This window comes from Streptomyces microflavus (assembly GCF_014650075.1).
Lineage (GTDB): Bacteria > Actinomycetota > Actinomycetes > Streptomycetales > Streptomycetaceae > Streptomyces > Streptomyces microflavus.
Window position 1 is genome coordinate 567,158 of record NZ_BMUG01000005.1, and the last position, 56,324, is coordinate 623,481.

Below are 56,324 nucleotides of genomic sequence, written 5' to 3' on the forward strand. Positions count from 1 at the left end.
GTCGGCTGGACCTGCCGCGCACGCTGCGCGCCAACCTGGCCACCGCCCGCCGGACGGCCGACGGAACCGTCCAGGTGATCCCCGAGAAGCCGGTGTTCCGCAGCCGCGTCCGCCGGTCGGCCGACTGGCGCCTGATCCTGGTCACCGACGTCTCCGGATCCATGGAGGCGTCCACGATCTGGTCCGCGCTGACCGCCTCCGTGCTCGCCGGCGTGCCGACCCTGAGCACCCACTTCCTGGCTTTCTCCACCGAGGTCGTCGACCTCACCGGCCACGTGCACGACCCCCTCTCCCTCCTGCTGGAGGTGAGCGTGGGCGGGGGCACGCACATCGCCGCCGGGCTGCGGCACGCCCGCAGCCTGATCGAGGTGCCCTCCCGCACCCTCGTCGTCGTCATCAGCGACTTCGAGGAGGGCGCGCCGCTCGGCGGGCTCCTCGCCGAGGTGCGGGCTCTGGTGACCACCGGCTGCCACGTCCTCGGGTGCGCGAGCCTCGACGACGCCGGCCGGCCCCGCTACTCGACGGGCGTCGCCGGACAGCTCGTGGCCGCCGGCATGCCCGTGGCGGCCCTCAGCCCACTCGAACTGGCCCGCTGGATAGGGGAGAAGACCGCATGAACGACGACCGGTTGCCCCCCGTCGCGCCGGAGGTCACGGCCACGCTCGTGGAGAACCTCTCGCCCCGGCTGCGCAAGCGGCTGGACGCGGCGGTCACGAAGCTCGGCGCCCGCCCGACGCACCGCGACGGGGACACCGTCACGATCCAGGTCGACGACGAGACCGAGTTGCGCCTGCACGCCCCGGGCGGCGTGGTGGCGACGGCGGACGCCATCACCTGCGGTTGCCTCCTCGCCCCCGCATGCGTCCACCGCGCGGCCGCCGCCTGCGCCGCCCCCACGGCGGACCCGCCGCCGGACCTCGCCGACCGGCCCACCGGGGCAGCCCCCGAGCCCGCCTCCGTAACGGACCCCGCCTCCGTCCCCGACTCCGCCTCCTCGCCCTCCTCGCAGGAGGTGGCGAGCCCGGCGCAGCGTGCCGCGGCCGACGCTCTGTGGTCGGCGGGCGCCGCCGTGCTGGAGGCGGGCATCGACGGGGCGGGAGCCGTCACCCAGTCGGCTCTCCTGCGAGCCGCACACACCGCCCGGATCCGGCACCTGCCGCGCGCCGCGGGCGCCGCGCTGTCCGTCGTCACAGTGCTGCGGGCGGCGCGAGCCGGGGACCCGTCCTACCGCACCGCCGACTTCGTCACGGCCCTGGCCGAACTCCTGGGCACCGCACACCGAGTCGGAACGGCGTCCGGGGCGGAGCTGGACGCTGCCAGAGGCCGCGCGCGCCGCCCGTACAGCCCGGACGGCTCACTGCGCCTGTACGGCCTGTTCACCGAGCCCGTGGTCACCGACTCGGGGCACGGTGGCGTCCGCACCTGGGTCGCCGGAACCGACGGCCGCCTCTTCACGGTCGGCGATGTGGCACCCGGCGGCGTCGGGCGAGCCGTTGGGGTGGCCGACCGGGCCGTGCGCCTGGGGGACACCGCGCTCACCCACCGGGAGCTGGGCCGGGCCGGCCTGGCGGTGTCGGGAGCGACGGTCTCGCCGGACGGCAGACTGGGCGCCGGGAAGGGGGTCAAGGCCGTCACCGCCCGGGGCGCGGCGTGGACGGAGCTGCCGCTCGCCGCCCTGTGGGAGACGCCGCCGTCGGAACAGGCCGCCCGTGCCCTGCGGTCCACCTCCCGTTACGCTGACCCGGACGGCGGAGGCAGCGACCTGCTCTTCCTGGACGTCGAACTCATCGGCGCCGTACGGGAGTCGGCCGGCACCTGCCTGCTCGCGCTGAGCGGGACGGGCATCGCGGTCCGGCTCACCGTCGCCGACGACGACCCCGCGCTGGCCCACCGCGACAATCTGATGCTGCTGGCAGCGGCGCCGGGGACACGACTGAGGATCATCGGCCGCCTGGTGCCCGCCCCCCACCCCCGGCTCACCCTTCTCGCCTGCGCGCACCCCACCGGCGAGGGCACGATCGACCTCGGCCTCGACCGCCTGCGCCGCGCCGACCTCCCGGATCCGGCTGCCCCCGTGCACCCGGCCCCGCCACAGCCAGGCGGGCCGGGCGCGCACTCGCCCCTGTATCTCCTGGAGCGCCGGGTCGAACAGACGGTTTCTGCGGGCCGCGCCGCCCTCGGCATGCTCGGCGACGTCACCGCCGAGACCCGCCGTATCCGCCGCGCGGGCCTCCCCACGGCCGCCGGACTCCTCACCGCCCTGTGTACGTCGGCGTCCCAACGCGAACGTGACCTCTTCGGCCGCCTCCTCCCCGCCGACACCGACAGCTTCGCCACGCACTGGCTCACCGCTGCCCTTTACACGGCCGCAGTGGCCGATTCCCTGTGCGCCGCGGCGTGGGAACCGGTATAGGAGGGTCCGGCCGCAGCGCTATCCGTACCGGACCAGGGGCCAGGACGAGCCGTGGCGCAAACCGCTCAGCATTAGCGGGTGCAGGCCCGGACCTGCAGCGGCATCAGGTCCGCAGACCGCGGTGGGAGGCGGGACCGTCCTGGACCGCGCCGGTGGCGGGGCCTCGCGCAGCAGTCGTGGAGCGTGCGCCGCCGTGCTCGTCGGATCCCATGATGACGTCTCCGTCGAACATGACGATCACGGCGGAGACGACGAGGGCGGCCAGCGGGCCGGCCAGCATGACCAGCAGGAACGACAGCATGCCGGCCGAGGACTGGGTGGCGGCCCCGTGGCTGCCGGAGGGGACGTCGAGCGCCGCCATTCCGGTGTAGTGCATGCCGGTCACGGCCACGCCCATGATCAGGCTTGCCCCGAAGCTCACCCAGAGGCCGTGCACGGAGACCGCCGCCCAGAGGGCGGCGGTCGCGGCCACCACCGCGATGAGGATGGACAGGGCCACCGTCATCGTGGAGTACCCCAGATCACCGGGGGTGTGCATGGCGGCCATACCCAGGTAGTGCATCGCGGCGACCCCCAGCCCGGTGAACACGCCGGCCGTGGTCAGCACCACTGCCCCCGGCCCGCGGAGTCCGACCAGGAACACACCGACGGACACCACGGCTATCGCGACCAGCAGGCTGAGAACGGTGGTGAGGGAGTCGTACTTCATCGACATGCCGTCGATGGTGAATCCGGCCATGGCGATGAAGTGCATGGTCCAGATTCCACAGCCGATGGACACCGCGCCGAGGGCGAGCCAGCCGACCCGGTTGGTGCCGCGCCGGATCGCGCGGGTGGTGCACCGCAGCCCCAGAGCTGCACCCAGGCAGGCCATCAGGAAGGCAGCGACCGGGGTCACTGCCCCGTAGTGGAAGTTGGAGACGGTGGCTTCCATGAGGGGAGTCCTTTGCGAGCGGCCGGTAGTGGCTGTGGACCTGCGAACGGCAGTGCGGGCGATGAGATTCAGACAGGCGGAACGGTTGGCTTCGCGGCCTCCGTGACTTACGGCGATCCGCCGGGCAGCCCCAAGGTTTGACTGTGCACCGTGGAGGTCGCCGTCCCCCGCTTCGGACGCTCGGCGCTTCTCCTGCCGACTCGTGGCCGACCGCACTGATGCACCGATCATTTTCGGCCAACCAATATTGAGGATTCAACCACATCGCCGCAGTGCCGGGTCTGCGCCACCACATCCACCTGCGCGCCGAGTGGCTTCCCGACGAACTGCTGCGCGCGGTGGAGCGGGCGGACGGCCGGGACCTGCTCCACGAGGAGCGCTGGAGCCGGTCTCCTTGGAGACTTCCAAGCAGCTGTTGCCGTCCCGACGTTGAGGGGTGCTGGTCGAGCGAGTGGAATCCGCATGCGGTCGCCGCCGCCCCCAGCCTCGATGTGCAGGTGCCGACCTGCCCCGAGTGGACGCTGTTCGATCTGGTGCAACACCTGGGCGAGGGGCGCCGCGCCTGGGCCGCGACCATCGCCGCAGGGCCTGACGCCACGTCCAAGTCCGCCCCGCAGGGCGACCCGTCCGTGCCTCGGGAACGTGACGCCCAGCTCACCGTGGGCGTCCCGCAGCCGCTGCCGGACGAGGTGGCACTCGACGGTGTCGAGGAGTTCCTGACCACCATCTGCACGACGACGGTCGCCTGGCCGCACGAGCCCGCCGGTGTCGACTACCACGCCACCGAGGGCCGCTCCTGGCGCAACTGGCTCTCCGACGACGGCGCGCGGCTCGACCGCCTGCCCGAACCCGGCGCAGGGCCGACCGCCGACGAGGAGCCGGATGCGGCCGACGCCTCCGCCCGAGGCACGGCCAACGAACTGGTCCTCGGCTTCTACGGCCGTATTCCGTTCGGCTCCCTGAAGCTCGACGGCAACGGGCGTATCTTCGACCAGCTGGTTGCCTGGGACCCGGAGCAGTAGTCCGCGCCACTACCGCCCGCCACAGCACCACCGGTCCGCCCCGGCGCGGGAGAACCCGCCGGGCCGCTGCATACGCCGTGAAGGGCGTCACTCTGTTCGGGGCCCGCCGCTCTCACGGCTGACGCCGAGTCAGGATCGCCTCCGACACATCGGGAGGGGAGGCTGTCCGGTTCGGTCACGGCCCACGCACAGCGCTCCAGCTCCATCAGGACGTTCCCTGGGTCCAGCGCCCCGGCGAGGGTCACAGCTGGTGGCGGACCCCGGCCTCCTGCTGGGCCTCGGTGAGCTGTTCGCGCAGGTCGCCCTCGATGGACTCGCGGGCCTTGCCGCGGCGGAAGAGCGGTAGCACGGTGCGCTGTTTGCCGTCCTCGACAAGCAGGGCGAGCCCGCCGTAGAGCGCGAAGACCCCGATGCCGAGACCGGTCCAGCCCGCCGCGATCTGCAGAGCTTTCCCGAGCCCCGCCTCGTAGAGGCCCGTGAGGGCGAAGCGTACGGCCGTAATGCCGAGCAGGACGGCGAACAGGGGCTTGGACTGCGCGGCCGCCCCGGCGAGCGCGAGCACGAACGGGACGAGCGCCAGGAGGAAGACAGCCTGGGCCACCACCGGCGTACCGGGCGGGGAGTCCAGGGACGTCACGCTCGTTCCCGCCCAGGCGGCACCGAGCAGCAGCAGCGCCGTGCCGGCGCCCGCGTCGCGGGCCAGGAAGGCGAAGACCCCGCCGACGAGCTGGAGCGGCACCACGAAGATGAGGACGAGGAGCAGAAGGATGCTGCTCTGCTCGGCCGGTACCCAGCCGAGCTGGAGGGAGGACAGGACTGTGCTGCCCATGCCGAGAGCGAAGAAGCCCAGCGGCAGCGGGCTGGCGATCGGGCGTAGCACGATGCGTGTGACCGCATCGGTGGCCAGCGGTTCTGAGGGGCCGTTCGGGCCGGAATCGTGGGGCACCGTGAAAGCGTACGAGTTCTGGATCGGTTCGCCGCCACGGGCAGCGATCACGGCGGCGGCGCTGCTCGCACGTCACCGGCCATGGGCGGTGGCCCGGACCGTTGTCGGGCTTCTGCTGGAAGTTCCGGCCGGTGGTTGCTCCGTACCCCTTCACCGTCCGCCGGGCCGGATGCCTGCGTGATGGCGTCGGTGGGGCGTGGCGTCCGCGAGCGCGCCACTCCTCGGGCAGGGCGGCCCGCAAGGTCGCCGACCGGTTCGACATCGTCCCCCGGCCCGCGGGCGCCCTGCTGGCGGCCGGCAGTTCCATCATCGCCCCCGTACCGCTCTCCCGCCCCTTGCCCACCGCTGACAGGTCTGTCGTGACGATGGCAGGGAAGACGGCGTAGGGCCGAGGGAGAACAGGCTCCCCAGGAACCGCCGTACGGCGGAGCAGACGTGGGGGGACCAGATGCCGACTGCCGTTCCGGCGAGATCGACCGGGGGGCCGGAAGCACCGGCCCCCCGACGTCCCGGCCGATCTCCCGCCCTGTCCAGCGGCGCAGCCCGGGCGGCGGTGCGCATCGGCGCCTTCGCCCTCTGCCAGGCTGCCGTGATGGCCGGGGCCGGCCTGCTGATCACCGGGCCGGGCCACGGCCGTTGGCCTCTGACCGTCGAGGACGCGGTCAACGAGTCGCTCGAGGGCGCCCGTACAAGCGCCCTCACCACCGCCTCCACCATCGTCTCCGCCTTCGGGGACACCAGCACAGTGGTGGGCATCACCTTCGTGTCCTGCCTGCTCCTGGTCCTGGTGCCCCGGCTGCCCCTGTGGCGCGAGGCGGTCTTCCTGGCGGCCGGGGTCTCGCTCCAGTCGGCGGTCTTCCTCCTGATCACCGCCTCCGTGGACCGGACGCGTCCGGACGTGGAGCGCCTCGACGACTCGCCGCCCACGTCCAGTTACACCTCGGGTCACACCGGTGCGGCCACCGCCCTCTACGCCGGACTCGCCGTACTGGTCCTGTCCCGGGTTCGCGGCCCGTGGCGCAGGCCGCTGGCCGCACTCCTGCTGCTCGTTCCGCTCCTCGTGGGGCTGGCGCGGCTCTACCGGGGCATGCACCACCCCACCGACGTGGCCGGCGGGCTCCTGAACGGCTCGCTGTCCCTGATCGTCGTGGGCCGGGCCGTGCTCGCCGACCACTCCTGGGCGGCCCCGCCGCCGGCCGACGCGATGGACATCGCCATGGCCGCCGCCGAACGGCGGGCCGCGCCCGCGCGGAAGCACGCCACCGTCATCGTCAACCCCACGGTGACCGACCCGGCCACCCGTGACCAACTGGCACTGGTGCTCGCCCAGCACGGCTATCGAGCCCCCTCCTTCGTCGACACCACCGCGCAGGACACCGGCGGCGGCCAGACGGCCGAGGCCCTGCGCGGCGGGGCCGAGCTGATCGTGGTCTGCGGCGGCGACGGCACGGTCCGCGCGGTCGCGGACGCCATGGCCGGATCCGGCGTCCCCTTGGTCCTCGTACCGTGCGGCACCGGCAATCTGCTGGTCCGTAACCTCGGACTGCCGATCCGCCCCGCCGACGCGCTGGCGTCCGGGCTGACCGGCGAGCCCTACGCACTGGATCTCGGCCGGATCGAGGGCGACGGATTCCCCACCGTCCACTTCACGGCCATGGCCGGCGCCGGGCTGGACGCGGCGATGCTGGAGGAGACCCCCGACCGCACCAAGTCGGCCCTGGGCTGGCCCGCGTACGTCCTGGCCGGAGCCAGGGGACTGCGCGCTCCCCGGATGCGGCTGGCCGTACGCCTGGACGGCGGGCCGGAGCTGCACCGCACGGCCCGCATGGTGCTCGTCGCCAACATCGGGACCGTCCAGGCGGGCGCGGCACCGGTGCCCGCCGCCCGGCCGGACGACGGGCTGCTGGACCTCGCGGTCTTCGACCCCCGGGGCGTGGGCGGCTGGCTGCGCGCGGCCGGCGTGCTGCTGAGCGGAAAGAGCCGGGGCGGGGGTGGCCGCCGGGCGGCCGGAACGTCCCGCTCCACGACCGCCGTCGGCGGCCCCGTGGAGTTCCACACCTTCCGCCGCGCCGAACTGTCCTTCACCCGGCCACAGCCGCGCGAGGTCGACGGAGACCCGGTGGGCCCCGGCCGACGTCTCACCGCCGAGGTCCGCCCCGGCGCCCTGACCGTCATGCTGCCCGCACGGGAGCGGTGATGGGAACCGCGACCCGGGTACCGGTGACCCGCGACATGAGCGGCGACGAACTGTCCGGCGACGAGGCGCTCGCGGCCCTGCGCCGGTACGGGCGCTGGCCACTGGTACGGGACGCCTTCGTACGCTTCCGTTACGCCGACGGCTTCAGCCACGCCCGCGCGCTGGCCCTGCAGACGATCCTGGCCATCATCCCCCTGGTGATCGCGTTCGTCGGCCTGTCGACCGAGCTCCACACCGAGAGCGTGGGCAGGCTCGCCGAACTCACGATCCGCGGCGTCAGCGAGGGCCCGAGCGCCCAGGTGGTGGACGACGCCCTGAACCGCAACCAGCGGGGCGACGGGGACGGGCCCGAGGTCGCCCTCTGGCTGGGGCTGGCCTTCTCGCTGGCCAACGTCACCACCGCGATGTGCCAGATAGAGCGGGGGGCCAACCGTATATACGGAGTGGAGCGGGACCGCGTCTTCCACCGCAAGTACCTGCGCGGCCTGATCATGGCGCTGAGCGCCGGCATCCCGCTCGGCATCGGCTCGATCATGATGGTGGCCGGCGGGGACCTCGTGGCGGCCGCCGCCACTGTGTACGGCCTGGGCGACACGGCCCGGAACGCCTGGGACCTGCTGCGATGGCCGGTGGGCTTCCTGCTCGCCCTCATCTCGGCGAGCGCGATCTTCCGCCGGTCCCCGCGCCGCAGGCAGCCCGGCTACACCTGGCTGGTCTTCGGCGCGGCCGTCTACCTCGTCCTGTGGACGGCACTCACCTGGCTCCTGAGCCTCTACCTCGGGATCAGCGGCTCCTTCGACACCGTCTACGGGCCCCTGAGCGCGTTCATGTCGCTGCTCCTGTGGGCCTATCTCACCTCCGTAGCCCTCTTCGTCGGGCTGTCCTTCGCCGCCCAACTGGAAGCAGCCCGGGCCCGCAGGCCCGGTCCCATCGCCGCCGACCCCGGAGCATGAGGCGCCACAACTCTGCTCGGGCCTGGCGCACTTCACGGGTACAGGCCCCGCAGGGATGTGTCGGAAGGCCTCGAACCCGAGGTGACGGACGAGCCCCCCGAGCCGGAGACGTACGGCGCCCGGAGCAGCTCGCCGGATCAGTAGCCCTGGCCGGCCAGGAAGGAGTCGAAGTCGAGGGCCAGGGAACGGGCTTCGGTGATGTGCGCCTCGCTGTCCCTGTCGACCAGCACGAACGTGCAGATGCCCTGCCCGGCCCGGACGACCCACATGGCGCGGCCTCCCTCCCGCAGCAGCGCGAGCTCCAGCTCGCTCCCGGTGACCACGTCGGAGATGAGCTCCCGGCTCTCACGCTGCCAGAGGGTGCCCGCGATCCGCAGGCCCCGGGAGTGGACGGCCTCCTCGCACACCGTGCACAGGGCTTCGATGTCGTCCGCGCGGTCGTCCTCCCCGACCGGGGTGCCGGCCCCTGACCCGGCGGCGCTCGCCCCCGTCCGGAAGTACGGCCACGCGTCCTCGCCGCCCCGGCCCGCGGCGGCGAAGAACCCCGCCTCGGCGGAGAACGCGGCGGCGGCCAGCACCGGCGACCCTTCCTCGCCGAGCGCCAGATGCGTACGGAGAACTTCGCCCCACTGTTCGGTCACCGGAGACATCACTGGGTCCTTTCATCGGCTTCCGCCGTGTCGTCGGTACGGTCCCGGAGCTGGTCACGCGCCGGGCGGCGGCCCGGATCCACCCGGCGGCCCAGCATCTTCTGCCCGCATATCACCATGTCAGACCCGCTTTCGCCCCAGCGCGGTATGCCGGCCTGGCACCCACCCTTGAGGCACTCGGCGGCGGGCGCCGGGTTCGAAAGTCGTCGGCCGGGCACACGAGGCAGACATCACCGTCCAAGCAACAGCACCATGAACGGGAGCTCTCATGATGGTCGTAGGAATAGTCGCCCTCTGTGTCGTTCTCGCCGTACTGGCGTTCTTCGTACCGCGGCTCTCCCGCGGTCCGGAGCGCGGTACGCAGCGCACGCTCGGCCTGGGGTCCCGCGCGGGCGGCAAGGCGCCCGGCATCCTGGGCCGCATCTTCAGCAAGCCTTTCCGCAGCAGTTCCAAGGCCGTCGGCCGCAGTGGCTCGGCCGGGCGCCGCACCCGTGGCCACATGCCGTTCTGACTCCGGTCCTGGCATCAGGAACCGACCTCGGTCCTGCCGGATGACGACCCGGCTCAGGACGCGGCCGACGGAATGCCGTCGTCCCCGGGCGGTCCGGCCCTCCGCTCGGCGTGCGGTGAAGGTGGTGCCCGCACGCCGAGGGCCGCGCCACCAAGGTCGATGAGTCTCCACGCCGCTACCGGTCGATGTCGGTGTGAACCCCGCGCAGCCGAAGCCGGACTTTCAGGAACTCCATCTCCGACAACGTACCCACCAGGCCGTCCTGGCTCAGTTCCCCGGCCAGCTCAAGAGCTCGCGACAACGAGGTGGCTGCTACCTCCCGGAGGACCTTCGCAGCTGGGACGAGACGGGAATCGGGACCGGCCAGCCGCAGCCTGACAGGCCCGTGCGCTGTGAGGAGAGCCTCCCGGACATCATCAGGTGCTGGTCCCGGACCGGCGTGTTCACACGAGTGGATGCCGCAGAACCCGCAGGAGAACTCCGAGTCCCACCACAACTCATCGTCCAGGATGAACTGGTTCACCTGTCGCACCGCCATGCTGCCGCACTCGCAACGCGATGCGATCTCCGCAGTCTGACCAGTCACCCGGGCTCCCTCCCGTTCCCCGCTGCCGGGCTGATCCTGTCGCAGTCGGCAACGCCACCGCGAGCGGCTTCTGGTAGAACCGGGCCGTCACCGTTCCGGAGCCGGTCCCGACGACTCTTCTGTCCGGCAGTCGTCGGCCCGCTGCTACGGCCCACACCCTGGAGCCCGCTTTGTCCGTACGAACAGTCGTCACCCGACCGATATCCCTTCTCCTGACGACCGCCACTGTGGCCGCGACGCTCACCGGCTGCGCGCTGCTGGATCTCGCCCAGGACTGCGAGGGGACCGATCCCCGAGTTCAGGAGTTGGCGGCACTCGACATCCTTGGGTCCCGGCCCGATGAGGCCACCGTCGCCAGGGGTTTCGAAAAGGTCGACGCCGGTTGCTGGGCGGACAGCGGCGAGGTCGCGGTGTACGCCGAGCGGACATACGCCTTCTCCGGCACACGGGCCGAGGTGGCCGAGCATTACCGGACGGCAACGCAGCAGGACGGATGGAGGCGGGACTCCGAAACCGCGCCCGACGACCTGTGCTTCGTCAGAGAGAGAATGAGTCTGCGGATCGTCTTCCTCACCGCCGAACTTCTCAAGGAATACGGTCATGGGACCCGCCCCGACCTCACCACCGGTGCCAGTTACTGGATCCGCATCGACGCGAACGTGAACAGCGGTAGCGAGGCGGGCTGCTAGCAGCCCCCTGGGCGAGCACCTGAGAAAGGACCGCTGTGAAGCTGGACGCTGCCCGCCGGCAGGAGGCTCGTGCCGAAAAGAAGCCCGCCCGCCCCGTGTTCGGGGCGGGCGGGCTCGGTGGCCGTACCGGGGTCTACTTGAGACCGTTGCTGATGGCGTTCACGAGTTCGCCGTTGGCGGTGTCGCCGTTGAACTCCCAGAAGAACGCGCCGCCCAGGCCCTGGCTCTTGGCCCAGGCCATCTTGGTGCCGACGGTCGCCGGGGTGTCATAGCTCCACCAGTCGTTGCCGCAGTGGGCGTACGCCGTGCCCCCGATCGTGCCGGTGGCCGGGCAGGTGGTCTTGAGGACCTTGTAGTACTGGTTGCCCGGCTCGACGCCGGCCGCCGGGCCGGTGGCGGTGCCGCCGGGGGCGGACTGGGTGACGCCGGTCCAGCCGCGGCCGTAGAAGCCGATGCCGAGCAGCAGCTTGGAGGCCGGGACGCCCTTGGCCTTCAGCTTGGCGATCGCGTCCGCCGAGTTGAAGCCCTGAGCGGGGATGCCGGGGTACGAGGTCAGCGGGGAGTGCGGGGCCGTCGGACCCTGCGCCGCCCAGCTGCCGAAGTAGTCGTACGTCATCACGTCGTACCAGTCGATGTACTGCGCGGCGCCGCCGTAGTCGGCCGCGTCGAGCTTCCCACCGGTGGAGCCGTCAGCGGTGATGGCCGCGGTGAGCAGGTTGTTGGCGCCGAACTTGGCACGCATGGCCTGCATCATGTTCTTGATCGAGGCCGGGCCGCTGGTGTCGCAGGTCAGACCACAGGCGTTGGGGTACTCCCAGTCGAGGTCGATGCCGTCGAAGACGTCGGCCCAGCGCGGGTCCTCGACCAGGTCGTAGCAGGACTGCGCGAACGCGGTCGGGTTCTGGACGGCCTGGCCGAAGCCGCCGGACCAGGTCCAGCCGCCGAAGGACCACAGCACCTTGATGTGCGGGTACTGCGCCTTCAGCTTGCGCAGCTGGTTGAAGTGGCCGCGCAGCGGCTGGTCCCAGGTGTCGGCGACACCGTCGACGGAGTTGGCGGCGGTGTAGGACTTCTCGTAGTCCTCGTACGCGTCGCCGATGGTGCACTTGCCGTTCTGCACATTGCCGAAGGCGTAGTTGATGTGGGTGATCTTCGAGGCGGAGCCCGAGGCCACCAGGTTCTTCACCGTGTACGAACCCCAGTTGGTGAAGTAGCCCAGGTTGATCTTGCCGCCGCCGGGGTTCTCACCGCCGCCGCCGGTCGTGCGGACCGCCGTGGCGGCGGAGGCCGGGCCGGTCTGGTCGGCGGTGTCGCGGGCGACCACGGTGTAGCTGTAGTCGGTGCCGGCGGTCAGACCGGTGTTGGTGTAGGTGGTGCCGGTGACGGTGGCAACGGTGGCGCCGTCGCGCTTGACGTCGTAGTTCTTGACGCCCTTGTCGTCCGTGGCAGCAGCCCAGGACAGCTTCACCGAGGTGTTGGTGATGTCGCTCGCGGTGGGCTTGCCCGGGGCGGAGGGGGCGTTGTCACCGGGGTTGGTGGTGCCGCCGTCACAGGGGTTGCCGTTGAGCTTGCAGCCGGAGGGCGAGCCGGAACCGGAGCCGTTGAAGCCGAAGGAGACGGAGGCGCCGGGAGCCAGGGTGCCGTTCCAGCCGAGGTTCTTCGCCGTCCAGCGGTTCGCGGAGTTGGTGACGGTCGCGTCCCAGGCGGAGGTGACCTTGGTGTTCGCGGGGAAGTCCCACTCGACGGTCCAGGAGGCGAGCGTGGTGGTGCCGGTGTTCTTCACCGTCCACTTGCCCTCGAAGCCGGAGCCCCAGTCGGACGCCTTGGCGTAGGTGGCGGTGGCCGAGGTCGCGGCCTCGGCGGGGGTGGCGAGGCCGACCATGGCGGCCAGGGGGAGGAGCAGCGCGGTGGCGCCGGCGAGGACCTTGGACCGCTTGTTCGGGATGATGCTCTGCCGCGATCTGGTTCGGCGCCATCGTGTTTCCGTGCTCAAGGATGCTCCCCTGGTGAGGTTCGGAGGACAGGGGTGGGTCCCTGGCCTGTCAACCCTGCGTCGCCCAGAGTGCCGGGTGTCTCTTCTCGGCACTCCCGCAGTGTGTCCGTGACACTAGGAAGGCCTAGACCAATCGTCAAGAGGTCTGGACCAAGAGGTCGTTGGGAGTTGAGACTGAGGCGGTCAGGCGCAGAGCGGAGCGGCGGTTGGGGCGGTCGCGCGCACCCCGAGCGACGCAGTTGCACATGCACATGGACATGCGCCTGCACTTGTACGACATCGAGACCGCGGCTCCGTACCGCCCGGGCGGCAGGGGTGTACACGAAAGCGGCCGGTCAGATCGGTGCAGGTCGGTGCGCGCAGGATCCATCGGGGTCGTCCGATGGGGGAGACTGGGCCCATGAGAGACATCGTTTTCACGCGCCGGAGCGGCTGGATCCCTAACGTGATCCGCGAGGACGGTGAGCTGAAACTGATGCTCGGTGCCGGGGCCGACGCCAACCATGATCCTCGCACGTTCACGTTCCCGATCGGGGAAGCCCATCTGGCGGTGATCCAGGAGGACCTGGCGAGACACCTGCTGTTGTGGAGTGCGGTCCTTCCGCTGTGCGACGCCGCCGGAACCAAGGGCAGCCTCGACGAGAACGCTGCCGTCGCGCTCCTGGACCCGATCCTCCTCTCCGCGCCCGTGGACGTCGACGCGTTCTTCCGAAGCATCCGGTGGGACCGGGGCCGGCTCATCGCCCATGGGGCTGACATCCATCTGCTCGAGCGCGGCCAGGTCTGCGCGGCGATGCGCGCGGCGACGGAGACGTCCAACGGGAAACGAGCTCAGGAGTACCACGCGAACCGCCGTCGCGCCGAGCGCGGAACGGTACTCGGTCCGCTCGACGCCGCGGTTCTGAAGTACACGGGGCAGTACCTGCACGGGGCGACGGTTCCGAGGCGGATGCCCGATGCTGTCGAGCCGGTGCTGCTGCCCGAGGTCATGCGTGTGATCGCCGCCGCGGAGCAGGCGTGCGCCGGGATGCGGATCAGCCGCGATCCGCGACGGGGAAAGCGCGCCACGGACAAGCGCGACTGGGATCTGATGGCGACGGCGGTCGACGCGGCCGTGCGCCGTGCGCACCCCGGGCTCGTCGATGACGCGGTACGTACCGTGAGCTTCCTGATGTGCTCGGAGGCGGCGGAGCGCTTCAGGAGCACGCCCATGGAGGATGACGAGGCGGCCGCCGCCGACCGCGCCGGCGCCGGCGGGAGTACGAGGAAGACAGCCCTGTCCTTCACCGACGACAAGGGCGTCGAGAAGAAGTGGGTCAAGGGCGGTCCCCGCACTGCCACCGCGGAGTTCTGGGAGTTCGTCGCCGATCGCTCCGCCGGGGACAACGAAGTGTTCACCATCGAGGACGAGGAGATGGGCGAGGGGATCCAGCTCCACTTCTACGCGGACTCCATCGCCCGGGTCACGACGGTGCGTGAGGGTGAAGGCGGGTCGGAGCCGGAGTACCGGGTCGAGTACAGCCTGGTCGACGGGATCGGCGGGTACCGGAAGCTGGTGAGCGCCTTCGTCCTCGGCGGCTGCGCCGCCCTCGGACAGCACGGCCCCTGGATATCGGACGCCGCCGAGTTCGAGCGCGCGCGTCGGGCTCGAGGACGATGACGACGCTGCGGTCGGCGACAGTGGCATCGAAACAAGTGAAGTCGTGGTGGGCCGCGCAGTGAAACGGCCTTCCGGGCAGGTGAGCTCGGCCCGGTGTCCGGCTCAAGAGGCCGCAGTCCCCTCCGTCGGGACGCCGGTGCCGTTGGGGCGGGTCTGGCCCGGCACCGACGGAGTACGGAACTGGCGGGCCTGCAGCTCGTACGCGTCCCGGAACGCACCGGCCCCGGTCGCCGGGTCCATGAGCTCTGCGAAGGTGCCGTGCTCGACGACCCGGCCTTCGTCGAGGACGTAGATGCAGTCGGCGTCCCGGACGCTGTGCAGGCGGTGGGTGATCAGGACGGTGGTCTGCCCGGCTTCGGACAGCCGGTGGATCTGGTCGAAGACCCGCTGTTCGGCGGCCGGGTCAAGGGCGCTGGTCGGCTCGTCGACGATCAGCACCTGACCCTGGCGGTGCCGCGCGCGGGCCAGACCCACTTTCTGCCACTGCCCGCCGGAGATCTCCTGCCCGCCCTTGTATCCGCGCGCGAGCAGCGTGTCCAGGCCCCGGGGCAGGCCCTTGACGACCTCGTCGGCACCGGCGTAGACGGCGGCCGGTCCGATGGCCGCGTCGTCCATCGGCGCGGCGGGTCGTCCGGCCCCGATGTTCACCCGGGCGGTGAAGGGCCACCGGTAGAAGTCCTGGGCGACCATCGCCACGCGGTCGAAGACCTGGGCGCGATCGGCCTCGGCTGTGCCCACCCCGCCCCACAGAATTTGGCCGCTGTCCGGGAGGCGCAGCCCGCACAACAGCTTGACCAGGGTCGACTTGCCCGAACCGTTGCGACCCACCAGGGCCACCGTCCGCCCGCGCGGGATGACCAGATCCACCTCGTGCAGCGAGGGGACTTCGGCGCCCGGATAGGTGAAGGTGACCTTCTCGAAGCGGATCTCCTCCACCGTCTCCGGAAGGTCCCGCCCGCCTGTCGGGATGGCGCGCCGTGCCGCCTCGTCGCACAGGGTCTCCAGGTCGGCGACGAACAAGGCCTCGCCCTGGACGTCGGTGACGCGCACCACGAGATCGGTGATGCTTGCCGAACCCGTACGGATCGCCAGCACCGCCGTACCCGCAACCGCGAGCGCCATCTGTCCCTGCCACAGCAGCAGCCCCAGCACTCCGTACGTCGTGAGCGTCGCCAGCCCGGCGGCGGCGTCGGCGCCGAGGGTGATACGTACCCCGATCCTCGCCAGCCGGGTCTGCTCCCGCTCGCTGGTCTGAGCCATACCCCGGAAGTGCTTCAGCAGGAACGGCCCGACGTCGTGGACACGGACCTCACCGGCGGCCTGCTGGTCGATCAGCAGGCGGCTGATCAGCTGCGAGGCGCGCACATGCTGCACGAACCGGTGCCAGCTCACATACCGGTGCCGCGCCATCGACAGTGCGCTCCATGCCCGGGGCGCCGCCATCGCGGCCAACAGCGGCAGCAACGCCCAGTGCAGCACGGCCAGCACACCACCGGCGGCGACCAGCGAAATCGCGGCGGTGACCACCGCCGCGCAGTACACCAGCATTCGCCGGGCCGAGTCCGCACCGTACTGCGCGGAGTCCATCAGCCGGTGGAAGGCGTCGTCCTCGACCGCCTCCATCTCCACCCGCGCCACCAGAGCGAGGTACCGCTCGGTCGCCACCCTCTGAGTCTTCGGCTCCAGGATCCCGGTGGCCGCGGCCGACACCGAGGCCAGCACCGCTCCGACCACTGCGAGCAGCCCCACCACGACCATCGACGGCAGGGCCGAGCGCAGCCGCTCCTCGATGGCCCCAGGGGCGAGGAGCTCGATGAGCAAGGCGTTCACCGTCACCAGGGAAGCCGCCTGCCCGAGACCGCGCCCGACCTCGCTGGCCGCGACCGTGTACAGCGCCCGCCGGTCGGCCTGGTGCGCGAGCCGGATGGCGACTGCGACCTGCCGGGGCAGGGAAAGGGCCATCGTCTTCAGGCTGAGCTTCAGCCAGGAGTCGTGATGCTGGCTCCACCCCGTGTCGTAGGCCAACTCGCCGCCGAACAGCAGGGTCTCGGAGGCAGAGACGTGGGAATCGTGGGAATCGGACGGTGTGCCATCCACGGGGGAGTCGCTCATGAGAGCTCCACCCCCGGGCCGAGCCGCACGGCGGCCGGACCGGTCTGCATCCGCCCATCGGCCCGTCGGCCGGTGGACAGGACGAGAGTGTCCATGCTCGGCAGAGGTGCCGCCAGGGAGGTGAAGCAGAGCAGGGTGCGACGACCTTTATGGCGCACGTAAGCCTGGCCCCCGCTCGGCCGGCCTCCTTGCCGCGTCGATGTGTCCTTCGTGCTCGGGCAGTTGCCGCGGCGTGAGCCGGTATGCCTCAACGTCGCTCCTTCCGGACGGTGGAGGAATACCGTGTTCAACGAGCCCACCGGCTCCACGGCAGCGCACTTTTCGGCCGAATCTCGAACCCTTGTTCTGTGCGGATGCCGGTTGCTGCGTGATGCAACGACCGTTGCCGCACAACACCGTCCGCCGGGCGGGTACTTGGCCGAAACGCCGTCGGTCGTATCCTGCAGCCGCACGTCGCCCTCCACGCCAGGGGAGCCTGCGGGGCGTTCCGGGCTGCCACGACGCCGTCCCTGGCGAGCAGGGGCTGATCTTCTCGCCGGCGAGGTAGGCAGTATCGAGAATGCCGGGCACTTACGACGCCGACGAGCGCGAGCCGGTGCTACGTACGAGCGCCTGCGGCCCGGCTTCGGCGGCCGAAGAGCCGGCCGGGGCCGCGGTGGTCACATGATCCGCCGGGCAGTGTCCGGTGCGCTCAGGCTGCCGCGGTGAGCTGCGCACGGCCGAACAGCAGGGCGTAACCGGTCGGGAGGCCGTCGATGATGCGGGCGACGAGGGCCGGGTCCATCAGTGCGCCGACCGCGGCCAGCACCGTGCCGGCGTCCCACCGGGCGGTGGCAGCTGTGCCGCCGGTCCGTGCGGCCAGGGCGTCCACGAAGCCGGCAGCGGGGACGGGGGCGCCGCCGGGGGCCGCGCGGGTGAACTCGTGGGCGGCTTCTCGGGGGAGCGCGGCGGCGAACGCGACCCGCTCTTCGCCGGTGATCTGCGCCCCGAGTCCAACCAGAACGGCGCTCAGGGCCTCTTCGGCGCGTTCCCGGGTCGGGTAGGCGCCCTCGTACCTGATCTTCTCCAGGAGCCCGGTGAACGTCATGGCCTTCGGGGCGGCGATGGTCCGAAGCTCAGGAATCATGGAGGCGGCGGCCCTTCTCGTCGTACTGCGGCGATGGTTTCCGCTTGCTTGTGCTCCAAGAACGCAGCCATACACCTCTTCTCCCGGACTATCGCCGGTTCGGGGCGAATGCCGGTGGGATGACCGCGAGGGACAGCTTGACCCCCACGGCGCGGAGGCGATTCCTGGGACCTCCGCCGCAGCCGACCACCCGACGACAGCCGCCTTATCGGAGAATCTGTACGGCGAACTCGTTGCCGTCGGGGTCGAGCATCATCGCCCGGCTGGCGTTGCCGTACCCGGTGTCGGTGCACCTCGCGCCGAGCGAGATGAGGCGGTCCACCTCGGCCTTCCAGTCGGCGCCGGCGGGCAGCGCCAGCTCGAAGCACAGCCTGTTCGTGCCGATCTTGGGTGCCACCGGAGGACCACCCCACGTGATCTTCGTGCCGCCGTCCGGTGACTGGATCGCGGTCTCCTGGTCCTGGTCCCAGACCAGCGGCCACCGGAGCACCTCGCTCCAGAAGTAGCCGACCTCCTGGGTACCGTCGCAGGCCAGTGCTCCGATGAAGCCGGTCCCGGCGAGGAACTTGTTCCCCGCCTCGATGACGCAGAATTCGTTGCCGTCCGGATCGGCGAGCACCACATGCCCCTCTTCCGGAAGCTGTCCCACGTCGATGTGTTTCCCGCCGAGCTCCAGCGCCCTGGCCACGGTCTGCTGCTGATGCTCCGCGGAGGTGCTCGTCAGGTCGAAGTGAGCCCGGTTCTGGCCGATCTTCGGCTCTTGGCTCGGCAGGAAACGTATGCGGAACCCGGCGGTGACAGGGGGCACGATCGCGATGCCGTCGCTGGGATCGTCGGTCAACTCCCAGTCCAGGAGCCCGGACCAGAACCGCGCCAGGACCGATGGCCGGGTCGCACGGAAGCAGATCGCGATTAGTCGACTTGTCATACCCCGTTGCATCTCCGATCCGCTGACGGTCCATACGGCGCCTGATCTTCCGCGCGGGCGCAGCCTAGGGCTGCTGTGCAGCACCCGCATCCGAGTTTTCCGTCACGGGGGAGCCCGGGGCCCATCCAGAACAGCGGTGACAGCGCCCTCCGTCCGAGGCGGAGGGTCTCTGCCCACCAGGGAGTTGCGCCGCGCTATGGAGGGAGCGGGGCGGCCCGTGCACATGTACGACCTGGACGTCCCGTGGGGCGAGGACGAAGGCTACGCCCTGCCAGGCATGCGCGCGCCGGGCTTCCGGCCGACCCGAGTCAGCGGCGGCCGGTGGCAAGGATGACGAGGAACTGGCCGCCGCCCGGCTCGATGTCGACGGTCACCGGCAGCCCCGGCACCAGTCGGGAGAACCGGTCCACCAGCCACTTCGCCGCTTCTTGGGCATCCTGCCTCGTCGGGCAGCGGCCCACCATCTCACGGCCCCCCTTGCGCTCCAGTCGGGCGGCGACAGCGATCAGCGGCGCGGGTTCGACCACGTACGGGCGGTCCGGCCAGGCGATGACCGCCTTGACCGCACCCTTGCGGGTGTTGCACCCGCGGTGCGCGAGCCGCTCGGCGACCTTGGCCTTTCGGTCGGCGGTCCGGCTGTCCACGCTTGGCCCCTGCGGGTCGTTCACCGACTTGTCGGGGTCGACCGGTTCGTCGCACACCCAGCATCGCCAGCCATCGCGCTCGGCCACATCATTGAGAAGGCTCATCCGAGCAAACTAGCCTCTTCGGCCGCCGCCCCGCGCACCAGGTCCAGGGCTGTTCCGCGCGGCGATCGAGTTCTACGGCATCCGCCAATCCGTGGCTCGGCCCGGAAGCAGGCCGAGGCACAGAATTTCCCGTTCAATCTCCCATCCGTGCATCCACGGACGTCTCCCTCTTCTATGCTCTACATGTTTGTAGATTACGCCATGGCGGGGCAGAAGTCCGCCCTGCCCAGGCGGACATTCGCGCGCTCCGCGGGAGCGCGGCATGAGGAGGGGAACGAGCGTGGCTTCGATCGACCTGGACAAGGTGTTGGACAAGGCGTGGGCGGACAAGAGCCTGCCCGAGGTGCTGTCGGCGCCGGTGTCTGCTCTCAAGGGGGTCTCGGACCGGCAGGGCGACCTGCTCAAGGAGGCGTTCGGCATCAAGACCGTCGCCGACCTCGCCGAGCTGAAGTACGTCGGGTGGGCGCAGGCCCTGGCCGCTCTGGACGCGGCTAAGTAACCTTCCCGCCTGGCCCGGTCAGCGGTGCCGCAGCCCAAGCCTCTCCGCGGCACCGCGCACCTACGGATCCCACACCCGTCGACCGCGCCCGTCCCGACGTGCCCACTTCGGCTGATCCTGCGCGAACGGGCCAGTCCGAGGAAAACCGCCAATTGCTCAAGCCCCTTCCACAACGCGTCCCCCTGAGCCCGTGGCTGAAGGGATTGCCCCATGGGCCGCCGGCGTCTCCGCAGGGCTGAACTCTGAAACGATCAGTAAGTGGATCCCTCGTGTGCTCGGCACTGCCCTGGGTATCCGGACGCGTATGCTCAAGCATCGGCGGTTCAGGGTGGCGTGTGTACTGCTGGTGGCCTGGGCTCTACTGGTGGTCGTGGAGTGGTGGCACGGAGGGACGCCGTGGCCGGCGGCTGCGCTGAGTGCCCTGCTATGGGCGTGTGTAGTAGCCGCAACCTGGTGGTTCGTCGAGATGGCGCAGGGCAGGTCAGCCCGGGTGGACAGTGGTCGATCCGAACATCATCTTGCGGGCCGTCTGCCGCCGGACCCCCGTACCGCGCACGCGCCGGGGCCGACTGAGGGTGGGCATGACCCTGTAGAAGCTCAGGGGCACTGAGGGGCTTCGTATTGCTGTGGCACGTCGAGTGTGGAGCTCCATGCGGCGACGCAGCCGGACCCCTTCCAAACATTCGCCGTCGTCCGGACCGGTGACGAGGTTACGGTCGAAGCGCCGCGCCAAGCTCGTTGCTTGAGTGTCCGTGGGATGGCCGGCGACCGGGCCGAGATGGTCCTTCCCCGCTTCGTACGCGGCTCGCCTACACCCCTCACCGGCCGCTCGGGACGGTTGGGGTGTATCTCGACGAGCGGGAAGTCCGTGTACGGGCACGCCCAGGCGGCGGTGCCCGAAACGGTGAGGGCGTAGCAGCCGAAGGGAGCGGGGTGCCTAGAGGGCATGGCCCTTTCCGGTCGTCATGGGGTGATCGTGGTCGCCGTCCGGCTCTGTGACAATCCATTTCGGTACGCCGCTCAGCCAGAGGGGGCGTCAGCGCAGAGCCGCTCACCCTCGCGCTTCGCCGGGATCCCGCCGAGGTACGCGATCCGTCGGCTCGTGCGGCGTGGTCGGGATGCTGTCCGGGGCCCGGTCGAGGACCTCCTCGAAGCGGCGGGCCGCGAAGGGCAGGGGAAGAGGCCCATCGCCACTCTCGTGGAGCATGATGGTTGCCCGGCTCAGCCGGGTGCGCATCGCGAGTTCCCTCACAGAGATGCCCTCGGCTTTCCGGAACTCGATGAGGTCTTTCGCCAGCCGCGCCGATTCCTCGCTCATGGCTGGAGTATTTCGCACCACGAACACGTGGTCAGCGACCTGGCCCACAAGTGCGGCATGGCAGGCCTCAGACCGGTCGGAGCGCGGCGCGTGTACCGCTCCCTGTCGGGGGGGCATCAACCCCGGCGACAGACGTCACATGGCCACGCGGGAACATGAGAAGCGCCGCAGTGGACACCCGCTGGTCATGGCAGACACACAGAAGCCGGGTCGACCCGGCAGCGAACACCATCCCGGGGACGTGGACCGGGAGCGCGGCGTGGGCCCCGACAAGCAGGTCGAGGAGCGAGCACCGGACCGGCCGACCGAGCTGCCCAGGCGGTCCTGGACTGCGGTGCTGCGCGGCACCTTGAAGGAGTTCAAGGACGACGAACTCGCGGACCGGGCCGCCGCGCTGACGTACTACGGGGTACTGGCACTGTTCCCCGCCCTGCTGGTGCTGGTGTCCCTGCTGGGTATCGCCGGAGAGTCGGCCACCCAGCAGGTTCTGGAGAACCTGCGAAAGCTGACCCCCGGCTCCGCCCGGGACGTGATCAGCGACGCGGTGGAGCAGCTCCAGGGCAACTCGGGCGTCGGGTCGTTCATGGCGGTCGTGGGCCTGGCCGTCGCGGTGTGGTCGGCCTCCGGTTACGTCGCAGCGTTCATCCGCATCTCGAACGTCGTCTACGAGATGCCGGAAGGCCGGCCGGTGTGGAAGATCCTGCCGTTGCGCCTGGCCCTGACCGTGACGTTGATGGTCCTCGCGTGTGCCAGCGCGCTCATCGTGGTCTTCTCCGGCGGCCTGGCACGACAGGTGGGCACCGCGCTGGGGATCGGGGGCCCCGCCCTGACCCTGTGGTCGATCGCGAAGTGGCCCGTTCTCGTCCTCCTGGTCACCGTCATGATCGCGGTGCTCTACTGGGCCGCCCCGAACGCCAAGGGCCGTGGGTTCAGGTGGGTGACGCCGGGCAGTTTCCTGGCCCTGGTCATCTGGATGCTCGCCTCGGCCGGCTTCGCCTTCTACGTTGCGAACTTCGCCTCGTACAACAAGACCTACGGTGCCCTCGCCGGCGTGATCGTCTTCCTGGTGTGGCTATGGATCACCAACCTGGCGATGCTCCTGGGCCTGGAGTTCGACGCGGAGATGGTCCGCCGGCGCGCGATCGCGGGCGGACTGCCCGAGGACGAGGAGCCGTACGTGGAGCCACGTGACACCCGCGCGTGGAGCGAGGGGGACCGCCGCCGCGTGGAACGCTGATCGGCCCCTCGCCGGGGACGGCGGCGAGCCTTGTCATCAGCATCCCGTTCGGGCCGATGGCGCCCGACAACGTCACCCTGTTGCGGGCGACCGCCGATGCCCACGACCGGGTGGACGCCGGAGGCCGGGACGCGTCCCGGGTTGCTTGACTCTCCCCCGAAGGGAGAGTCGAAGGTGGAGCACATGCGCATGGACGACGCGTCACGGCCCACGTGGAACATCGGTGCCGTCGCACGGCAGACCGGGCTGCCGGACAAAGTGGTCAGGCACTGGTCGGATGTGGGCGTCGTGGCATCGGTCGGCCGGACCTCCGGCGGCTACCGCCGCTATGACACCGCCGGCGTAGCCCGGCTGCAGCTGGCCCGCACCCTGCGCGACCTGGGCATGGGGCTCGGTGAAAGCCGGGCCGCCCTGGATCGTAAGGAGGGTCTCGCGGAGGTGGCGGCCGCACACGTCGAGGCCCTGGAGGCGCAGGTCCGCCGACTGCGGACCCACCAGGCCGTCCTGCGCACTGTCACACGTCGCACTACCCAGGAAAGCCTTGCTCTGCTGACCCACACCACCCACATGCACCCCGACGAACGTCGCAAGCTGGTCCACGACTTTCTCACCGAATCCATCGGTGACATCGATGTGCCTCACTTCCGCGGGGGGCTTCTCGCAGCGAGAGGAGCGGGGCCACGGTCCTGGCCTCCGTGCCGTCCGTGACCGACCGGCTCGCGTGGCTGGTGCGCCGGGCCCGCAACCCTCCCCGGCTGAGGCTGCTCACCAACACCGGTGCGGCGCTGGACCCGGGGACGATCGCCGCTCTGCGAGCGGCCGTTCCCACGCTGAGTGTTCAGCTCATGTACGGGCTGACCGAGTGCAAGCGGACCACGATCATGCCGCCTGACGGCGACCTCGTACGGCCCGGATCGTCGGGGCGCGCCCTGCCCGGCACCGAGGTCTTCGTCATCGACGCCGAAGGCACCCGGCTCCCTCCCGGCGAGGTCGGCCAGTTCGTGGTGCGCGGCCCTCACGTGATGGCCGGGTACTGGCGCCGGCCGGAGCTGACGGCCGAGCGGTTCCCCCGTGCCGAGGGCCTCTTCCCCGAACTGCGTACGGGGGACTACGGCCGGCTCGACGAGGACGGCTACCTCTACTTCACCGGACGCCGGGACGACCTCTACAAGGAGCGCGGCTTCCGGGTCAGCGCCACCGAGGTGGAGGCCGCCGCCCGCCGGGTCGAAGGGGTGACCGACGCGGCCGTGCTGACGCCCGGTCCCCGGACCGGCGGCCGGGCCGTCCTCACGGCGGTGACCGGACTCGACCCGTCCGACGTCCTGGACGGGATGCGCGGGTTCATCGAGGAGTACAAGATCCCGCGCCGCTGCGTCCCGGTGGCGGCCCTGCCCACCAACAGCAACGGCAAGGTCGACAGGCGCGCACTCGCCGACCTGGCCGACGTGTCCGTATCGACGAACCGGAAGGAATGACCGCACATGAACCGTAGCGATGTCACCACCGCCCTGGAGACCGCGCTCAGCAGCGTCCTCGACCGGCCCGTGACCGAACTGCGCGGCGGCACCAGGCTCTTCGACGACCTGCACCTCGACTCCACCACGATGCTGGAGATGCTGATGGAGCTGGAGGACTCGCTCGGCCTGGAGGTCGACCCCGAGGAGCTCGACGCCGACGACTTCGAGACCGTCGACACCTTCACCGACTTCGCGCTCGCCCAGCTTTCCGCGGAGCACGGCAAGGCCGCCTGACACCACCGCGCCGAACACACCCGAGGGAAGGAACACCGGAAATGATCGTCCGCTCCTTCAAGGACATCGAGAACACCGACCGGCACGTCCGGGCGTCCACCGGCACCTGGGAGAGCAAGCGCATCGTGCTCGCCCGGGAGGGCGTCGGCTTCTCGCTGCACGAGACCACGGTCTACGCGGGCACCGAGACGTCGATGTGGTACGCCAACCACATCGAGGCCGTGCTCTGCGTCGAGGGCGAGACCGAACTGACCAACGACGAGACCGGCGAGAAGCACCTGATCACCCCGGGCACCATGTACCTCCTGGACGGCCACGAGAAGCACACCCTGCGCCCCCGGGTCGACTCGCGCTTCGTCTGCGTGTTCAACCCGCCCGTCACCGGGCGCGAGGACCACGACGCCGACGGTGTCTACCCGCTGCTCACCGAGGAGGCCGTGTGACCGCGCCTGCCCCCGAAACCGCCGTCCGGGCCCGCCCCCGGTACCGTACGCCGCGCGTCGAGGACGCCCCCGCGCTCTGGGAGATGGTCGACCAGGCGGACGCCCTGGACAACAACAGCCCGTACTACTACGCCCTTTGGTGCCGGGACTTCGCCGCGACCTCCCTCGTGGCCACTCTGGACGACGAGGTCATCGGGTTCCTCACCGGCTACTTCAGGCCCGACGAGCCCGACACCTATCTGGTGTGGCAGGAGGCCGTCAGGCCCCGGCACGGCATTCCGATGCTCGGTGTCCAGCTCTTCGAGCGGGCCGCCGACCGGGCGGTGGAGCGGGGGGCCGCTTTCATCGAGGCCACCGTGTCCGCCGACAACAAGGCCATCATCATGGTCCTGAAGAAGGTCGCGAAGCGGTACGCGGCCGAGGTCGACACCCGGGTGCTGTTCCCCGGAGACCTCTTCCCCGGGGAACACCACGACGAGGTGCTGTACCGCATCGGGCCGCTCGCGCCACGGGCGGACTGACGCCGGCCCGTCCCACCCACCGCACCACCTTCCGCGTCACTCCGACCCGCGGAAGGTGGTGCGGTACGCGCGCGGCGACACCCCCAGGGCCTCCCGGAAGTGCTGGCGCATGGCCGTCCCGGTGCCGAAGCCGGCTTCGGCGGCGATGCGGTCCACCGGCTCGTCGGTCCGCTCCAGGAGCCGGCGTGCGTGGTGCAGCCGCTGGGCCGCCAGCCAGCGCATCGGCGTCAGCCCGGTCTCCTGGAGGAAACGGCGGCTCAGGGTCCGTACGCTCACCGACGCCTCCCGGGCCAGGTCCTCCAGCGTCAGCAGCTCGCCCAGGTGGCGCAGGGCGAAGGTCCGGGCGGCGGCCGTCGGGCTGGCTCCCCCTTCGGGGACCGGCTGCTCGATGTACTGGGCCTGTCCACCGTCCCGGTGCGGCGGAACGACGGTGCGCCGGGCGACGGTGTTGGCCACCTCGCTGCCGTGGTCGCTGCGGATCATGTGCAGACAGAGGTCGATTCCCGCGGCGACCCCCGCCGAGGTGAGCACGTTCCGGTCGTCGGTGTAGAGCACGTCCGGGTCCACATCGACTTCCGGGTACAGCCGGCGCAGCTCGTCGCACGACTTCCAGTGGGTGGTCGCCCGCCGCCCCTTCAGCAGCCCGATGGCCGCCAGGACGAACGTGCCCGTGCAGATCGAGGCCACCCGGGCGTCCGCCGGGACGCGGGCGAGCGCCCGGCGCACCGGTTCCGGCACCTGGTCGCGCCGCTGCGGCCCGTAGTCCTCCACCGCCGCCGGTACGAGTACGGTGTCGGCGCTCTCCAGGGCCTCCGGGCCGTGGGCGATGTTCACCGTGAAGTCGGCGTCCGTGGTCAGCTCACCGGGCTCCGCCGCACAGGTCACCACCGAGTACAGCGGCCCGCCGTCGTCGTCGAGCGCCGTGCCGAACAGCCGGTGGACGATGCCCAGCTCCATCGGCAGCAGCCCTGGCCGCACCAGAGTGACCACCCGGTGTACCGGCGCTCTCCTGCTCACAGTCGTCATGGCCAGATTGTTTCACTACATGTCCAGCTGGCCAGTGGTGGAAGATCACCTGCCTGCCGAGGATGGGAAGCATGGAAGAAGAAACGACGACCGGAAACCCCGAACCCTCCGGGCCCCAGGCCGCTCGTCCCCTTCCGTCGTCCGCGACCGAAGGGGCACCCGTACGGCGGACCGTCCACCGCGCCTGGTGGGTCGCGGGAGCCGCAGCGCTCGCCATCGTGGTCGCGGGGGCCTTCTCCACGATGCCCGGCATCCTCCAGGGCCCCCTCCAGCAGGAATTCCACTGGTCACGGGGGACGATCGGCGTCGCCTCTGCGGTCAACATGGTCCTGTACGGGCTGACCGCGCCGTTCGCGGCCGCCCTGATGGACCGCTTCGGCATCCGCAGGGTCGTCGTCGTGGCCCTGAGCACGGTCGCCGCCGGTTCCCTGCTGACCACGGTGATGACCGCTCCCTGGCAGTTCACCCTCTTCTGGGGCTTCCTCGTCGGCCTCGGCACCGGCTCGATGGCCATGGCCTTCGGAGCCACCGTGACCAACCGCTGGTTCACCACCCGGCGCGGTCTGGTCACCGGCATCCTCTCCTCGGGGAGCGTCTTCGGGCAGATGGTGTTCCTGCCCGCACTGTCCTGGACCATCGACCACTACGACTGGCGTCCGGCCCTCGTCACCCTCGCGCTCGCGGCGCTGGCCGTCGCACCCGTCATCTGGCTGGTCCTGCGCGACCACCCCGCCGACGTGGGACAGAGCCCCTACGGGAGCACGGAGTTCGTCCCCAAGCCCGCGCCCGTCGGGGGAGTCGCCCGCCGTACCCTCACCGTGCTCCGCGACGCCTCCCGTACCGCTCCCTTCTGGCTCCTCGCCGGAGCCTTCGCCATCTGCGGGGCCACGACCAACGGCATCATGTGGACGCACTTCACCCCGGCCGCCCACGACCACGGCATGACCGTCACCACCGCGTCGACCCTGCTGGCTCTCATCGGCGTCTTCAACGTCGCCGGCACGATCGCCTCCGGATGGCTCACCGACCGCAAGGACGCCCGCCGGCTCCTCGCCGTCTTCTTCGCCCTGCGCGGGGTGCTGCTCGTACTGCTCCCGCTGATGATGGCCGCTACGGTCAATCCGGCGATGATGATCTTCGTGGTCGCCTTCGGCCTTCTCGACCTGGCCACCGTCCCGCCGGTGATCGCGCTGTGCCGTACGTTCTACGGCGACGACAGCGCCATCGTCTTCGGCTGGGTCAACGCGGCCCATCAGGTGGGCGCGGCCCTGGCCGCCTTTCTCGGCGGTATCGCCCGCGACGCCTTCGGTACCTACGACCCGGTCTGGCTGGTACTCGGCGCGGCCTGTGCGGTCGCGGCGCTGGTGTCGCTGACCATCCGGGGAAACGCCGTGCGCCGGGGCACGCCCGACCGCACGGCCGCGGAGCCGGTCGAGTCGGCCGGCCCCCGAGGCTGAAGCGGCCCGCTCAGGGGAACGGGGCGATGGCCGCGGAGCCGCTCGTGAGCTGGTCGGCCACGCGGAAGGCCCGGGCCCTATCGTGTCCGCATGATGCACGGCGAGGGACACGACGATCAGACGGTACGACAGGCCGCACCGCACGGCGGCCGGACAACCTTCAGGGGTGGGGACCGTTCGGACCGGGAGATCGAGACTCTGGACGAGTTCGATCACGTGATGGAGGGCGGGACCCTGAGCGGCTTCCGGATTCAGTCGGTCGATCTGACGGAACGTACAGCCGTCCTGCTGTCCACCGAAACTTCCAGGGCCGTGTTCCTCGGCTGCCCGATGGCACCGGAAGCCCGGGCGAAGATACAGGCGGACGGTGCCCTGGTCTTCCCTCCCGTCCCCCACCTCCCCTTCGACCCCTATCGAGGCCTGCTGTACTCGCCCGACCACCTCTTCGCGGGGCTGGACGCCGGCGGATACGAGACGACGCCGGATGCGCGGGCCTACGAGTGGTTCCAGCGGACCAAGGCCGACGGGGACATACTCGCCTCGATGCTGCGGTCGATCCACGACGACGCGATCTCGGACGCCCTGGACGAACTCCTCGTCGGCGCACGGGTCGTCGGCGTCATGGGTGGCCATGCCATGGCACGGGACACCGACGCGTACGCCGGGGCCGCGCGCCTGGGCCGTGAACTGGCTCGCACGGGGCTGACCGTCGCGACCGGGGGAGGCCCCGGCGCCATGGAGGCCGCCAACCTCGGCGCCTACGCCGCGCCACATCGCGACGAGATGCTGGACGAGGCCCTCGAACTCCTCGCGAAGACTCCGTCGTTCAGCCCGTCGGTATCCGACTGGGTGCGTGCCGCGCTGGAGGTACGGGACCGCTGGCCCGGGGGCGACGCCTCGGTGGGCATCCCCACCTGGTTCTACGGCCACGAACCGCCGAACGCCTTCGCCGGCCACATCGCGAAGTACTTCGCCAACGCGACACGGGAGGACGGCCTGCTGGCTCGCTGCAACGCCGGCGTCATCTTCCTGCCGGGCGCCGCGGGCACCGTCCAGGAGGTCTTCGACAACGCCACTCCGAACTACTACGAGTCCCGGGGCGAACCGACGCCCATGGTCCTGGTCGACCGGACGCACTGGACGGAGCGACTGCCGGCATGGCCGCTGCTCAAGGCACTGGCGCAGGAGCGCCCGATGGAGACCCGCATCGCGTTGGTCGACTCGGTGACAGAGGTCCCCGAGGCCTTGGCGCGTCTCTCGGCCTGACCGCCGCAGGCACACCATGCCGGTGAAGCCCCGTAACCCCGCCCGCAGAGCGGTACAACCGCCGTGTCCGGGGAAGAGGATCGACGTCCCGTGATGTCCGAGGCGAGAGGGAGACTTCCCATGGGTGACGGCACCGAGGCGCAAGGCGGCGGCCCCTGGTGGAAATCCGCGGTCGTCTATCAGGTCTATCCCCGCAGCTTCGCCGATGCGAACGGTGACGGCGTCGGCGACCTGGAGGGCCTCACCGGTCGGCTGGACCACATCGCGGAGCTGGGCGTCGACGTGCTGTGGCTGTCTCCCGTCTACCCGTCGCCGCAGGACGACAACGGCTACGACATCAGCGACTACCAGGACGTCGATCCCGTCTTCGGTGATCTGGCGGCCTTCGACCGGCTGCTGGCCGCCGTGCACGAGCGCGGGATGAAACTGGTCATGGACCTGGTCGTCAATCACACCTCCGACGAGCACCCCTGGTTCCAGGAGTCACGCGATCCGGACAGCCCGAAACGTGACTGGTACTGGTGGCGTCCGCCGCGCGACGGCGGCGCACCCAACAACTGGGGCTCGTTCTTCTCCGGCTCGGCCTGGGCGCACGACGCCACGACCGACGCGTACTACCTGCACCTCTTCTCGCCGAAGCAACCGGACCTCAACTGGGAGAACCCCGACCTGAGGCAAGCCGTGTACGCCATGATGCGCTGGTGGCTGGAGCGCGGCGTCGACGGCTTCCGGATGGACGTCATCAACCTCATCTCCAAGAATCCGGAGCTGCCCGACGGTGTGCCGCACGGCGACGGCCCGTACGGTGACGGCTCGCCCCACTACGTCTGCGGCCCGCGCATCCACGACTACCTCCAGGAGCTCCACCGGGAGGTGATCGCCCGGTATCCCGGCCGGCTGCTCACCGTCGGAGAGATGCCCGGGGTGACCGTCGAACAGGCCAGGCTCTTCACCGACCCGCTACGCGCCGAAGTCGACATGGTGTTCCAGTTCGAGCACGTCGGACTCGACCACGGCCACGGCAAGTTCGATCCACGACCGCTGCGCTTGACCGACCTCAAGGCATCCTTGGGCCGCTGGCAGACCGGCCTCGCCGACGTCGGGTGGAACAGCCTGTACTGGAACAACCACGACCAGCCTCGCGTGGTCTCCCGGTTCGGCGACGACGGACCCCGCCACCGGACCCGGTCCGCAACCATGCTCGCCACCGTCCTCCACCTGCACCGCGGCACGCCGTACATCTACCAGGGCGAAGAACTGGGCATGGCCAACGCACCCCTGCGGACCATCGAGGATTTCCGCGACATCGAGTCCCTGAACCACTACGCGCAGGAGCTGCGCGCCGGAACGAGGCCCGAGGACATCCTGCCCGGCCTTCGGGCCATGGGCCGGGACAACGCCCGTACCCCCATGCAGTGGGACGCCTCGCCGCAGGCCGGCTTCACCACGGGCACGCCCTGGCTGCCGGTCAACCCCGACCACACCGAGGTCAACGCCACCACCGCCCGCGCGGATCCCGACTCCGTCTACCACCACTACCGGCGGCTGATCGCGCTGCGGCACAACGAACCAGCCGTCGTGCACGGGGACTTCACCATGCTCCTGCCGGACGACGAGCGGATCTATGCCTTCACCCGCCGTCACGGGCCGACGGAACTGCTCGCCGCCGGAAACTTCACCGGCGAGACGGTCGCCGTGGACATGCCCGACGGCTGGGAGGGCGCCGAACTCGTGCTGGGCAACGGCCCGTCCGCCTCCGCGGCCCCCGGCCGGCTGGTGCTCGCACCCTGGGAGGCGAGGGTGCACCGGCGGACGGTGTGACCCCCGGTCGATGAACCCGGCGGCGTCGGGTACCCGCACCCCATGACCGTCTACGGATTCCACGCCTCGCACGAACAGGTGCCTCCCGCCGACCTGCTGGCCGCGGCCGTCCGCGCGGAGAGCGCCGGCTTCACCGCAGCGATGTGCTCCGACCACTTCTCACCCTGGAGTGTCCGGCAGGGTGAGTCGGGCTTCGCGTGGTCCTGGCTCGGCGCCGCGCTCCAGGCCACCGGCCATGTCCCGTTCGGAGTCGTCAACGCGCCGGGCCAGCGTTACCACCCGGCGATCATCGCTCAGGCCATCGGCAGCCTCGCCGCCATGTACCCGGGCCGCTTCTGGGCGGCACTGGGCAGCGGGGAGGCGTCCAACGAGCACATCACCGGCGCGCGCTGGCCGCGCAAGGACGTCCGCAACGCCCGGCTGCGCGAGTGTGTCGACATCATCCGGGCGCTGCTGAACGGCGAGGAGGTGAGCCACGACGGGCTGGTGGTCGTGGACCGGGCCCGGCTGTGGACCCGCCCCGAGACCGTTCCGCCGCTGGTGGGCGCCGCGTGCAGCGAGGCCACCGCCCGCTGGTGCGCGGAGTGGGCCGACGGCCTGATCACCGTCAACGCGCCGCAGGAGAAGCTGCGCCGGATCGTGGACGCGTACCGCACCGCCGGTGGCGCCGGCCCCCTGCACCTCCAGGTACACCTCAGCTGGGACCCCGACCCGGAGACCGCACGTGCCCTCGCCCACGACCAGTGGCGCACCAACGTCCACGGCCCACCGGTGAGCTGGGACCTGGACTCGGCGGAGCTGTTCGACAGCGTCAGTGAGCACGTCACGCCCGAGCACGTCGCCGAGTCCGTCAACATCTCCGCGGACCTCGGGCGGCATGCGGCCTGGCTCCAGGAGTACGCCGACCTCGGCTTCGACGCGGTCATGCTCCATCACGTCGGCCGGGAACAGAGCGCCTTCATCGACGCGTTCGGCACCGACGTGCTGCCGCGGCTCGACGTGACCCGCCCCCAGACCTACCGCGCGGAGAGTGCCCGATGAGGCTGACCCGGACCTCCGACCTGTGGTGGAAGAACGCCGTCGTGTACTGCCTGGACGTCGAGACGTACCAGGACGGTGACGGCGACGGGACCGGCGATTTCGCCGGCCTGACCCAGCGGATCGACCACTTGGTGCGCCTGGGCGTCACCTGTGTATGGCTGATGCCGTTCTATCCGACCCGGGAGCGCGACGACGGCTACGACATCACCGACTTCTACGCCGTCGATCCGCGGCTGGGCACGCTCGGCGACTTCACCGAGTTCGTGAGGACCGCCCGCGACCGGGGTATCCGGGTCATCGCCGACCTGGTGGTCAACCACACCTCCGACCACCATCCGTGGTTCCAGGACGCCCGTTCCAGCCGCACATCCGCCCACCGCGACTGGTACGTCTGGCGCGACACACCGCCCGACGACGGCCCTGAGGGCGTGGTCTTCCCCGACGCCGAGCGCAGTGTGTGGCAGCTGGACGAGACCACCGGCCAGTACTACCTGCACCGCTTCTTCAAGCAGCAGCCCGACCTCAATGTCGCCAACCCCGCGGTACGCGACGAGATAGCCCGCATCATGGGTTTCTGGACGCAGCTGGGGCTGTCCGGCTTCCGCGTCGACGCGGTTCCCTTCCTGCTGGAGACCGACGGCCAGGAGGACGCGGACCAACTGCCCGACCCGCACGAGTACCTGGCCGACCTGCGGGCCTTCCTCGGGCGCCGCAACGGTGAGGCCGTCCTGCTGGGCGAGGTCAACCTGCCCTACCCCGACACGGCCAGGTTCTTCGGCGAACCGGAGTCCGGCCGGGGCGACGAGCTCACCATGTGCTTCGACTTCATCGGCATGCAGCGGATGTACCTGTCGATGGCGCGAGGTGAGGCAGGGCCGCTGGCCGCCGCCCTGCGCGAGCGCCCCGGCGCACCCCGCGACGCGCACTGGGCGACCTTCGTCCGCAACCACGACGAGCTGACGCTCGACAAACTCGACGACGACGAGCGCGCCGAGGTGTTCGCAGCCTTCGGCCCCGACGAGGACATGCAGCTCTACGGCCGGGGCCTGCGCCGCAGGCTGCCGCCGATGGTGGAGGGCGACCGGCGCCGGGTGGAGCTGGCCTACAGTCTGCTCTTCACCCTGCCCGGCACTCCCGTGCTCTTCTACGGCGAGGAGATCGGGATGGGGGAGAACCTCACCGCCGAAGGCCGACAGGCCGTACGAACCCCGATGCAGTGGACCCCTGACAAGGGAGGCGGCTTCTCCACCGCCGACGCGGACGCTCTGCCCAACCCGGTCGTGCAGGGCGCGTTCGGCCCGAGGCAGGTCAACGTGCACGACCAGGCACACGACCCGGATTCCCTGTTCCGGCGCATGCGGACACTGATCGAGCGGTATCGCGAGACACCCGAACTGGCCTGGGGAGCGTTCGAAGTGCTCGACGCGGACGATCCGGGCGTGCTGGCCCACATCAGCTCGCTTCCGGAAGGGGCGGTGCTGGCGTTGCACAACTTCTCCGGCCGCGAGGTCACCGCGACGACGAGCGTCCCCGGTCTGAAAGGCGGGCGCCTGCTCACCGACATCTTCACCGGCGACACCGTGAAGTCCGCCGCCGGCGGCCTCGTCCGCACCGAGCTGGAGCCGTACGGCTATCGCTGGCTACGCGTCCCCCGCTGAATCCCCGCAGAAGGTCTTGTCATGGGCATGGCTCGACCTTACAGTCGCCAGCAACCACACTGATGGGAGCGCTCCCACTCTACCGGTGATCGGTGACCCCGGTGCCCCCGACAGCGTCACCAAGCCGTACGCGTCGGCCTGTCGAGAGACAGGCCCGACCCCCGAGAAAAAGGAGAGACACCATGACTCCGGGTAAGAAGCGACTGCTGTCCTTACTGGCGGTGCTGGCCACCCTGCTCAGCGGGCTCGGTCTCGCCCTCATCGGCCAGAACAGCGCACAGGCACACGGAGTGACGATGACGCCCGGTTCGCGGACCTACCTCTGCTATCTGGACGCCAGGACCGTTACGGGCGCGCTCGACCCGACGAACGCCGCGTGCAAGGCGGCGCTCGCGGAGAGCGGCTCGAACGCGCTCTACAACTGGTTCGCCGTGCTCGACTCCAACGCGGGTGGCCGCGGGCCGGGCTACGTCCCGGACGACAAGCTGTGCAGCGCCGGCGACCGTTCCCCGTACAACTTCACCGGCTACAACGCGGCCCGCGCCGACTGGCCCCGGACGCACCTCACCTCCGGATCGACGATCAGGATCAAGCACAGCAACTGGGCGGCTCACCCCGGCGACTTCCGGGTGTACATGTCCAAGCCCGGCTACGCGCCCACGGAGCCGCTGGGCTGGGATGACATCGAGCTCATCCAGACCGTCACCAACCCCCCGCAGTCCGGCTCGGTGGGCAGCGAATCCGGCCACTACTACTGGGATCTGGCGTTGCCATCGGGCCGCTCCGGTGACGCCTTGATGTTCATCCAGTGGGTGCGATCGGACAGCCAGGAGAACTTCTTCTCCTGCTCCGACATCGTCTTCGACGGCGGCAACGGCGAGGTGACCGGCATACGTGGCTCCGGCGGTACTCCCACCCCGACCCCCACTCCGACCCCCACCCCGACCCCCACCCCGACTCCCACACCGACCCCCACCGATCCGCACAGTGGGTGCATGGCCCTCTACACGGTGACCAACTCCTGGAACGGCGGCTTCCAGGGCTCCGTCGAGGTGATGAACCACAGCACCACCGCCCGCGACAACTGGGCCGTACGTTGGCAGCCAGGCGCCGGCACCACGATCAGCCAGCTCTGGAACGGGATCCACAGCACCGGCTCCGACGGCACGGTCACGGTCAGGTACGTCGACCACAACCGCACCATCCCGCCGGACGGCAGCGTGACATTCGGCTTCACGGCCACGTCGGCCGGCAACGATCTACCGGTCGGCTCCATCACCTGCGTCAACCCGTAGCACCGTCCGAGGCGGCGCCGACCCCCGTATCCGAGGTGGTCGGCGCCCGCGTCCCATTTGTGTCCGCAACCGGGCGGTGTCGTCGTACGGCGGCAGCAGACGTTCCCTCCGACGCGCCAACAACCCGGTGGACGCCCATGATCCGTTCCGCGGAGCGAAAGCGCCAGGGGCGGTGAAGATCTGGAGGGTACACGGCGATCCCGCGACGGTGCCTGCCATTCTGTGCCCGGACAGATCGCCGATGCCTGAAGGGCATCACCTCTCATGCGCATGACCCGTCTCACCACCACCGTCCTGGCCGCCGTGCTTGGTTGCACCGGTGTGCTCGCCGTCGGTTCGGCTGCCGGCGCTTCCGCCCCGTTCGGATGCCAGTACAAGGTGCTGTGGCCGACCGCCGGTGTGTACGAGAACCCGAACCCGAACAGCGTCGTCGTCAAGACCAAGCACGCCGGTGACATAGTCGGCGCCTCGACCTGCGAGGGCGCCGCCTACAACGAGTACGGGTATGTGCTGGTCGTCACCGACGCGGCAGCCGACGGCCGGGGCTGGATGCGCGTTGAGGCAGTCGTCCAGATCTGACGTACTCGCGCACACCTGGAGCGCGTAGGGGCCGCCGGTCCCCGGTCCCCGGACCGGTCCCTGCCGCTCCCGCACTTCGCCTGCCCGCGTTTGCCGAGTCCTTCCGTGGGACAGGACAGTCCTGCGCAACGTGCGTACGACGTCCCACTGCAGCCGTACCCAGGGCGGATATCGGTCAGCGAGCCGATGCTCCGCTGCCGCTCCGGTGTCTCTCTGGTTCACCAGTTCGTCCCTCGAGAGGATCCCGGTATGAGCAGGCGAGGCAGAACGCGCATATGGCTCGGCGCGACCGTGGCGATGCTGATGACGTCGTTCGCGTTACCACCTGCGGTCGCGCAGGAGGCCGGCTCCGCGAGCCGTTGTTCCGGGGGCTACGTGGCCATCACCTTCGACGACGGTCCGACGGACGTCACGGCCGAGTACCTCAAGGCGCTGCGGGAGGCCGGACGCGTCAGGGCGACGTTCTTCGTGACCGGCACGCTGGCCGAAGGGCACCGCGACGGGACACGGCGGATCGTCGCCGAGGGCCACCAGATCGGGAACCACTCCTACACCCACGCCAATCTCGTGGAGCTCGACGCGGCCACCGCATTCGCTGAACTGCGTGACACCAGCCGCGTCATCCGAACGCAGACGGGGCGTGCTCCCATTCTGTTCCGGCCGCCCTTCGGGAGCACCGACGTACGGACCCGGCGTGATGCGGCCGTGTTGGGGATGACCGAGGTGATCTGGACGGCCGACACCGTCGACTGGAGCGGTATTCCCACCGAGACGATCGTGGCGAACGCGCTCACCGTCAAGCCGGGCGGCATCATCCTGCTCCACGACGGTCTGCAGACGACACTCGCGGCCATCCCGAAGATCATCCGGGGGCTTGCCGCGCGGGGTCTGTGTGCGGGCCGGATCGTGTACTCACCTACACCGGTCCAGGCGTGGCCGGGCCTGACCTTTCATGCCAAGGCAGCCCCCTGGCGTTGAAGTGCCTCATAGGGGCGTTTCGGGCCCGGACGTCGGTGGAGGAGAAAGCCGCGGGGCTGACGACAGCGATGAGGCAGGGGCAGACCGACTTTCAGCGGCAGGCTGTCCAGCCCGACCGCCGGGTACGAGGAGGACGTTCCCTCCCACGCCCCTCGTGGAGGCCCCTGCGTCACCGTTTCGAACCATCCCGTGCGGGCAACCGGCTGGTCATGGAGACCAACGAGGGTACTGAAGAAGCGGTCGCGACCCAGGGGGACGAGCATCATGTCGTCCTCAGCGCCGATACCAATGGCGATGGGAAGCCGGATGTGTGGATGACCGACACGACCGGCGACGGCAAGGCGGATCTCTACCAGTTCGACACCACCGGTGATGGGCAGATCGACGTGACGGTGGTGGAGGGCGCCGAGGAGCCTGGCACCGATCGGCTCGTAGTTGACGGTGACGGCGGTCACCCCCCGCAGGTGTGAACTGCACGATCGACCGACGGGCTTGCGGCCTATCCGGTACGCGGTGATCTGCGGCAGCCGTTCACCGGCTGGGCAGATACTCGACCTGCAAGCGGATCACCGCGCCCTCGATCACCGGTAGGCCGCCCGGCCGGGCCGCCCCTCCCGCCCTCCCGCGGGAGGGCCGGCCGCGGCGCAGGGCTGACAGCACCGCGGCACAGCGAGATATTCACCAGCCTTCTACTGGGTGACTTGTCCGCCGGGGATCAGCGGCCGGGGAAGGGCAAGCGGGCCGGTGCTGGGACCGGGTTCGGGTTCGGGTTCGGGTTCGGCGAGATGGAACGAGACTCTGTCGTGGAGAGCGGGTCGGCCGCGCAGGTGACGTCCCGGGCCGGAAGCCGGCCGGTGGTCAGATACGTCGTGGTGACGCCGTCCGCGCAGGCACTGATGCCGAGCGAGTACACGCCGTGGCCCTGCCCCTCGTCCACGGTGACGAGCCGCGAGCCCCTCAGTGCCCGCCGCAGGCCGAGGGCGGTGGCCAGCGGGGTCTGCGAGTCCCATTCGTTCTGGACGATGAGCGCGGGGACCTTGTTGTCGACCTTGGTGGCCGCTTCGATCGGGCGGTCCCAGTAGGCGCACGGGAAGATGTTCGAGACGGAGTCGCCGTAGAGGGGGTAGCGGACGCTGTCGCGCCGGGAGTCGGCTCGGTAGACGGCCGGGTCGGTGGGCCAGCGGGCGTCGCCGCACACGATCGCGAGGTAGCTCGCCAGCTCGTTGTCGGTCGGCACGAAGGTCGGGAAGGTCGGTACGGGCTTGCCCGCGGCGGCGTCCCGAAGCAGCCCCAGGGTCCTGGCGGCGACCGACGGGTGGGTGATCTCCCAGCGTATGTACTCGCGGACCTCGGCACCGTCGAACCTGGTCCCGCCGAGGTCGAGCGGCTCCCGGTCGGCGCGCGCGACGATGTCCCAGAACAGCTTCTCGACCTCGGCGGGTGTGTCACCGAGTCCGTACTGCGCCGCATGACGGGCGGTCCAGTCCGTCCACCGGTCGAACGCGGTCTCGGCCTGTTCCGCCCAGGACCGCCCCATGCTTCGCCAGACCCGCTCGGGGTCGACCGCGCTGTCCAGGACGAACCGGTCGACCCGCTGAGGGAACAACTGGGTGTAGACAGAACCGAGATAGGTCCCGTACGACAGTCCGAAGTACGAGATCCTCTGTTCTCCGAGGGCCGCGCGCATGATGTCCATGTCGCGTGCCGTGTTGCGGGTGGTGACGTGCCGGAGCGTTTCCCTGTTGTGGTTCCGGCACCGGTCCGCGATGTCGCGCGCCCAGGCGACGTCCTTGGCGAACGTCGCACGCTTGTAGGGCCGGTACGTCAGCCGTTCGTCGGCGGTGGTCGTGCCGCAGGCGAGAGGGCTGCTGGCGCCGACCCCACGCGGATCGAAACCGATCAGGTCGTACCGGTCCTTCACGGACTGCGGCAGAAGCCCGCTGAGCGCGAGGGGATAGAAGAGCCCGGACCCGCTGGGTCCGCCCGGGTTGAAGAGCAGGGCGCCGCGCCGCTTGCCCGGGTCGGCGGCCTTGATCCGCGACAGCGACACATTGATCTTCTTGCCGTCCGGCCTGCGGTGGTCGAGGGGCACCTTGAGGGTGGCGCACTCGACGGTCGGAGGGATGTCGCCGCCGCAGCCCTGCCAGGTCAAGGAGGGGGCGGCGGTGGTCGGGAGGTCTACCGGCGAACCGGGGCCGGCCGTGGGCGCGGCCATGGCTGTGGTGCCGAGGAGCGTCGGGGCGAGTACTGCGGCGATGACTAAGGCGATCTTGGAGGTCGTTCTTCGTCTCAGGAGCAAGGGAGTGCCTTCGTTCGCTGGGATGCTGAATGGCGCTCCCCAGTGGCCCGGAGGGACGGACCGCAGGGGCATCGATCACGGTAACGGCCTTACGCCGTAAGCGAGTTCGGATGTGCGAATTGCCCTGGTGAGGCGTCTTGACCGAATGATGCGGTGCCTGGGCGGGGGAGCGGGGTCGGCCGCCGTCGTTGGAAGGCCGAACGCACCGGAGCCCGAGCCGCTCTGCGGATGGCTACTGCGATACGGCTGCTGCGGGCTGGTGCGCCAAAAGGCGCAGCTATCCCTTACTGCGGGCGTCAGTTGGTGCTCTTGGCGAAGAGTGATCGTTCGAGCGCGGATCGACGGAGCTGGAGGCGAGATCACTGGCTGGGTTGAGAGCCAGCGCAGCTGTCATGAGCAGGAGCACCCGCACGCCATCACCGGTGGCGCTGTCCACTCCGGGCAGCAACGGGATGACCATGGTAAAGCCCACGAGGACGAGGCTGGGCCGGTCCGCCGTACCAGCCTGGCGACCCGGGAAGCCGACGGTTCGGCGGCGCTGTGCTGCATGAGTGCCGTCAAGTCTTCTGCGGCGAGGGCGAGGACACCTGCACGCAGTGAGGTGGTGATGGAGTCGTACTCCTCGGCCGTGTGAACCTGAGTGACCGCACGGTCATGACGCCGCATCAGTTCGGCCAGGGCGGCGTGGAACCGGCGCGCCTCGCGTCTGGAAGCCAGTTCCCTGACGGAGGTTCTGCGGCGGATGACCGATGTGTCTTGGGCGGCCTCGATCGCGAAGGCGAGACGGTGCCGGACGATCTTGATGCTTCGTAGATCCCACCAGTGGGCGCGCACTTCGAAACTCATCGCAGCGGCCGCCGCGAGCTCGACGAGCAGGCCATCGGCACAGCGGGTACGGGGTCCAGCAGTCGATAGTGGGCTTCACCGTGGAGGCCGCTGACGGAGTCGTCGGGCACGTGGACCGGCAGCAGGACCTGCCCGGCATACAGCACATGGTGGTCGACACCGGCGTTTGGAAGTTCGGCAGGAGCGTGCTGATCCTGGCCGGTGCTGTCACCTCCATCGACGCTGCGGCACAGAAGGTGGAAGTCGCAGCATCCCGGGAGGAGATCAAGGCCGCTCCCCGCTTCACCACCGACAGCGAGACAGCCGACCCCGTCTATCTGTCCGAGGTCGGCGACTACTCCTTGTCCCTGCGCTCGTGAGCGGGACGTCGACATCCTGCAGGAGCCCGACAACCTGAGCTCCGCAGCACCAGCCCCGAGCACCGCTTCGCACAGGGTGCACTGCGCCCGCAGCACCGTGGGTTCGTCTGGGCTCGGCGGCGTTCTGCGTTGCTGGTGGTCAGGGCAGCCCGATCGGTGCGGGCCTCAGCGGGTAACCGTTCAGCTCGTTGCAGCCCTCCTCGCCCCACCACATCCCGCCTTGCGCGGTGAGGTAGGGGCGTAGCCCGTGGACATCTCCTCCTTCATGAAGTGCTTGCGCGACCGCGTGAAGAAGGCTCGCCAGATCAGGCCAGGATTCGGTGAAGTCACCACCACCACTGTGGCCCGCCCAGCCGAGACGCCCCGTGTCAGGACCAGGACGTTGATCGATGACCTGCGCCACGCCGTCGGCGCTCTCGGCCCAGGGAACCCAGAGGCGGTGCCACCAGGGCTCCTCTTCCCAGGGGCGAACGGACAGGCCCTCGTTCTCCGCCGCGACGCCCATACAGGTCTGCCAACGGTCCACGATGCCGCTCACTGAGAGCGGGGACTGCTCCGGCAGGATCGTTGTCCAGGCGCTCACGCCGTTGTGGCACTGCAGAGATTCGGCGAGATCATCGGGCAGTGGGGCCCCGAGGATCCGTTCCGCCTTTCGAATCTCGTCCAGGGGCGCCGGCGGATTGAGGAGCATGAAATCGGAGGCTACGTGAGTGGCCAGCCAGGCGTCGATGAGGCGCCAGGACTCCGACGGGGGCAAGACCTGCTGTGGCATGGCGTCATCCTGCCCCACGCGTCCTGCGAGGTGCATCGAGGCCCCGGCCGGCCGATGCAGCGAGGTCAGCCGGCGGCCCGCTGTCCGGCTCGGGCAAGAGTGGCGGGGTGATTCCGGCCCCGTCACCTCATCACCGGGGCTCGCCGCAGTCTCGCACTGCGCTGCCACGGCGCGCTCCCGGTTTGGACGACCACCCTGAGTGCGGCGCTCACGCCGCCCGCCGGCGAGCGAGGCCCTGCTCCCACGCGCAGGGCCGTGCGACTGCCGGACAGCTGCGGGCGCGGATAGATCTGGATTCATGAGACCGGATGGCCGGTCCGGTTCGCACTCCCGGGAGGCTGCCATGGGTCCGACCACCAGAATTCGCTGGGCAGCAGCTCTCGTCGCGGCCGCCCTGATCGCGCTGGGCACCGCCGCCGTCCCCCCCCCGCCGCCTCGCCGCAGTCGGACACGTCGCTGGACGTGGAATGGGCGAGCGCCGATCCCAGCCATCTCCCCCTCTTCTTCGGCACTCTTACCATCGGCGGGACCTACACCTGCACCGAACCCGCCGGTACCACCGTGCTGGTCAGCTTCACCGCCATCCAGATCATGCCCGTGGCGCTCCCGTCGGGTGCCGGCAACTTGTCGTGCGGCCCCGGAGTCGTCGACGCCCCCTGGAGCCTCACCAGCGCTCCCAGTCAGGACGTGCACTACGGGTACGTGTCCGTCCTGACCAGCTTCAACGGAGTGGCCCTGCCTGCCGAGCAGTTCACCGCTTGAGAGGACACCGCCGGGGTCCTGCGACGAGTTGGGATCTGCCAGGTCCTGCTGATGACGTTGGACGTCAAGGACGGTTGAGCGTCCTGGCGCCGAGCCATTCCAGCGTGCCATTCTGATTGATTTTGGCCAGTGTCACAAATACCTTGTTGGCTCCACCGGGAAAGTCGGTGGGAATGGTGAAACCAAAAGTCGTGGTGTGGTTGTTGCAGGCAGTCCGCGTCTCGAAGGCGTTGCCCGGATCCGTCTGGAAGACGGCCTGAACACAGCCACTCCAATGCGATTCCACGCGGCCGGATATTCCGACGGAGCGATTGTAGAAGTTGGCAGTTCCGTAGGTGCTGCCCTGCCCTCCGGGCATACTCCACCCAACCGGCGCAGCCGTAGCCGTTCCTGTCGCGGTCATGAGAACGGCCGCTGTGGCAGCCGCCACTCCCGTGCTTCTGAAGAGTGTTCGCATGATTTCTCCCATGGAGTCCTTCGGGGGTACCGACTCACTGAACAGGATCATGTGGGTTTCGAGGAAGCCTCGTTCAAGCCTTGCGAAGGCCTGTACTGCGCTCTTGCTTCCTTCGCGGGATGGGCCCTGACGCGGTGTAAGCCTCCCCGTTGCGTATCCAGATCGTCTGCGGAGAGTGGGCAGTAGGAAGGTGCCACCCGCGCCGGCAGACCTACCGCCCCGCGTGGGCCGCATCAGCGATCGCCCCGCGCCGGCGGTTCGCCGGACGTCCGGTGTCGTCGGGGGCCGGCCCTCACCGTCCCCGGGAGGCGTTGCTCGGACGGTTCTGGCCTTGGTGCCTGCCAACTCGACGACCCTGGCCAACGGTTGCGTGCGCCGAGTGCCTCGTATGTCTGAGGATCGCAGGTCACGGCCCTACCTTGCCCAGACCTTTCTGGGACACCACACCGCCCCCGGAGAACCCGTACCGCAGAAAGCAGCCTGCGCTGCCCGCCGCCCCCTCCGACGCGGGCACCAGGACAGTGCGCCCGGCCCATCCCCGAGCCGGAACGCTCGCTCGTCGAATCGCTCCGGGAAGACGACTTCCCATGCTTGCGAAGGGCTTGGTGCAGAGACGCAGAGCGCCTGCTGATGGACGCCGCCGCACAAAAGCTTTCCGCGTCCGGTGCCTCGGCGGCGGCGTCCTATTCGCAGTGTTCAGACATCAGGGTGAGACAGCGCAAAACAGAGCAACCCTTCTCAATCGAAGCGTTATGGCCGTGCTACACAGTCAATACCCCGACGTACAGCAGGGTTTCGCTCTCCGCCTTCAACGTGCAAGGCCGACGGCTTGTGCTCGGCAGCACCGGCTACAGGTGGGCCGCAGACCGCCTCGCCCCTGAGTTCGCGAACGGCGGACTTGTGGCCCACGGCCAGCAGCTCGATCGCACGAAATTCACCAGCAGGTAACCAAAGTCGGTATTCACCCGGTCACCGTGGCCACTCGGGTCAACGGAGCCTGGGGCGCAGACGGTGCCTACCTGCTCGACGGAAATCCTCCGGTCAACTGGAACGAGGAGCCGGGCTCCGGCCTTGAGGCGCATCAACTGTGCGTCGAGATCAGCCAGAGCGTCCAGGCGCAGATCCGCGGCTACGAACGCGAACACCTCCGGGACTTGGCACGTGCATGGATCCTGACGGTCGGCATGGCCGTCGAGGCACTGCCGACGAGCGGCTACGCCAACACCGGCGACGCGCTGGACCACAGAGACCAGCAGCGCCGCATCATCCTGACCTCCGTCCTGCGTCCTGCTGGGCCCCTCGCCCCAGTTCTCACGCTCAGCGGCCTGCCTCACCGACCGGACCATCAGGACGCCGCTGCACTTGACCAAGCCTCAGTCGGCCCCGGGAGGCCCGGCTCAAGGAATCAGCGGTGACCACCACCCCGATCAGCGTGAGTGGCTGAGGGCGGCAGGGGCTCGCGGATTCCCTCAGAGTGATTCCGGCGGGCGGAGCGACGAGCCGCTGCAGGTCCGCGAGTCCCGCGACGGGCAAAAGGCGGGCCCGAGGCATTCCATACCCGCCCGCAAGAGGATCGCTGGTGTCCCGCCGTCGCCCGTCGGTCGAAAGTGCCCCGTGGCCGGTGTCCGGTGTCCGGCGGATCGGGGCCGGCGGCAGCATTTGGTGGGGCGGGTCCCGGCGTTGCCTACGGGAGGACGATGTTCAGGCCAGAGCCGCCTTCGACCATGTCTTTCCCCGAGCCGCCGACGGCCAGGTCGTCACCGGCCTCGCCGTGCAGCATGTCGTCGCCGGAGCCGCCCAGGAGGACGTCGTTGCCGTCCCCGCCCATGACGTGGTCGTTGCCCGAGCCCGCGTACACGAGGTCCGTGCCGCCGTACCCCTCGACCATGTCGTCGCCCCGGCCGCCCCACATCCGCTGGTCGCCGTCGTCGCCCATCAGGTGGTCCATGCCGTCGCCGCCGTCCAGGACGACGCGCCCCATGACCATGTCGTTGCCCGCGTCACCACGTACCGTGTGCGCGGTGTGGGCGTGCAGCGTGTCGTCACCGGGTCCGCCGCTGACGGTGGCCACCCCGAGGTCACTGGTGGCGATCTCGTCGTCGCCGTCACCGAGGAAGACGTCGATCCGGTCCGGCCGGGGGCTGCCGGTGGGCAGCTCGCAGACGACGTACGTCTCGACCCCCGGTTCCAAGTACGTGCAGTGGTCGCCGGGCTGGAGCGGGACCGCATCGCGGAAGCCGATGTGCCGGACCCCGTCGCCCTGGTCCATCGGGACCACATGGAGGTCGTTGACCTGCCCCGGGGCGGCGATGAAGCTGATCGACTGCTTCGCCCAGTCGGCGCCGATACGGGCCTTGGCCCCGGTGGCGGCGGGAGCCGCGACGGCCGGGGACGCGGCGAGGCCGGTGGCGAGCAGGGCCACGACGGCTGCGCGGGCGGTGACTCGGTGGCGGTTCATGGGGCCTCATCTCGATGGGGTGGTCGGCGGGCCGGCCAGGCGGGGTGCTCGCCTGCGTACGAGCGCGGTGGCGCCCGGGGTGATCGCCTGGGGCAAGCGAGGTGCCGCCCGGCGCCCGGAGCGGGCGGTGCACCGCCCGCTCCGGGCGCCGGGCGGGCATCGGCCGGTCCGTTTCGTTCAGGTTCTGGCGCGTACCGGCAGAGCCGGGCGGTGCCGTGGTGCTGAGGTGCGGTCGCGTGTCAGCTCACGTTCACGTCCACGCAGGCGTAGAAGGCGTTGGTGGTGTCGGCGATGTTCCACACGGCCAAGACCTTCTGCTTTCCGGTCAGGCTGCCGAAGTTCACCTGGTGTGTGACGGTCTCGCCGGGCCGCGCGCCACCGTCGTTGAACTCAGCGATCTTGCGGCCACCCGCGTAGTACTGCCAGGTGCTGGTGGCGTGACGTGCGGTCAGCCGCCAGTTGAAGCTGGTTGTCCGGCTGACCGGGGTTACCTTCCAGCCCTTGCTGTCGTTGTTGAGCTCGGCGAAGGCGGCGTTCCCTCCGCTGCAGCTCGTTAAGCCCTTGGGGCCCTCGACGCTCTGCGGCTCGTACTTGATGGAACCGCAGGAGACCGTGCCGGCTGCGCACTGGGCCTGTCGGCTGGGGGGTGAGGATATGTAGCCGTGCGCGCTCGCGCTGCCGACAGGCAGGCTCACGGCCAGGAGCGGGGCGATCCCCGCGCCGATGGCGACGGCCAGCATCTTCTTGCTCTTCATGACAACTCCTCCGTGGGGGTTGGTGCTTGCCCGTACAGAAAGGACAAGCATGCGCATGACAAGCAGTGCCATACGTGACCGTGGGGCGGCCATGGATGGCTAGGGAAGCGTACCCCTCTTGGTCTAGACCAAGCCAGGGTGCGGGTGTGAACAGCCTTCGTCCCGGTGGGTTCGCGCCGGCCCATCCCCGCCGCTCCCCATGACCTCCGGGAAGGGGCGGTGGTCCCCGACACGCTTGCGCCGTGCCACGGGCACGGCGGCGCCGTGGTTCGTGCAGAGGCCGTCTCCCGCATCCTGCGGACGCCAGTGCGGGGTGCTGTCCGGAAAATGGTTCGCGGTCCCCGGCGTATGGAGCCGAGACTGATTGGCCACCACATCGGACAGGAAGAGTGGCCCAACGCTGACGTACAACCGTGACACCCTGCCGTTCCCCGAGAACCGCGTACCCGCTACCCCCTACGAGGACATCGGGAACTGGGCTGAGTTCGATCCTTCCTGTCACTTGTTCACCTGGGACGAGGACGAGGAAGCCCACCTCCGCTCGCTGGTCCGGGAGTGGGTGCCACCCGTGCTCTCCGGCATGGCTGGCTCCTGGCAGGGCGAAAACTGGTGTGAGCGCCAGATAGACGCGATCGTCCGGGAGCGATACGGAACCTGGTCCTGGGGCTGGAGCTGGTGCTATCGCCACGGCGGGCCCATCGGCAACTGGGTCAGCGGGCCGACCTCCGTGACGACCCCCGACGAGACCGCCGAACGCGTTGTAGCCGCACTACTGGAGTGGCGGGAGTGGTTGGAACGAACGGCCCAGCGCTTCACCGCACTGGCGCCCCCGCCGGACGCCTCACCCGAAGACCGCAGCTGGCACCTGGAACGGGCCTGCGTTCGACTCGTGACCCACACACTGGACTCGGGCGCGGAGGGCGGCTGGTACGGCCAGGCCTCGATCGTCCTGAGCTGGTTCCTCACCAGCAGCGGCATGGACCGAGCCGAAGCCGCGCGTGCGGTCGAGAACGCGATCGGCGGCCGGTTCAAGAGCTGGGTCACCCCGAAACGAACGCTGATCGAATCCGTCGGCGAGGACCTGGCCGCCGGTCTCACCGGCCACGCCCCCTACCAGGACCACCGTGAGAGGGAGAGGCTGGAGGATCTCCATGACTGCGACTGACAGCCTTTCGGTCTGGCTCCGCGTGCGCCGTGAGACCGACTGGCACAGAGCACCGGCCCTACAACGGATCCCGACCGACCACGACGGGTTCCGATCCTGGTGCGAGGGTCCGGTGCGCCGACGGGACCCGACCCGCGCCGGGCGTCTGCTAGCCGCACACAACTCGGCCTGCGAAGATGCCGCACGGCGTTCCCCGCTGGACTTCGCCCTGCTGTCCGGTTGGCAGCGCGAAGTCCTTGCTTCACCAAGGGCACCGTTCCGCGTCGGCGACGCCTATGCGAAAGCCGGCCGCGAGCGCTACGGTCTGACCCCTCGCACGCAGGCCGACTTCGCTTCCTGCCTGCACGAGACAACCGACCCGGCCATCCCGCTGGCGGCCCGTGCCGCCCGCGCCTACCTCGACGTGGCGTTCTTCCACCCGTTCACTGATGGCAATGCCCGTGCCGCGCTGTTGACCTTGGTCCATGTGCTGGCCCGGGAAGACATCGTCCTTCCAGAAGTCGCACCTCTCCAAACCACCCGCTACGCGGATGACCCGGCAGGCGCCGCTGACCTCGTCGCTCTCATCGGTGTGCTCAACCGCCGCCGACCCTGACGCGTCCGTGTGAGAGCACAGGCCTGGTCCGAAGCAGTGGCCATCTCGTCCGCGGGGAGCCCCAGGCGCCGAAGTGGAGCTCAACGCCCGTGTCCAGGCAGTACGCATCACAGTGACCAGTTGGCGGGTGTCATCGACACGTCGCAGGAGAACGGGGCCGCTGTCCTCAGGGCGGAGCTGGTCGATGATCGCCTCCAGTCTGGGCAACATGGCTGCGCATTGAGCGGCCGTGAGGAATCCGTCATCGTCTGTATGGTCGAGCGGTGGCGTCAGCTTGGTGGAGACACCGCTCCACGCGCGGTCCCCACCGAACCCGCGCTCTCGGCAAGGGTGAACCCTTCTGTGTCGGCCAGCCACAGCCTGAATATGTGGAAGCCTGGTCCTCAGGATCAGTCGCAGGGCGAGGTGTCGGCAACCGAAATGATCTGCCGCCGCCCAGGAGATCGAGCGCCAGATCCGCGCGCACACCGGGGCCGGCCAAGAGCAAGATGCATACCTGCGACGGCAGATGGGGCTTCAACAGCACCCGCTCCGCCGTCTCCTGGAGCACCAGGGAGTTCCTCGTCCCGGCGTTCAGCCCGACACGGGTGCCCTGCAGGGTGACTTCCTGCTCGCCGACCTGACCGCCCCGACGTGGAAGGTCACGATCGGCGTACCGTCGAAGATCCGGATCGAGCCGAAGGGCGACCTGACCGCACGACGCGGGCCGCTCCCCGAACCGCAGCGACGCCGTCGGGATGGGCTTGTACGCCGAACTGCTCGCCTCGACCAGCGGCCGGGCAGCAAGTGCGGTCGCTCGGTGACATTCTCCTGCCCGGCGACGACAAAGGCCTCGTCGTCGCCGGGCAAGCCTCTCAGGTCTCGGAACAGGCCTGTTAGGCGAGGGCAGTGTTGCGGGCCATGCGCCGTTCGAGGATTCCTGATGCTCGAACTCGTGGAACCCGTACAAGATGCCTGAGCAGGCGTGGCGTCACGTACGGGTTCCCGTGTCCCTACGGCTGGTCCTTGCTCTGGAGCCAGGCTCCGTCATCCGCATGTGGGCCGTGCCGGCCTGCCCCGGATCTTGTGCCGTACGGTCGGACGGCGCGGCTGCCCACCGTCCGCAACGCATCTCACCGAACCGGGCGATGCCGCCGGTACGGCCGGGAGACCCGAACCGACACCGGGAATCAGGCGGCAATGAGCTCCTGCTCGCGGTCCGACCTTTTGACCTTGGGCTTCTTGTTCGGCAGCGCGAGCCGGAAGACCTTGTGCCACGCGGAGAACACCTGCTTGGGCAGCGGGCCGGTGACGTACTCCAGCTCGTACTTCTCGAACAGCGCGCGCACCTTCACCGCGACCTCGGCGTACCGGTTGCTCGGCAGGTCCGGGAACAGGTGGTGCTCGATCTGGTGCGACAGGTTGCCGGTCATGAAGTGCATGGCCTTGCTGCCGCTGATGTTCGCCGAGCCCATCATCTGGCGCAGGTACCACTGGCCGCGCGTCTCGCCCCTGATCGACCGGCGCTCGAAGACCTGTACGCCCTCGGGGAAGTGCCCGCACATGATCACCGAGTGGGTCCAGATGTTACGGACCAGGTTCGCGGTGAACGTGGCGGCGAGGGTGGTGAGGAATGACGGGCCCGACAGCAGCGGGTGGATCACGTAGTCCTTGAGCACCTGCTTGCGGATCTTGCGGCCCACGGCTTTGGCCCGCGCGCGGAACTCCGGGTTCTTGCGGCGGCGCTTGTGGAGGTTCTTGCCGAGCTCCAGGTCGTACGCGGCGATGCCGTACTCGAAGAAGCAGGCGTTGAGGAAGTTCCACAGCGGCTGGCCGAGGTGGAAGGGGTGCCACTTCTGGTCCTCGTCGACGCGCATGATGCCGTAGCCGAGGTCGTTGTCCTTGCCGATCACGTTGGTGTACGTGTGGTGCAGCTCGTTGTGCGAGTGCTTCCACTGATCGGACGGCGAGACGTGATCCCACTCCCAGGTGGTGGAGTGGATCTTCGGATCCCGCATCCAGTCCCACTGGCCGTGCAGGACGTTGTGGCCGATCTCCATGTTGTCCATGATCTTCGCCACGGACAGCCCGGCGGTGCCGAGCAGCCACGCGGGCGGGAAGAACGAGAACAGCAACACGCCCCTGCTGACCAGCTCGAGCTTGCGCTGCGCCGAGATGACCTTACGGATGTAGGCGGCGTCCTTCTCGCCGCGGTCGGCGATCACCTCGTCGCGGATCGCGTCCAGCTCGCGGCCCAGCTCCTCGATCTGCTCCGTGCTCAGGTGGGCGGTGGGGTCGATGGCGGTCACGGTGCTCCTACCGTTCGATGTCGCAGGGGCCCGCCGCGGCGGACACACAGGTCTGGATGAGGACGCCCGGCTCGGCCTCGGTGATCTCGCCGGTGCGCAGGTCGCGGACGGCGCCCGCCTTGAGCGGAGTGACGCAGCCGAAGCAGATGCCCATGCGGCACCCGGAGGGCATGAGCACGCCGGCTTCCTCGCCGATGTCCAGCAGCGGCGTGGCGCCGTCCGCGTTGACGGCCTTGCCGGTGGCGCTGAAGGTGACCTCGCCGCCGTCGCCGACGACGGCGATGCCGGGGCGGAAACGTTCGGTGTGCAGGCGCTCCTGGACGCCGTGCTCGGTCCAGTGCTCCTCGGCGGCGTCGAGCAGCCCCGCGGGCCCGCACGCCCAGGTCTCGCGCTCGGCCCAGTCGGGTACGAGTTCGTCGAGACGGGCGATGTCGAGCATGCCGTCCGTGTCGGTGTGCACCTCGGTGAGCCGCAGTTTCTTGTCCGCGACCAGGCCGTGCAGTTCGTTGCGGAAGATCACGTCCTGCGGCTGTGGCGCGCAGTGGACCATGACGACGTCGTCGAACGCGGTGTCGCGCAGCATGCCCATCACGGGAGTGATGCCGCTGCCGGCCGTCAGGTAGAGCACCTTGGCTGGCTTGGCCCGCGGCAGCACGAAGTCACCGGTCGGCTGGTCGATCTGGATCAGCGTGCCCGGTTTCGCCCTGCGGACCAAGTGGTTGCTGACCTTGCCGTCGGGGATCGCCTTCACGGTGATCGTGACGCGGCCGTCCCGGCGATTCGTCGGCGAGGTGATGGAGTAGGCACGCCACAGACGCACCCCGTCGACGTCGACCCCGATCCGCACATACTGACCGGCTGTGTGGCCGCGCCAGCCCCGTCCTGGCTTGATCACGACAGTCGCGGCGTCACCCGTCTCGGGCTGTACGGCCTCGATGCGCCCACGGAGGTCAGCGCCCGCCCGCAGTGGGCTGACCAGGTCGAGGTAGTCCGACGGCAGCAGCGGTGTCGTGACCATCTCCAGCAGTTTCCACGCCCTACTGCGGCGGGCTGTACTCGTCATGGCTCCAGCTTGCTGTGCTTCAAGGTGTAAAGTCCTGACCGTAAGACGTGAATCTGGTCGGAAGAATTGTTCGCAAGGAACAAAAAGTGAGTCATGCAGCCCGGAGGGCCAGCGAGCTGGCTCTGGACGAGACGACGGTCACCGCGCTTCGGGCCGCGCTGAAGACCACCGCCGACGAGGTCGTCCAGGCGATCATCGACGAGGTCCCGTCCTACGCCAACGCCCTTTCGGGCCGCATGGGCGGCACCATCCGCCGGGCCGTCCGTACCGCCCTGGGGCACTACCTGGACCTTGCGAGCGGGAACGCGACAGGCGGCGACGGCGATGACGCAGCCTACGAGCTGGGCCGCGGCGAGGTGCGCGACGGGCGTTCGATGGACGCCCTGCTCAGCGCCTACCGCGTCGGCGCCCGCGTGGCCTGGCGATGCCTGGCAGCGGGTGCCGTACCCGCTGGGCTGCCCGCCGCCGAGGTCGCCAAGTTCGCCGAGCTGACCTTCGCCTACATCGACGAGCTCTCCGCCGCGAGCGCCGCGGGCCACGCCGACGAACTGGCCGCCCGGGGCAGGGCCCACGAGCGCCACCTGGAACACCTGGCCCGCGAGCTCCTCGTCGGCGCGAGCCCGGACGTGCTGCTGGCCTCTGGCCAACGGGCCGGGTGGCAGCCTCCGGTTTCGCTGACCGCGGTGCTGCTGCCCGCCGTTCAGGCCCGACCTGTCTATCGGGCGCTCGACCCGAGCACCCTCGTCCTCGACGATCTGCCGGATGCCACCGGTGTGCTGCTCGTCCCCGATGCCGACCGGTCACATCTCCTGCGGCAGCTGACCGACCGCGCCGCCGTGGTCGGCCCGGCCCGGCCATGGACCCGTGCGTCCGCCTCGTACGCACGAGCCGTACGCGCACGCGCCCTCTCCTCTGATGTTCGCGACACCGAGGACCACCTGCCCGAGCTGGTGCTGAGCGCCGACGCAGACGCGTTCGCGGACCTGCGTGCCCGAGCCCTCGCACCGTTGCGGACCTTGCCTGTCGCGACCGCACGGCGGCTGGAGGAGACGTTGCGGGCGTGGCTGCTGCACCAGGGCAGACGGGACGAGGTGGCGGCGGCCTTGTTCGTCCATCCCCAGACAGTCCGATATCGGATGACGCAGCTGCGGGAGCTGTTTCCGGATCTCGCATCGCCGCACCGGGTCCTTGAACTGACGCTGGCGGTCGGCCTTCGGGGCAGCTGACGCGCAGTTCGACCGTCCACGACCGCGTCCGCGAGCGGTCCAGCAATCGCGCCTCGTTCTCGGGGCCGTCAGCCAGGTAGTGCGGCCCGGCCCTCCACTCCGCCAGGTCAGCCGAACGACTGACTGGGCCGGCCTGGCAGACCGTACGAGGGATGATGGGATGGAATCACGGAACGAGAGGCCAAAAGCTTCCATGGCAAAGCAAGTTCACCGACCCCGTGAGGACGCGGAGTTCGACTTCATCCTGGGGATGAGCAGCGTTCCGGTCCTCGCATACTTCACCGGGACATGGCCCAAGGCCATCAAACCCTGCCAGGCGATGGACCTCGTCGTGGACGGCATCGCCGACGACTACACAGGCCGCCTGACTGCCGTCCGCACCGATATCACGCGTTGCCCGGCGACAACCCAGCGATACGGAATCACCGAAGCCCCGTCCTACGTCCTGCTGAAGGAGGGAGAAGCGGTGGCGCACGGCACGGGGCCCACGACCACCACCGGGGTACGGAAGTTCCTGGACGACCACCTCTGAAACGGCCGCTATGGCACATCGCCGCGACGCCCGTCACGTCTCGTCCATGAGAGCTGCATCGCCTGAGACACCTTGGGGCTGAGACACCCCCTCAGGTCACCTGATCCCGTCCAGCGCGGTCGCGTCCGGCAGTAGCGCGCCGCCAGAGCGCACCCAGGGGGAGAAGGAGCGGGCGAAGTCTGTGACCCTGCGGGAGTGCAGCACCACCTAGCGGCCGAGCAGCGCGGCGACGGTGATCAGCACCGGGACCGAGAGCAGGGTGGACAACAGGATCGACTCTCTGGCGAACCGCTCGGCGACCCGGTAGTGCGAGGCGTACGTGAAGAGGTTCTGGGCGGCCGGGAGGGCCGCGATCACGACAACGTCCAGCAGCGCCTCGCCCCGCAGACCGAACAGTCCAGCGCCGGCGGCCCAGGCTACGACAGGCTGGGCGACCGTCTTCAGCACGGCGGACAGATACAGCGCGCCCCGTTCCTCCCCGCGGCCCGGCCGCTCGCCGCCGCGCAGCGATATCCCGAAGGCGAGGAGCACTGCGGGGACCGACATGTTGCCTATGAGGACGAGCGGTTCGAGCAGGGGCCCGGGCAGGGTCCAGCCGGACGCGGCCACCGCCACCCCGGCCAGCGATCCGATCGCCATCGGGTTACGCAGTGGCGTGGTCAGCCGCCGGACGACCGACACCGGCTCCCCGGGGCGGCTGAGGTCGAGGACGGTCAGGGCCAGCGGGGTAACCAGGATCTGCTGGAGGAGCAGCACCGGCGCGACGAGCGAAGCGTCCCCGAGGACGTAGACGGCGATGGGGATGCCCAGATTTCCGGCATTGACGTAGCTGGAGCACAGCGCGCCGATCGTGACCCGTCCGGCCTCCCAGTGCAGGAACAGCCGGGCCACCACGACGAAGACCCCGCCTGTGGCGGCCGTTGCCATCGCCGTGACCAGGAGGCGTTGCGACAGGACGACGGACAGGTCCGCGCCCGCGAGCATCGTGAAGAGCAGGGCCGGGGTTGCGACGTTGAAGGCGAGTCGGGTCAGCACGGCGCGGCCGTCCTGTCCCAGATAGCCGCGGCGCCCTATGACGTACCCGACGGCGATGACGGTGGCGATCACCGTGAATCCGGTGAGGACTCCCTGCATGTGTTCCTTGCGGGTGGATCAGGTGCGGTGGACGGCAGACTGGATGGAAAGCACCTGGTGAGATGCCGGACAGCGTCTCAGACCGATGGTCGCGCCCCTGCGGCGGGGTGCGGGCGCGACGGCGGGCCGGCGTCTGCAGGGTCGCCCCGAGGTAGCGGGCCAGGGTGCCGTCAGCGCTGGCGGTGCCTCGGGCCAACCCTGAGGCACGGCGCATGCTGAGCACCGTGGCGAACACGAGGGATCCGGCGACCTGGGAGAAACAGATCAAGCCTGGCGGCATGGCGAACGTTCCGTTCGTGGACTTCCGGGAAGGCCCGGAGGGGGACAACTGTCGCGCCAGCAGGAACTGGGCCCAGCACCAGGTCGTCGAGTGCGCGGGTCAGTTCAAGTTCGCCGAACACACCCCGGAGCCGACGGATGCGTTCCCTGCCGCCACGTGGAGCTCCTTCACAGTGGTGGAGTTGGACTTCGCTGGCTTGCACCATCGAGTTCGTCGGCGGCACCTTGGTATCGGCCTGTTCCGCGCCGACGAACGTGATCACTTCCACTGTGGCCTGCGTAGCGGGGCGCTGTCGCAGTCGGTCCTCTTCGGGGCCGACACGTGAGGTTGACCCCCGGGACCCTCGATAGTCGGTTGTTCACCGCATTCGGACGCTATGGCCCAGCTCACCGCCCTTAGGACCAACCTCCTGAACTCCGGTCAACGGCCGCAACGTCCACGTTCCTCCGTTTCGACGCCACCCTCTTCGTACGAGACCAAGACGGTGAAGGGCGCCGGAATGGTCGGCGGAGGCCTCTTCGGCTGCGTCTTCGCCGGCTAGGGCAAGCTCGGCCTGATGTACGAGGGCACCCCGAGCATGACCCCGGTGACGGCCGCTCGGCCGGTGTGTGAGGACATGGACGCGGTCGTCGGGCGGAGCCAGCAGCTCACGACCACCCTGCACCGCTCCCGGAGCGCCGGCTTCGATGGTGCGCTGAGGCTCGGGGCGATGCCGTCTAGCTGAGTTCCAGGGCGAGGGGTATGTCATCGTGCGGCCGAGCGAGGCGGGCCCGAGAAGACGTCGGGCCGACCTCGAGCAAGCCGTCGGCAGCAGCCGACCACTTCCCGCGTATCGGACTGCCCGGGCACCCCTGCCCGGCCAGCCCGGCACGTGATCGCTCCTCCGGTGACCCGGGCGGTCTCTCAGCCCTGCTGCTCCAAGGAATCCGCGAACGCACGCAGTGCGTCGGCCAGTTCCTTCTTCGTGGGCAGTTGATCGACCTTCTTCTCCAGTTCGTCGATGCGCCTGGCGACCTCCGCGAGATCGGCCGGATCCGTCGGCGAGGGCTGGGGCCCGCCCGTGTGCGGCGGCCCGCTGGGGCTCGTGCTGGGCTCAGGCCCCCCAGTGCCGCCGGCCGATCCGCCGGAGCCGCTGACTGTGCCGCCGTCCGATCCACCGTCGGAGCCACTCGATCCGGCGGGCTGGGTTTCACCGGGCACCGGTGACGGACTCACAGGCCCGTTGTCCGACGTACCTGCGGCCAGCGCGCCGCCCACCCCGAGCACTCCTACGGCGGTGGCACTGATCAGCGCCACCGCCACACGCTTCGAACGTAAGTTCCTTATGGCTCTCATGGGTCAGACAGTAGCCATCGCACCCGGCGGAAGGGCGAGTTCCCATATTGCGCTTGTACGTGTCGAAGTAGCCCGCAGGGAAATGGAACCGCCCGGCCCCGCTGCACCCTGATCGCGGTCAACCCCGATCTCCTGGTGCGGCTCGGTGTCCCTCCTGATGTCCACCGTGAGGTCCCGGGTCTCCAGTTCGCCAGACAGAGTGTCGCGCCCCGCCGTACAAGCGCGGGTTGCCTCGATGAGTGGCCGCGTCGCCTCCAACTGCTCGGCGGCTCTGACCCAGCGCTCCAGTTCGAGCGCGAGGTTCTCGATCGTTGTGAAGTACACATCCTGGAGCAGCAGCTGCTGCGGGAAGCCGAACTGGGCAGGGCGACGTGTGCAGCCGGTCCACTGCCCAGTCCTCATGCGTCATGTACTTCTCTCCCCACACGTCTTCTCACACGCCGGATGCCCCGGGGAGCGCTCACCTTCGGCCAAGGCCTCTCTCCGCGGAATTTCGACGGGTGATACCGGCAGGTACTTCCAGCCGTCCGCCCAAGTGCCGATGTCACCGCCGTCCGCGCAACCGGCCCAACAGGCCGCGAGCCTGGGCGCGTTTACGCGGGTCGGCAGCGGCACGTCGGGCCGACTCGATTGTCCGTCGGCCTTGAGGGCTGCGGGTAAATTGAGCGAGGCGGGCGATCAGTCCGGGCATGGTTCCTCCTAGAGGGGTATGCCTTTCGTCTTCCCCACAAAGACGCGACTGCACGCGGGAGCCGAGAGCAAGCCGTCGAGTGATACAGCGAAGGCGGCCCAGGCGCTGTAGCGGCGCATCAACTGGTCGAAGAGGTTCCGAGAGGACCACCGCCTTCTGGCACCCCTGGAAGAGCTGACGTAGCAATTGGGCCCGGCCTGCTCCCGGGTGCTCAGCGCACCGCACCTGTGAACCAGAGGCCGCCGGGCAGCACGCCCGGCATGGATGCCGGTGCGCCCGCGCCTCTCCGCGTAACCTTTCCCCGTGCCCGCACCGTCCCCGCATCGCGTCGCAGTCCTCGTACTGGAGGGGGCGAAGCCGCTCGACGTCGGCATTCCGGCGCAGGTGTTCACGACCCGCGCGAGCATGCCGTACGAGGTGAGGGTGTGCGGGGCGCGGCCCGGGCTGGTGACCGGTGGCGACGGGCTGTCGTACTCCGTCGCCCACGGGCTCGAAGCCCTGGAGTGGGCCGACATCGTCTTCGTACCCGGATACCGGTTCCCGGACCGCGAGGATCCGCCGCGGGCCGTCGTTGACGCGCTGACCGGCGCCCACCGGCGGGGCGCGCGGCTGGCCGCCATCTCCACGGGCGCGTTCGCCCTCGCCGCCACGGGTCTGCTCGACGGCAGACGGGCCACGACGCACTGGCACTACACACGGGCGCTCGCGGCGAGGCATCCGCTCGTCCAGGTCGACGAGAACGTCCTGTTTGTCGACGAGGGGAGCGTGCTGACGTCGGCCGGCGCCGCCTCGGGCATCGATCTGTGCCTGCACATCCTGCGCGGCGATCTCGGGGTGGCTGCGTCGAACCATGCCGCCAGGCGTCTGGTGGCGGCCCCCTACCGCAGCGGCGGTCAGGCGCAGTACGTGCCGCGCAGCGTGCCCGAGCCGCTGGGCGAGCGGTTCGCC

General features: G+C 69.7%; 55 protein-coding genes and 1 pseudogene (2 of these 56 running past the window's edge). 35 read left to right on the forward strand and 21 right to left on the reverse strand.

The genetic code is table 11. The annotated features are described in order from the left end of the window. Both IE264_RS17880 and IE264_RS17885 read left to right on the forward strand, forming a co-directional pair. Positions 1-617, forward strand: the final stretch of a protein-coding gene (locus tag IE264_RS17880; protein ID WP_032754795.1) for a vWA domain-containing protein. It extends 3,184 nt beyond the left edge of the window; only the last 617 of its 3,801 coding nucleotides appear in the window; its start codon lies beyond the left edge, outside the window; its stop codon occupies positions 615-617. Next, a complete protein-coding gene (locus tag IE264_RS17885) occupies positions 614-2,413 on the forward strand; it encodes a hypothetical protein (protein ID WP_032754796.1) in 1,800 nt (599 codons plus the stop codon). Before IE264_RS17880 ends, IE264_RS17885 begins: the two co-directional genes overlap by 4 nt. A gap of 103 nt (positions 2,414-2,516) precedes the next feature. Here IE264_RS17885 and IE264_RS17890 read toward each other — a convergent pair whose 3' ends face one another. Continuing rightward, a complete protein-coding gene (locus tag IE264_RS17890; RefSeq protein ID WP_032754799.1) occupies positions 2,517-3,347 on the reverse strand; it encodes an MHYT domain-containing protein in 831 nt (276 codons plus the stop codon). Positions 3,348-3,619: 272 nt separating this feature from the next. Here IE264_RS17890 and IE264_RS17895 point away from each other — a divergent pair, with 272 nt between their 5' ends. After that, positions 3,620-4,369, forward strand: coding sequence for a maleylpyruvate isomerase N-terminal domain-containing protein (locus tag IE264_RS17895; RefSeq protein WP_229887592.1), 750 nt, complete (start codon positions 3,620-3,622; stop codon positions 4,367-4,369). A 241-nt stretch (positions 4,370-4,610) separates the two neighbouring features. Here the strand turns inward: IE264_RS17895 and IE264_RS17900 are convergent, their stop codons facing one another. After that, positions 4,611-5,315, reverse strand: a complete 705-nt coding sequence (locus IE264_RS17900) for a GPR1/FUN34/YaaH family transporter (protein ID WP_032755008.1) — start codon at positions 5,313-5,315, stop codon at positions 4,611-4,613. A gap of 131 nt (positions 5,316-5,446) precedes the next feature. Here IE264_RS17900 and IE264_RS17905 point away from each other — a divergent pair, with 131 nt between their 5' ends. From IE264_RS17905 to IE264_RS17915, 3 genes are all read left to right on the forward strand, one after another. Then, complete coding sequence (locus IE264_RS17905; RefSeq protein ID WP_158706501.1) at positions 5,447-5,701, forward strand: hypothetical protein; 255 nt, start codon at positions 5,447-5,449, stop codon at positions 5,699-5,701. 62 nt (positions 5,702-5,763) lie between these two features. Beyond that, positions 5,764-7,512 carry a bifunctional phosphatase PAP2/diacylglycerol kinase family protein gene (locus IE264_RS17910; protein ID WP_032754801.1) on the forward strand — a complete coding sequence of 583 codons (1,749 nt, stop codon included), beginning with the start codon at positions 5,764-5,766 and terminating at the stop codon, positions 7,510-7,512. Further along, complete coding sequence (locus tag IE264_RS17915; RefSeq protein WP_032754803.1) at positions 7,512-8,465, forward strand: YihY/virulence factor BrkB family protein; 954 nt, start codon at positions 7,512-7,514, stop codon at positions 8,463-8,465. Before IE264_RS17910 ends, IE264_RS17915 begins: the two co-directional genes overlap by 1 nt. Positions 8,466-8,602: 137 nt before the next feature. Here IE264_RS17915 and IE264_RS17920 read toward each other — a convergent pair whose 3' ends face one another. Beyond that, positions 8,603-9,115 carry a hypothetical protein gene (locus tag IE264_RS17920; protein WP_032754806.1) on the reverse strand — a complete coding sequence of 171 codons (513 nt, stop codon included), beginning with the start codon at positions 9,113-9,115 and terminating at the stop codon, positions 8,603-8,605. Positions 9,116-9,383: 268 nt separating this feature from the next. Here IE264_RS17920 and IE264_RS17925 point away from each other — a divergent pair, with 268 nt between their 5' ends. Then, a complete protein-coding gene (locus IE264_RS17925) occupies positions 9,384-9,626 on the forward strand; it encodes a DUF6411 family protein (RefSeq protein ID WP_032754808.1) in 243 nt (80 codons plus the stop codon). Between the two features lie 175 nt (positions 9,627-9,801). Here the strand turns inward: IE264_RS17925 and IE264_RS17930 are convergent, their stop codons facing one another. After that, positions 9,802-10,149, reverse strand: a complete 348-nt coding sequence (locus tag IE264_RS17930) for a hypothetical protein (protein ID WP_158706502.1) — start codon at positions 10,147-10,149, stop codon at positions 9,802-9,804. A gap of 290 nt (positions 10,150-10,439) precedes the next feature. Here IE264_RS17930 and IE264_RS17935 point away from each other — a divergent pair, with 290 nt between their 5' ends. After that, positions 10,440-10,901: a hypothetical protein gene (locus IE264_RS17935; protein WP_229887594.1), complete on the forward strand. Its 462-nt coding sequence runs from the start codon at positions 10,440-10,442 to the stop codon at positions 10,899-10,901. Positions 10,902-11,034: 133 nt separating this feature from the next. Here the strand turns inward: IE264_RS17935 and IE264_RS17940 are convergent, their stop codons facing one another. Then, a complete protein-coding gene (locus IE264_RS17940; RefSeq protein WP_032754813.1) occupies positions 11,035-12,894 on the reverse strand; it encodes a glycosyl hydrolase family 18 protein in 1,860 nt (619 codons plus the stop codon). Positions 12,895-13,294: 400 nt separating this feature from the next. Between IE264_RS17940 and IE264_RS17945 the strand changes: the two genes are divergently transcribed. Then, positions 13,295-14,554 (forward strand): DUF6357 family protein, encoded by a 1,260-nt coding sequence (locus IE264_RS17945; protein ID WP_032754815.1) that lies wholly within the window; start codon positions 13,295-13,297, stop codon positions 14,552-14,554. Positions 14,555-14,656: 102 nt separating this feature from the next. Here IE264_RS17945 and IE264_RS17950 read toward each other — a convergent pair whose 3' ends face one another. The 4 genes from IE264_RS17950 to IE264_RS17965 form a co-directional block, all read right to left on the reverse strand. Beyond that, entirely contained in the window at positions 14,657-16,666 is a 2,010-nt protein-coding gene (locus tag IE264_RS17950; protein ID WP_032754818.1) for an ABC transporter ATP-binding protein, read from the reverse strand. A gap of 691 nt (positions 16,667-17,357) precedes the next feature. Beyond that, positions 17,358-17,792, reverse strand: coding sequence for a DUF2267 domain-containing protein (locus IE264_RS17955; protein WP_032754821.1), 435 nt, complete (start codon positions 17,790-17,792; stop codon positions 17,358-17,360). Between the two features lie 205 nt (positions 17,793-17,997). Next, positions 17,998-18,720 carry a VOC family protein gene (locus IE264_RS17960; RefSeq protein ID WP_032754822.1) on the reverse strand — a complete coding sequence of 241 codons (723 nt, stop codon included), beginning with the start codon at positions 18,718-18,720 and terminating at the stop codon, positions 17,998-18,000. A gap of 308 nt (positions 18,721-19,028) precedes the next feature. Next, complete coding sequence (locus tag IE264_RS17965) at positions 19,029-19,469, reverse strand: hypothetical protein (protein WP_031126453.1); 441 nt, start codon at positions 19,467-19,469, stop codon at positions 19,029-19,031. 280 nt (positions 19,470-19,749) lie between these two features. On the opposite strand from IE264_RS17965, the gene IE264_RS17970 reads away from it, so the two are divergent. After that, a complete protein-coding gene (locus tag IE264_RS17970) occupies positions 19,750-19,968 on the forward strand; it encodes a hypothetical protein (RefSeq protein WP_015606563.1) in 219 nt (72 codons plus the stop codon). A 1,051-nt stretch (positions 19,969-21,019) separates the two neighbouring features. Here the strand turns inward: IE264_RS17970 and IE264_RS17975 are convergent. Continuing rightward, positions 21,020-21,286 (reverse strand): helix-turn-helix domain-containing protein, encoded by a 267-nt coding sequence (locus IE264_RS17975; protein ID WP_051821704.1) that lies wholly within the window; start codon positions 21,284-21,286, stop codon positions 21,020-21,022. A 187-nt stretch (positions 21,287-21,473) separates the two neighbouring features. Between IE264_RS17975 and IE264_RS17980 the strand changes: the two genes are divergently transcribed. The 6 genes and pseudogenes from IE264_RS17980 to ectA all read left to right on the forward strand — a co-directional run bounded on the left by IE264_RS17980 (position 21,474) and on the right by ectA (position 25,238). Continuing rightward, a complete protein-coding gene (locus tag IE264_RS17980) occupies positions 21,474-22,523 on the forward strand; it encodes a YihY/virulence factor BrkB family protein (protein WP_032754828.1) in 1,050 nt (349 codons plus the stop codon). Positions 22,524-22,712: 189 nt separating this feature from the next. Then, positions 22,713-23,231: a MerR family transcriptional regulator gene (locus IE264_RS17985; protein ID WP_229887618.1), complete on the forward strand. Its 519-nt coding sequence runs from the start codon at positions 22,713-22,715 to the stop codon at positions 23,229-23,231. Continuing rightward, positions 23,189-23,998: pseudogene (locus IE264_RS17990) on the forward strand (class I adenylate-forming enzyme family protein); the annotation flags it as partial. The gene IE264_RS17985 and the pseudogene IE264_RS17990, both read left to right, overlap by 43 nt. Before the next feature lie 6 nt (positions 23,999-24,004). Then, the gene (locus IE264_RS17995; RefSeq protein ID WP_099128165.1) at positions 24,005-24,274 is read left to right on the forward strand and encodes an acyl carrier protein; all 270 of its coding nucleotides are present in this window, start codon (positions 24,005-24,007) and stop codon (positions 24,272-24,274) included. A 41-nt stretch (positions 24,275-24,315) separates the two neighbouring features. Beyond that, positions 24,316-24,717: an ectoine synthase gene (locus IE264_RS18000; protein ID WP_015606560.1), complete on the forward strand. Its 402-nt coding sequence runs from the start codon at positions 24,316-24,318 to the stop codon at positions 24,715-24,717. Continuing rightward, complete coding sequence (gene ectA / locus IE264_RS18005; protein ID WP_032754833.1) at positions 24,714-25,238, forward strand: diaminobutyrate acetyltransferase; 525 nt, start codon at positions 24,714-24,716, stop codon at positions 25,236-25,238. The genes IE264_RS18000 and ectA overlap by 4 nt, the downstream gene beginning before the upstream one ends. 36 nt (positions 25,239-25,274) lie before the next feature. Here ectA and IE264_RS18010 read toward each other — a convergent pair whose 3' ends face one another. Further along, positions 25,275-26,264 (reverse strand): GlxA family transcriptional regulator, encoded by a 990-nt coding sequence (locus tag IE264_RS18010; RefSeq protein ID WP_032754835.1) that lies wholly within the window; start codon positions 26,262-26,264, stop codon positions 25,275-25,277. A gap of 71 nt (positions 26,265-26,335) precedes the next feature. Between IE264_RS18010 and IE264_RS18015 the strand changes: the two genes are divergently transcribed. The 9 genes from IE264_RS18015 (at position 26,336) to IE264_RS18055 (ending at position 36,829) form a co-directional block, all read left to right on the forward strand. After that, positions 26,336-27,721 carry an MFS transporter gene (locus tag IE264_RS18015; RefSeq protein ID WP_032754837.1) on the forward strand — a complete coding sequence of 462 codons (1,386 nt, stop codon included), beginning with the start codon at positions 26,336-26,338 and terminating at the stop codon, positions 27,719-27,721. 90 nt (positions 27,722-27,811) lie between these two features. After that, on the forward strand, positions 27,812-28,987 hold the full coding sequence (locus IE264_RS18020) for an LOG family protein (RefSeq protein ID WP_032754839.1): 1,176 nt from the start codon (positions 27,812-27,814) through the stop codon (positions 28,985-28,987). Positions 28,988-29,107: 120 nt separating this feature from the next. Next, positions 29,108-30,808: a glycoside hydrolase family 13 protein gene (locus IE264_RS18025; RefSeq protein WP_032754841.1), complete on the forward strand. Its 1,701-nt coding sequence runs from the start codon at positions 29,108-29,110 to the stop codon at positions 30,806-30,808. 42 nt (positions 30,809-30,850) lie between these two features. Then, complete coding sequence (locus IE264_RS18030) at positions 30,851-31,849, forward strand: TIGR03885 family FMN-dependent LLM class oxidoreductase (protein WP_015606554.1); 999 nt, start codon at positions 30,851-30,853, stop codon at positions 31,847-31,849. Further along, a complete protein-coding gene (locus IE264_RS18035) occupies positions 31,846-33,507 on the forward strand; it encodes an alpha-amylase family protein (RefSeq protein ID WP_032754843.1) in 1,662 nt (553 codons plus the stop codon). Before IE264_RS18030 ends, IE264_RS18035 begins: the two co-directional genes overlap by 4 nt. 182 nt (positions 33,508-33,689) lie before the next feature. Further along, a complete protein-coding gene (locus IE264_RS18040) occupies positions 33,690-34,802 on the forward strand; it encodes a lytic polysaccharide monooxygenase (RefSeq protein WP_032754845.1) in 1,113 nt (370 codons plus the stop codon). A 264-nt stretch (positions 34,803-35,066) separates the two neighbouring features. Then, positions 35,067-35,381, forward strand: a complete 315-nt coding sequence (locus IE264_RS18045) for a hypothetical protein (RefSeq protein ID WP_032754848.1) — start codon at positions 35,067-35,069, stop codon at positions 35,379-35,381. A gap of 249 nt (positions 35,382-35,630) precedes the next feature. Beyond that, positions 35,631-36,359 (forward strand): polysaccharide deacetylase family protein, encoded by a 729-nt coding sequence (locus IE264_RS18050; protein WP_190167660.1) that lies wholly within the window; start codon positions 35,631-35,633, stop codon positions 36,357-36,359. A gap of 209 nt (positions 36,360-36,568) precedes the next feature. Next, on the forward strand, positions 36,569-36,829 hold the full coding sequence (locus tag IE264_RS18055; RefSeq protein ID WP_032754850.1) for a hypothetical protein: 261 nt from the start codon (positions 36,569-36,571) through the stop codon (positions 36,827-36,829). Between the two features lie 245 nt (positions 36,830-37,074). On the opposite strand, the gene IE264_RS18060 is transcribed toward IE264_RS18055, so the two are convergent. Continuing rightward, positions 37,075-38,658: an alpha/beta hydrolase gene (locus tag IE264_RS18060; protein ID WP_032754853.1), complete on the reverse strand. Its 1,584-nt coding sequence runs from the start codon at positions 38,656-38,658 to the stop codon at positions 37,075-37,077. Positions 38,659-39,572: 914 nt separating this feature from the next. Between IE264_RS18060 and IE264_RS18065 the strand changes: the two genes are divergently transcribed. Further along, positions 39,573-39,863, forward strand: a complete 291-nt coding sequence (locus IE264_RS18065) for a PRC-barrel domain containing protein (protein ID WP_229887596.1) — start codon at positions 39,573-39,575, stop codon at positions 39,861-39,863. 139 nt (positions 39,864-40,002) lie between these two features. Here IE264_RS18065 and IE264_RS18070 read toward each other — a convergent pair whose 3' ends face one another. Next, positions 40,003-40,635, reverse strand: coding sequence for an SMI1/KNR4 family protein (locus tag IE264_RS18070; RefSeq protein ID WP_032755014.1), 633 nt, complete (start codon positions 40,633-40,635; stop codon positions 40,003-40,005). A 462-nt stretch (positions 40,636-41,097) separates the two neighbouring features. Between IE264_RS18070 and IE264_RS18075 the strand changes: the two genes are divergently transcribed. Further along, positions 41,098-41,397, forward strand: a complete 300-nt coding sequence (locus IE264_RS18075; RefSeq protein WP_229887598.1) for a hypothetical protein — start codon at positions 41,098-41,100, stop codon at positions 41,395-41,397. 64 nt (positions 41,398-41,461) lie between these two features. Here IE264_RS18075 and IE264_RS18080 read toward each other — a convergent pair whose 3' ends face one another. Next, entirely contained in the window at positions 41,462-41,866 is a 405-nt protein-coding gene (locus tag IE264_RS18080) for a hypothetical protein (RefSeq protein ID WP_158706503.1), read from the reverse strand. Between the two features lie 962 nt (positions 41,867-42,828). Here IE264_RS18080 and IE264_RS18085 point away from each other — a divergent pair. After that, positions 42,829-43,269 carry a hypothetical protein gene (locus tag IE264_RS18085; RefSeq protein WP_032754855.1) on the forward strand — a complete coding sequence of 147 codons (441 nt, stop codon included), beginning with the start codon at positions 42,829-42,831 and terminating at the stop codon, positions 43,267-43,269. A 269-nt stretch (positions 43,270-43,538) separates the two neighbouring features. Here IE264_RS18085 and IE264_RS18090 read toward each other — a convergent pair whose 3' ends face one another. Then, positions 43,539-44,312, reverse strand: a complete 774-nt coding sequence (locus IE264_RS18090; protein ID WP_032754856.1) for a calcium-binding protein — start codon at positions 44,310-44,312, stop codon at positions 43,539-43,541. A 239-nt stretch (positions 44,313-44,551) separates the two neighbouring features. After that, entirely contained in the window at positions 44,552-45,067 is a 516-nt protein-coding gene (locus IE264_RS18095) for a lytic polysaccharide monooxygenase auxiliary activity family 9 protein (protein ID WP_032754859.1), read from the reverse strand. 364 nt (positions 45,068-45,431) lie between these two features. Between IE264_RS18095 and IE264_RS18100 the strand changes: the two genes are divergently transcribed. Together IE264_RS18100 and IE264_RS18105 are read left to right on the forward strand one after the other, a co-directional pair. After that, positions 45,432-46,232: a hypothetical protein gene (locus IE264_RS18100; RefSeq protein WP_229887600.1), complete on the forward strand. Its 801-nt coding sequence runs from the start codon at positions 45,432-45,434 to the stop codon at positions 46,230-46,232. Next, positions 46,219-46,827, forward strand: a complete 609-nt coding sequence (locus tag IE264_RS18105; RefSeq protein ID WP_229887602.1) for a Fic family protein — start codon at positions 46,219-46,221, stop codon at positions 46,825-46,827. Before IE264_RS18100 ends, IE264_RS18105 begins: the two co-directional genes overlap by 14 nt. A 1,169-nt stretch (positions 46,828-47,996) precedes the next feature. Here the strand turns inward: IE264_RS18105 and IE264_RS18110 are convergent. Beyond that, positions 47,997-49,115, reverse strand: a complete 1,119-nt coding sequence (locus IE264_RS18110; protein WP_032754866.1) for a fatty acid desaturase family protein — start codon at positions 49,113-49,115, stop codon at positions 47,997-47,999. Positions 49,116-49,122: 7 nt separating this feature from the next. Next, positions 49,123-50,133: a ferredoxin reductase gene (locus tag IE264_RS18115; RefSeq protein ID WP_106973076.1), complete on the reverse strand. Its 1,011-nt coding sequence runs from the start codon at positions 50,131-50,133 to the stop codon at positions 49,123-49,125. A 131-nt stretch (positions 50,134-50,264) separates the two neighbouring features. Between IE264_RS18115 and IE264_RS18120 the strand changes: the two genes are divergently transcribed. Both IE264_RS18120 and IE264_RS18125 read left to right on the forward strand, forming a co-directional pair. Then, complete coding sequence (locus IE264_RS18120; RefSeq protein ID WP_032754869.1) at positions 50,265-51,404, forward strand: PucR family transcriptional regulator; 1,140 nt, start codon at positions 50,265-50,267, stop codon at positions 51,402-51,404. 193 nt (positions 51,405-51,597) lie between these two features. After that, entirely contained in the window at positions 51,598-51,936 is a 339-nt protein-coding gene (locus IE264_RS18125; RefSeq protein ID WP_032754871.1) for a thioredoxin family protein, read from the forward strand. Positions 51,937-52,143: 207 nt separating this feature from the next. On the opposite strand, the gene IE264_RS18130 is transcribed toward IE264_RS18125, so the two are convergent. Continuing rightward, a complete protein-coding gene (locus IE264_RS18130) occupies positions 52,144-53,070 on the reverse strand; it encodes an AEC family transporter (RefSeq protein ID WP_032754874.1) in 927 nt (308 codons plus the stop codon). Between the two features lie 212 nt (positions 53,071-53,282). On the opposite strand from IE264_RS18130, the gene IE264_RS18135 reads away from it, so the two are divergent. Both IE264_RS18135 and IE264_RS38675 read left to right on the forward strand, forming a co-directional pair. Further along, complete coding sequence (locus tag IE264_RS18135; protein WP_032754875.1) at positions 53,283-53,675, forward strand: hypothetical protein; 393 nt, start codon at positions 53,283-53,285, stop codon at positions 53,673-53,675. A 231-nt stretch (positions 53,676-53,906) separates the two neighbouring features. Next, positions 53,907-54,074, forward strand: coding sequence for a hypothetical protein (locus tag IE264_RS38675; RefSeq protein ID WP_373301919.1), 168 nt, complete (start codon positions 53,907-53,909; stop codon positions 54,072-54,074). Between the two features lie 179 nt (positions 54,075-54,253). Here IE264_RS38675 and IE264_RS18145 read toward each other — a convergent pair whose 3' ends face one another. After that, the gene (locus IE264_RS18145; protein ID WP_229887604.1) at positions 54,254-54,646 is read right to left on the reverse strand and encodes a hypothetical protein; all 393 of its coding nucleotides are present in this window, start codon (positions 54,644-54,646) and stop codon (positions 54,254-54,256) included. A gap of 42 nt (positions 54,647-54,688) precedes the next feature. Further along, positions 54,689-55,087, reverse strand: coding sequence for a hypothetical protein (locus tag IE264_RS18150; RefSeq protein WP_032754881.1), 399 nt, complete (start codon positions 55,085-55,087; stop codon positions 54,689-54,691). 592 nt (positions 55,088-55,679) lie between these two features. Here IE264_RS18150 and IE264_RS18155 point away from each other — a divergent pair. Further along, positions 55,680-56,324 carry the 5' portion of a GlxA family transcriptional regulator gene (locus tag IE264_RS18155; RefSeq protein ID WP_032754884.1) on the forward strand. 312 nt of this gene lie beyond the right edge of the window, so the window shows 645 of its 957 coding nt (coding positions 1-645); its start codon is at positions 55,680-55,682; the stop codon falls past the right edge of the window.

Bases quoted from the DNA above. Each gene is read 5' to 3' on its own strand.
- IE264_RS17890 (WP_032754799.1), bottom strand. From the start codon at position 3,347: ATGGAAGCCACCGTCTCCAACTTCCACTACGGGGCAGTGACCCCGGTC.
- IE264_RS18130 (WP_032754874.1), bottom strand. From the start codon at position 53,070: ATGCAGGGAGTCCTCACCGGATTCACGGTGATCGCCACCGTCATCGCC.
- IE264_RS18020 (WP_032754839.1), top strand. From the start codon at position 27,812: ATGATGCACGGCGAGGGACACGACGATCAGACGGTACGACAGGCCGCA.
- IE264_RS17920 (WP_032754806.1), bottom strand. From the start codon at position 9,115: ATGTCTCCGGTGACCGAACAGTGGGGCGAAGTTCTCCGTACGCATCTG.
- IE264_RS17945 (WP_032754815.1), top strand. From the start codon at position 13,295: ATGAGAGACATCGTTTTCACGCGCCGGAGCGGCTGGATCCCTAACGTG.
- IE264_RS17995 (WP_099128165.1), top strand. From the start codon at position 24,005: ATGAACCGTAGCGATGTCACCACCGCCCTGGAGACCGCGCTCAGCAGC.
- IE264_RS18150 (WP_032754881.1), bottom strand. From the start codon at position 55,087: ATGAGGACTGGGCAGTGGACCGGCTGCACACGTCGCCCTGCCCAGTTC.
- IE264_RS17975 (WP_051821704.1), bottom strand. From the start codon at position 21,286: ATGAGCGAGGAATCGGCGCGGCTGGCGAAAGACCTCATCGAGTTCCGG.
- IE264_RS18010 (WP_032754835.1), bottom strand. From the start codon at position 26,264: ATGACGACTGTGAGCAGGAGAGCGCCGGTACACCGGGTGGTCACTCTG.
- IE264_RS17915 (WP_032754803.1), top strand. From the start codon at position 7,512: ATGGGAACCGCGACCCGGGTACCGGTGACCCGCGACATGAGCGGCGAC.
- IE264_RS17925 (WP_032754808.1), top strand. From the start codon at position 9,384: ATGATGGTCGTAGGAATAGTCGCCCTCTGTGTCGTTCTCGCCGTACTG.
- IE264_RS17965 (WP_031126453.1), bottom strand. From the start codon at position 19,469: ATGAGCCTTCTCAATGATGTGGCCGAGCGCGATGGCTGGCGATGCTGG.
- IE264_RS18045 (WP_032754848.1), top strand. From the start codon at position 35,067: ATGCGCATGACCCGTCTCACCACCACCGTCCTGGCCGCCGTGCTTGGT.
- IE264_RS18090 (WP_032754856.1), bottom strand. From the start codon at position 44,312: ATGAACCGCCACCGAGTCACCGCCCGCGCAGCCGTCGTGGCCCTGCTC.
- IE264_RS18095 (WP_032754859.1), bottom strand. From the start codon at position 45,067: ATGAAGAGCAAGAAGATGCTGGCCGTCGCCATCGGCGCGGGGATCGCC.
- IE264_RS17960 (WP_032754822.1), bottom strand. From the start codon at position 18,720: ATGACAAGTCGACTAATCGCGATCTGCTTCCGTGCGACCCGGCCATCG.
- IE264_RS18035 (WP_032754843.1), top strand. From the start codon at position 31,846: ATGAGGCTGACCCGGACCTCCGACCTGTGGTGGAAGAACGCCGTCGTG.
- IE264_RS18105 (WP_229887602.1), top strand. From the start codon at position 46,219: ATGACTGCGACTGACAGCCTTTCGGTCTGGCTCCGCGTGCGCCGTGAG.
- IE264_RS18055 (WP_032754850.1), top strand. From the start codon at position 36,569: ATGGAGACCAACGAGGGTACTGAAGAAGCGGTCGCGACCCAGGGGGAC.
- IE264_RS17950 (WP_032754818.1), bottom strand. From the start codon at position 16,666: ATGAGCGACTCCCCCGTGGATGGCACACCGTCCGATTCCCACGATTCC.
- IE264_RS18080 (WP_158706503.1), bottom strand. From the start codon at position 41,866: ATGGGAGAAATCATGCGAACACTCTTCAGAAGCACGGGAGTGGCGGCT.
- IE264_RS17985 (WP_229887618.1), top strand. From the start codon at position 22,713: ATGGACGACGCGTCACGGCCCACGTGGAACATCGGTGCCGTCGCACGG.
- IE264_RS18135 (WP_032754875.1), top strand. From the start codon at position 53,283: ATGCTGAGCACCGTGGCGAACACGAGGGATCCGGCGACCTGGGAGAAA.
- IE264_RS18125 (WP_032754871.1), top strand. From the start codon at position 51,598: ATGGCAAAGCAAGTTCACCGACCCCGTGAGGACGCGGAGTTCGACTTC.
- IE264_RS38675 (WP_373301919.1), top strand. From the start codon at position 53,907: ATGTACGAGGGCACCCCGAGCATGACCCCGGTGACGGCCGCTCGGCCG.
- IE264_RS17885 (WP_032754796.1), top strand. From the start codon at position 614: ATGAACGACGACCGGTTGCCCCCCGTCGCGCCGGAGGTCACGGCCACG.
- IE264_RS17980 (WP_032754828.1), top strand. From the start codon at position 21,474: ATGGCAGACACACAGAAGCCGGGTCGACCCGGCAGCGAACACCATCCC.
- IE264_RS18025 (WP_032754841.1), top strand. From the start codon at position 29,108: ATGGGTGACGGCACCGAGGCGCAAGGCGGCGGCCCCTGGTGGAAATCC.
- IE264_RS18040 (WP_032754845.1), top strand. From the start codon at position 33,690: ATGACTCCGGGTAAGAAGCGACTGCTGTCCTTACTGGCGGTGCTGGCC.
- IE264_RS18000 (WP_015606560.1), top strand. From the start codon at position 24,316: ATGATCGTCCGCTCCTTCAAGGACATCGAGAACACCGACCGGCACGTC.
- IE264_RS18050 (WP_190167660.1), top strand. From the start codon at position 35,631: ATGAGCAGGCGAGGCAGAACGCGCATATGGCTCGGCGCGACCGTGGCG.
- IE264_RS18030 (WP_015606554.1), top strand. From the start codon at position 30,851: ATGACCGTCTACGGATTCCACGCCTCGCACGAACAGGTGCCTCCCGCC.
- IE264_RS18070 (WP_032755014.1), bottom strand. From the start codon at position 40,635: ATGCCACAGCAGGTCTTGCCCCCGTCGGAGTCCTGGCGCCTCATCGAC.
- IE264_RS17955 (WP_032754821.1), bottom strand. From the start codon at position 17,792: ATGATTCCTGAGCTTCGGACCATCGCCGCCCCGAAGGCCATGACGTTC.
- IE264_RS18115 (WP_106973076.1), bottom strand. From the start codon at position 50,133: ATGGTCACGACACCGCTGCTGCCGTCGGACTACCTCGACCTGGTCAGC.
- IE264_RS18015 (WP_032754837.1), top strand. From the start codon at position 26,336: ATGGAAGAAGAAACGACGACCGGAAACCCCGAACCCTCCGGGCCCCAG.
- IE264_RS17910 (WP_032754801.1), top strand. From the start codon at position 5,764: ATGCCGACTGCCGTTCCGGCGAGATCGACCGGGGGGCCGGAAGCACCG.